The 48966-nt window shown below is 73.8% G+C and carries 35 protein-coding genes and 1 pseudogene; 27 read left to right on the plus strand and 9 right to left on the minus strand.

Translation table 11 applies throughout. The features are described from left to right. The first annotated feature begins 161 nt into the window (after window positions 1–161). From ACGF0D_RS36820 to ACGF0D_RS36830, 3 genes and pseudogenes are all read left to right on the plus strand, one after another. Entirely contained in the window at window positions 162–1274 is a 1113-nt protein-coding gene (locus tag ACGF0D_RS36820; protein WP_392923896.1) for a carbohydrate ABC transporter permease, read from the plus strand. After that, a complete protein-coding gene (locus ACGF0D_RS36825; protein ID WP_392923899.1) occupies window positions 1271–2263 on the plus strand; it encodes a carbohydrate ABC transporter permease in 993 nt (330 codons plus the stop codon). The genes ACGF0D_RS36820 and ACGF0D_RS36825 overlap by 4 nt, the downstream gene beginning before the upstream one ends. A 740-nt stretch (window positions 2264–3003) precedes the next feature. Next, a pseudogene (locus ACGF0D_RS36830) lies at window positions 3004–4137 on the plus strand (DUF4153 domain-containing protein); the annotation flags it as partial. Between the two features lie 314 nt (window positions 4138–4451). Here ACGF0D_RS36830 and ACGF0D_RS36835 read toward each other — a convergent pair. After that, window positions 4452–5999, minus strand: coding sequence for an MFS transporter (locus ACGF0D_RS36835; protein ID WP_392883678.1), 1548 nt, complete (start codon window positions 5997–5999; stop codon window positions 4452–4454). Between the two features lie 474 nt (window positions 6000–6473). Between ACGF0D_RS36835 and ACGF0D_RS36840 the strand changes: the two genes are divergently transcribed. The 3 genes from ACGF0D_RS36840 (at window position 6474) to ACGF0D_RS36850 (ending at window position 8587) form a co-directional block, all read left to right on the plus strand. Beyond that, window positions 6474–7025 (plus strand): TetR/AcrR family transcriptional regulator, encoded by a 552-nt coding sequence (locus ACGF0D_RS36840; RefSeq protein WP_392883679.1) that lies wholly within the window; start codon window positions 6474–6476, stop codon window positions 7023–7025. A 106-nt stretch (window positions 7026–7131) separates the two neighbouring features. Continuing rightward, entirely contained in the window at window positions 7132–7830 is a 699-nt protein-coding gene (locus ACGF0D_RS36845) for a ribonuclease HII (protein ID WP_392923902.1), read from the plus strand. 100 nt (window positions 7831–7930) lie between these two features. Further along, on the plus strand, window positions 7931–8587 hold the full coding sequence (locus tag ACGF0D_RS36850; protein WP_392923905.1) for a hypothetical protein: 657 nt from the start codon (window positions 7931–7933) through the stop codon (window positions 8585–8587). Between the two features lie 176 nt (window positions 8588–8763). Here ACGF0D_RS36850 and ACGF0D_RS36855 read toward each other — a convergent pair whose 3' ends face one another. Then, window positions 8764–9417, minus strand: coding sequence for a hypothetical protein (locus ACGF0D_RS36855; RefSeq protein ID WP_392923942.1), 654 nt, complete (start codon window positions 9415–9417; stop codon window positions 8764–8766). 442 nt (window positions 9418–9859) lie between these two features. Continuing rightward, a complete protein-coding gene (locus ACGF0D_RS36860; RefSeq protein WP_392923907.1) occupies window positions 9860–12055 on the minus strand; it encodes a RecQ family ATP-dependent DNA helicase in 2196 nt (731 codons plus the stop codon). A 228-nt stretch (window positions 12056–12283) separates the two neighbouring features. Here ACGF0D_RS36860 and ACGF0D_RS36865 point away from each other — a divergent pair, with 228 nt between their 5' ends. After that, a complete protein-coding gene (locus ACGF0D_RS36865; RefSeq protein WP_392923910.1) occupies window positions 12284–13834 on the plus strand; it encodes a DUF4192 family protein in 1551 nt (516 codons plus the stop codon). Window positions 13835–13868: 34 nt separating this feature from the next. On the opposite strand, the gene ACGF0D_RS36870 is transcribed toward ACGF0D_RS36865, so the two are convergent. Continuing rightward, on the minus strand, window positions 13869–15182 hold the full coding sequence (locus ACGF0D_RS36870; RefSeq protein ID WP_392883686.1) for an alpha/beta fold hydrolase: 1314 nt from the start codon (window positions 15180–15182) through the stop codon (window positions 13869–13871). A gap of 758 nt (window positions 15183–15940) precedes the next feature. Here ACGF0D_RS36870 and ACGF0D_RS36875 point away from each other — a divergent pair. From ACGF0D_RS36875 to ACGF0D_RS36910, 8 genes are all read left to right on the plus strand, one after another. Continuing rightward, window positions 15941–18067: a glycogen debranching N-terminal domain-containing protein gene (locus ACGF0D_RS36875; RefSeq protein WP_392923945.1), complete on the plus strand. Its 2127-nt coding sequence runs from the start codon at window positions 15941–15943 to the stop codon at window positions 18065–18067. Between the two features lie 191 nt (window positions 18068–18258). After that, window positions 18259–19017, plus strand: coding sequence for an NUDIX domain-containing protein (locus tag ACGF0D_RS36880; protein ID WP_392883688.1), 759 nt, complete (start codon window positions 18259–18261; stop codon window positions 19015–19017). A 122-nt stretch (window positions 19018–19139) separates the two neighbouring features. Further along, a complete protein-coding gene (locus ACGF0D_RS36885) occupies window positions 19140–19421 on the plus strand; it encodes a hypothetical protein (protein WP_392923912.1) in 282 nt (93 codons plus the stop codon). 295 nt (window positions 19422–19716) lie between these two features. Then, window positions 19717–21315, plus strand: a complete 1599-nt coding sequence (locus ACGF0D_RS36890) for an ATP-binding cassette domain-containing protein (protein ID WP_392923915.1) — start codon at window positions 19717–19719, stop codon at window positions 21313–21315. Window positions 21316–21318: 3 nt separating this feature from the next. Further along, the gene (locus ACGF0D_RS36895; protein ID WP_392923918.1) at window positions 21319–22224 is read left to right on the plus strand and encodes a hypothetical protein; all 906 of its coding nucleotides are present in this window, start codon (window positions 21319–21321) and stop codon (window positions 22222–22224) included. A gap of 165 nt (window positions 22225–22389) precedes the next feature. After that, on the plus strand, window positions 22390–23322 hold the full coding sequence (locus ACGF0D_RS36900) for a FadR/GntR family transcriptional regulator (RefSeq protein ID WP_392883695.1): 933 nt from the start codon (window positions 22390–22392) through the stop codon (window positions 23320–23322). Window positions 23323–23891: 569 nt separating this feature from the next. Further along, window positions 23892–25532 (plus strand): RNA polymerase sigma factor, encoded by a 1641-nt coding sequence (locus ACGF0D_RS36905; RefSeq protein ID WP_392883696.1) that lies wholly within the window; start codon window positions 23892–23894, stop codon window positions 25530–25532. A 320-nt stretch (window positions 25533–25852) separates the two neighbouring features. After that, window positions 25853–26653 (plus strand): S1 family peptidase, encoded by an 801-nt coding sequence (locus ACGF0D_RS36910; protein WP_392883752.1) that lies wholly within the window; start codon window positions 25853–25855, stop codon window positions 26651–26653. 440 nt (window positions 26654–27093) lie between these two features. Here the strand turns inward: ACGF0D_RS36910 and ACGF0D_RS36915 are convergent, their stop codons facing one another. Next, on the minus strand, window positions 27094–27324 hold the full coding sequence (locus ACGF0D_RS36915) for a hypothetical protein (RefSeq protein ID WP_392883697.1): 231 nt from the start codon (window positions 27322–27324) through the stop codon (window positions 27094–27096). A 539-nt stretch (window positions 27325–27863) separates the two neighbouring features. On the opposite strand from ACGF0D_RS36915, the gene ACGF0D_RS36920 reads away from it, so the two are divergent. The 6 genes from ACGF0D_RS36920 to ACGF0D_RS36945 all read left to right on the plus strand — a co-directional run bounded on the left by ACGF0D_RS36920 (window position 27864) and on the right by ACGF0D_RS36945 (window position 35104). After that, window positions 27864–29975: a type IIA DNA topoisomerase subunit B gene (locus ACGF0D_RS36920; RefSeq protein WP_392923921.1), complete on the plus strand. Its 2112-nt coding sequence runs from the start codon at window positions 27864–27866 to the stop codon at window positions 29973–29975. 176 nt (window positions 29976–30151) lie between these two features. Beyond that, window positions 30152–30637, plus strand: a complete 486-nt coding sequence (locus tag ACGF0D_RS36925) for a DUF1453 domain-containing protein (RefSeq protein ID WP_392923924.1) — start codon at window positions 30152–30154, stop codon at window positions 30635–30637. 108 nt (window positions 30638–30745) lie between these two features. Continuing rightward, on the plus strand, window positions 30746–31879 hold the full coding sequence (locus tag ACGF0D_RS36930) for a sensor histidine kinase (protein ID WP_392883754.1): 1134 nt from the start codon (window positions 30746–30748) through the stop codon (window positions 31877–31879). Next, window positions 31876–32571, plus strand: a complete 696-nt coding sequence (locus tag ACGF0D_RS36935) for a response regulator (protein WP_392883701.1) — start codon at window positions 31876–31878, stop codon at window positions 32569–32571. The genes ACGF0D_RS36930 and ACGF0D_RS36935 overlap by 4 nt, the downstream gene beginning before the upstream one ends. 125 nt (window positions 32572–32696) lie before the next feature. Continuing rightward, window positions 32697–33323 carry a DUF485 domain-containing protein gene (locus tag ACGF0D_RS36940; protein ID WP_392923926.1) on the plus strand — a complete coding sequence of 209 codons (627 nt, stop codon included), beginning with the start codon at window positions 32697–32699 and terminating at the stop codon, window positions 33321–33323. Next, entirely contained in the window at window positions 33320–35104 is a 1785-nt protein-coding gene (locus tag ACGF0D_RS36945) for a cation acetate symporter (protein WP_392883704.1), read from the plus strand. The genes ACGF0D_RS36940 and ACGF0D_RS36945 overlap by 4 nt, the downstream gene beginning before the upstream one ends. Window positions 35105–35259: 155 nt before the next feature. On the opposite strand, the gene ACGF0D_RS36950 is transcribed toward ACGF0D_RS36945, so the two are convergent. Together ACGF0D_RS36950 and ACGF0D_RS36955 are read right to left on the minus strand one after the other, a co-directional pair. Further along, on the minus strand, window positions 35260–35946 hold the full coding sequence (locus ACGF0D_RS36950) for a response regulator (protein ID WP_392923948.1): 687 nt from the start codon (window positions 35944–35946) through the stop codon (window positions 35260–35262). Next, complete coding sequence (locus ACGF0D_RS36955) at window positions 35946–37541, minus strand: ATP-binding protein (protein WP_392923928.1); 1596 nt, start codon at window positions 37539–37541, stop codon at window positions 35946–35948. The genes ACGF0D_RS36950 and ACGF0D_RS36955 overlap by 1 nt, the downstream gene beginning before the upstream one ends. 249 nt (window positions 37542–37790) lie before the next feature. On the opposite strand from ACGF0D_RS36955, the gene ACGF0D_RS36960 reads away from it, so the two are divergent. The 3 genes from ACGF0D_RS36960 to ACGF0D_RS36970 are packed head-to-tail and all read left to right on the plus strand — an operon-like array spanning window position 37791 to window position 40597. After that, entirely contained in the window at window positions 37791–38600 is an 810-nt protein-coding gene (locus ACGF0D_RS36960) for an ABC transporter ATP-binding protein (RefSeq protein WP_392883708.1), read from the plus strand. Then, entirely contained in the window at window positions 38590–39483 is an 894-nt protein-coding gene (locus ACGF0D_RS36965; RefSeq protein WP_392923931.1) for an ABC transporter permease, read from the plus strand. Before ACGF0D_RS36960 ends, ACGF0D_RS36965 begins: the two co-directional genes overlap by 11 nt. Before the next feature lie 37 nt (window positions 39484–39520). Next, window positions 39521–40597 carry an ABC transporter substrate-binding protein gene (locus ACGF0D_RS36970; RefSeq protein WP_392923934.1) on the plus strand — a complete coding sequence of 359 codons (1077 nt, stop codon included), beginning with the start codon at window positions 39521–39523 and terminating at the stop codon, window positions 40595–40597. A gap of 67 nt (window positions 40598–40664) precedes the next feature. Here the strand turns inward: ACGF0D_RS36970 and ACGF0D_RS36975 are convergent, their stop codons facing one another. Then, the gene (locus ACGF0D_RS36975) at window positions 40665–41567 is read right to left on the minus strand and encodes a sucrase ferredoxin (RefSeq protein WP_392883712.1); all 903 of its coding nucleotides are present in this window, start codon (window positions 41565–41567) and stop codon (window positions 40665–40667) included. 265 nt (window positions 41568–41832) lie between these two features. Next, a complete protein-coding gene (locus ACGF0D_RS36980) occupies window positions 41833–44283 on the minus strand; it encodes a DNA topoisomerase (ATP-hydrolyzing) subunit A (protein ID WP_392923936.1) in 2451 nt (816 codons plus the stop codon). Between the two features lie 308 nt (window positions 44284–44591). On the opposite strand from ACGF0D_RS36980, the gene ACGF0D_RS36985 reads away from it, so the two are divergent. From ACGF0D_RS36985 to ACGF0D_RS36995, 3 genes are all read left to right on the plus strand, one after another. Next, a complete protein-coding gene (locus tag ACGF0D_RS36985; protein ID WP_392923938.1) occupies window positions 44592–45926 on the plus strand; it encodes a M16 family metallopeptidase in 1335 nt (444 codons plus the stop codon). Between the two features lie 20 nt (window positions 45927–45946). After that, window positions 45947–47311: a M16 family metallopeptidase gene (locus ACGF0D_RS36990; protein WP_392923950.1), complete on the plus strand. Its 1365-nt coding sequence runs from the start codon at window positions 45947–45949 to the stop codon at window positions 47309–47311. A 321-nt stretch (window positions 47312–47632) separates the two neighbouring features. After that, a complete protein-coding gene (locus ACGF0D_RS36995; RefSeq protein ID WP_392923940.1) occupies window positions 47633–48826 on the plus strand; it encodes an RtcB family protein in 1194 nt (397 codons plus the stop codon). Window positions 48827–48966: the final 140 nt, after the last annotated feature.

Consider the following 48966-nt stretch of genomic DNA (forward strand, 5'->3'; position numbering starts at 1 on the left):
GGGGGGCTGACCCACCCACCCCCCCCCCCCCCCCCGGCCGCGGGGCGCCGGCAGCGCCGGCGGGGCGCCCCCCCCCGGGGGCCGGGGTGGGGGGGGGGGGGCGCCCCCCCCCCCCCCCCCCCCCCGCCCCCTTCCCACCACGCCCGAAGGGACGCGCAGCCATGTCCGTACCCGGATTCCCTTCGCCCGGGTTCCATTCGCTCGGATTCTCCTCGCCCGGATTTCCCTCGCCCGGGTTCCCCTCGCCCGTCGGTGGGTCGGCCGCCGAGGGGCTGGTCGTCGACAGGCTGGCGGCCGGCTCCTGGAACGACGCGGCGATCAAGTTCGGCAACACCTTCGGCGCCGTCGCGGGCTTCCTCGGCATCCTGCTGGTGGTCTTCCTGGTCGCCGGACGGGCCCGGGGCCGGCTGGCCCGTCCGCTGGCGGTCGCGGTGTTCCTCGGTCCGGCGGTGCTGCTGCTGGCCGTCGGCCTGGTGGTGCCGCTGGTCCGCACGGTCTACCTCAGCCTCCAGAACGACGACGGCACCCGGTTCGTCGGCGGTGAGAACTTCGGCTGGGCCTTCACCTCCGACTCGGTGCAGAAGGTGCTGGTCAACACGCTGCTCTGGCTGGTGGCCGTACCGCTGGTGGCGACCGGGCTGGGACTGGTGCTGGCGCTGCTGGTGGACCGGATGCGCGGTCAGTCGGTCTACAAGTCGCTGATCTTCATGCCGATGGCGATCTCGCTGGTCGGCGCGTCGATCATCTTCAAGTTCGTCTACGAGTCGCGCGGGCCGGGCCAGCCGCAGATCGGCCTGCTCAGCCGGCTCGCCGTCGCGGTGGGCTGGGACGATCCGCCGAACTGGCTGCTCTCGCAGCCGCTGAACACCTTCCTGCTGATGGCGGTGATGGTCTGGGTGCAGACCGGCTTCGCGATGGTGGTGCTGTCGGCGGCGATCAAGGCGATCCCGGCGGAGGTGGTGGAGGCGGCCCGGCTGGACGGTGCGAGCGGGGCGCGGCTGTTCTGGTACGTCACCGTGCCGATGATCCGCAGCACGGTGCTGGTCGTGCTGACCACCGTCCTGCTCATCACCCTGAAGGCCTTCGACATCGTCCGCACCATGACCGGCGGCAACTTCGGCACCCAGGTGCTGGCGAACGAGATGTACTCGCAGTCCTTCGTGCAGTTCAACTCCGGTCGCGGCAGTGCCCTCGCGGTGCTGCTCTTCGTCGCGGTGCTGCCGCTGGTGGCCTACAACATCGTGCAGCTGCGGAAGGAGCGTGAGGTCCGGTGACCGGGACGGACGGCCGGGAGGGGGCGGCGAATCCGGCGCGGCCGGCGGAGCCGTTGCGGGAGGTGGAGCCGCCGCGCGAGGTGAGGCCGGTGCAGCCGATGCGGAAGGCCTTCAGCAGTCCGCTGGCCTCGGTGTTCGTGATCGCGATGACGGTGCTCTGGACGATCCCGACGCTGGGCCTGCTGGTGACCTCGCTGCGACCCAAGCAGGACGTGACCGACAGCGGCTGGTGGACCGCCCTCGTCCACCCGGACCTCGGCCTCGACAACTACCACTCGGTGCTGTTCGAGGGCGGGCCCGGCGTCTCCACCGGCCTGATGCCCTTCCTGGTCAACTCGCTGGCGATCGCCGTCCCGGCGACGGTCTTCCCGCTGATGCTGGCGGCGATGGCGGCGTACGCGCTGGCCTGGGTGCGGTTCCGGGGGAGCGACGTGGTCTTCTTCACGGTGTTCGCGCTCCAGGTGGTGCCGCTCCAGATGGCGCTGATCCCGCTGCTGCGGCTGTTCTCCGGCGGCGCGCACCTGGGGCCGCTGACGCTGATCCCGGCGGTGGACCTGAAGGGCAGCTACGCGCCGGTCTGGCTGGCGCACACCATGTTCGCGCTGCCGCTGGCGGTGTTCCTGCTGCACAACTTCATCGCCCAGCTGCCGCGCGACCTGATGGAGGCCGCGGTGGTGGACGGCGCCTCGCACTTCAAGATCTTCCGTTCGATCGTGCTGCCGCTGTGCACCCCGGCGCTGGCCTCGTTCGCGATCTTCCAGTTCCTGTGGGTCTGGAACGACCTGCTGGTGGCGCTGACCTTCGCGGGCGGCACTCCGGAGGTGGCGCCGATGACGGTGCGGCTGGCGCAGCTGTCCGGTTCGCTCGGCGGGCGCTGGGAGCTGCTCACGGCCGGGGCGTTCCTGTCGATCATCGTGCCGCTGATCGTCTTCTTCAGCCTCCAGCGGTACTTCGTCCGGGGACTGCTGGCCGGGTCGGTGAAGGGGTAGCCGGGGAGTCCATGCTCGCGAGGCGGTTCTGAACGCGTTCAGACTCAACTTTTGAACTTGTTCAGAATGGTCTACAGTCGGCAGCGGCCGGGGCGCCGAACGCGCCCGCCGGCGGACCGCCCGTGGGGTGGCCTCCGCATGCCCGCCGATCACTGAGGGGGACTCATGTCCGGCCCTTCCGCGCCTGTGCCATCCGATTCGTCCGGCCCTTCCGGCGTTCCCGACTCCTCCGGGCCGCTCGGTTCGGCCGGGTCGCCCGACTCTCTGGGCCCCTCCGGGGCACAGGGTGCGAGCGAGGCGCCGGGTGCGTCCGGGGCATCAGGTGTATCCGGGGCGCCGGGGTCGATCGCGTCGCCGGGTGCGGCCGAGGCGCCTGGGTCGGCCGAGGCGCCTGGGTCGAACGAGACGCACAACCCGTACGGTGCGTACGACCCGTATGACCCGTACGGCCCGTACGACCTGCACGGTCCCTACCGCGCGGCGGGCCCCGGCCCGCAGGGCAGGCCGGGCCGGGCCGGGGCCCGGTGCCCGGAACGCCGGTGCCCGGAACGCCGGCGCCCTCGGTCGGCACGTGGCTGCGCGTCAGCGACCCCGAGCGTCGGGCGGGAGCCACGCCCCGGGTCGTCCTGGCCGCCCTGTTCACCGGTCTGCTGACGGCCTGGCTGCTGTTCGACGGCCTGGGCGTCAACCTGCTGGTCTGCGGCGCCGCCACCGCCGTCGGGGCCGGGTTCGCCGCCCGGGTGGCGGGCCGTCGGATCCGGCCCTGGACGGCCGTCTGGAGCCTGCTCGCCCTCGCCCTGCTCGTCGTCCCCGCGTGGTGGGACGCCGGCTGGCCCGCGCTGCTGGCGGCCGGGGGCGCGCTCGCGCTGGCCTCACTGGCCCTGCACGGCGGCCGTCGCTGGGCCGGCGTCCTGTTCGCCCTGCCCGGTCTGCTCTGGCAGCCGGTGCCCGCCGTGAGGTGGGCCTGGACCAGCGTGCAGGGGCGCCGGCTGCCCGGCCGGGGCCGGATCGTCCCGGTACTCAAGGCGCTCGCGGTCGCCGCCGTCCTGCTGACCGTCTTCGGCCTGCTGTTCGCCAGCGCCGACGCCGCCATGGCGGACCTGCTGGGCAACCTCAGCCCGGACCTCGACCTCGGGCGGCTCCCTGGGCGCGCCGTGCTGTTCGTGCTCGGGACGGCGACGGCGCTGGGCTTCGCGCACATGGCCGCCGGCCCGCGCCGCTGGGACCGCACGGCGATCCGGCCGGGCCGCGAGCGGCGCCGACTGGAGTGGGCGCTGCCGCTGGTCGCGCTCAACCTGATGTTCGGCGTCTTCGCGGTGATCCAGGCCGTGGTGGTGCTCGGCGGCGCGGACGCCGTGCTGAGCAACACCGGGATGAGCCGCTCCGAGTACGCCCGGCAGGGGTTCTGGCAGCTGAGCGTGATCACCGTGCTGACGCTGGTCGTGGTGGCGGTCGCCAAGCGCTGGGCGCCGCGCACCACCGCCGCCGACCACCAGCTGGCGCGGATCCTGCTCGGGCTGCTCTGCCTGCTGGCACTGGCCGTCGTCGCCTCGGCGCTCGGCCGGATGTGGTTCTACGTGGACGCCTCCGGGCTCACCCGGCTGCGGCTCTGGGTGCTGGTGGTCGAGGTCTGGCTGGGCGTGGTCTTCCTGCTGCTGATCGCCGCCGGGTTGACCCGCCGCGCCGGCTGGCTGCCGCGCGTCGTCGTCCTCAGCGGGATGCTCACCGTCGCGGTCTACGGCCTGATGGGCCCGGACGCGATCGTCGCCGAGCAGAACGTCACCCGGTACGAGCAGGCCCTGAAGACCGACCCGCACGGCGCGGCCATCGACCTGCGCAACGTCCGCCGGCTCTCGGCGGACGCGGTGTCCGCCCTGGAGCGCCTCCCCGAGCCGCAGCGGAGCTGTGCGCTGCAGCTGATCGGACAGGAGCTGGAAGGGGAGTCGCGGCCCTGGTACGCGACCAACCTCGCCGCCGCCCGGGCCCGGGGGATCCTGGCGCAGCGGCCGCCGGTGGACTCCACGCCAGCCCCGCACGGCCTGCGACCGGGCGGGGCTGGCGTACGAGGACCTGTAGGCCGACCCGGGGGCGGGGCCCGCAGACAGCGGCAGGGCCGGCCGGGAGCGTGCTGCTCCCGGCCGGCCCTGGGCGTGGTGGTTTGTGGCGGTGTCGCCACGTCGCGACGGTGTCAGTGCATCGCGACGGCGGAGGAGTCGCTCGGCAGGTCGCCGGCCTTGGCCTTGATCGCGAACACCGCGACCAGCAGGGCGACGGCGGCGAGCGCGGCACCCACGATGAAGCCGTGCGAGATGCCCTCGGTGAGCACGGTGTTCGCGGCATCGGTGCCCTGCGGGAACTCGTGGTGCTGCTGGAGGTAGGCAAGCTGCTCCGGCTTGGCGCTCTCCATGAACTTCGGCAGCTGTACGGCGGCCTCGGCCGTGGCGTAGTGCGCGAAGACCGTGGTCAGGATCGACAGGCCGAGCGAACCGCCGATCTGCTGCATCGAGTTGAGCAGGCCGGAGGCGGCGCCGGTCTCCTCGCCCGGGACGCCCGCGACGGAGATCAGCATCACCGGGACGAAGATCAGGCCCATGCCGAAGCCGAACACCACCGTGGGGCCGAGCACCCCGTCCAGGTAGCCGCTGTCCTTGCTCATCTGGGTCAGCCAGGTGAGGCCGACGGTGACCAGTAGCGCGCCGCCGGCCATGAAGGGCTTCGGGCCGTACTTGGCCTGGAGGTTGGAGGCGATCTGCGCGGCGATGATGATCGCGACGCTGATCGGGAGGAAGGAGACACCGGCCTTCAGCGGGCTGTAGCCGAGCGGACCCTGCACGAACAGCACGACGTAGAAGAAGATGCCGAACATGGCCGCGGCCAGGCAGAGCATCATCACCAGGCTGCCGGTGCGGTTGCGGTCGGCGAACAGGTGCATCGGGGTGATCGGCTGGTCGGTGCGGCTCTCGACCACGAGGAAGGCGGCGACCAGGACCGCGCCGGCCGCGAAGGAGCCGAGCGTGATGCCGTCCGACCAGCCGTCGGAGGCGGCCCGGATGAACCCGTAGACCAGGCCGACCAGGCCGAGCGTCGAGGTGAGTGCGCCGGGCAGGTCGAAGCGGCCCGGGTGGCGCTCGGACTCCGCGATGTAGCGCGGCGCGGCGATCGCGATCAGGATCGCGATCGGCACGTTGACGAAGAACACCCAGCGCCAGTTCAGGTACTCGGTGAGCAGGCCGCCGGCCAGCAGGCCGATCGCGGCGCCCGAACCGGCCACCGCCGAGAACACACCGAACGCCTTGTTGCGTTCCGGCCCCTCGTCGAAGTTGGTGGCGATCAGGGCGAAGGCGGTCGGGGAGCATATCGCGCCACCGATGCCCTGGAGCGCGCGGGCGGCCAGCAGCAGGCTGCTGTCCTGGGCGAAGCCACCGAGCAGCGAGGCCAGGCCGAACAGCAGGGTGCCGAAGATGAACACCCGGCGGCGGCCGAGGATGTCACCCGCGCGACCGCCGAGCAGCAGCAGCCCGCCGAAGGTCAGGGTGTAGGCGTTGATGACCCACGACAGGTCGGTGGTCGAGAAGCCCAGGGCGTCCCTGATGTGCGGCAGTGCGATGTTCACGATGGTCGCGTCGAGGACCACCATGAGCTGGGTGGCCGCGATGACGGTCAGGGTGATGCCCTTGCCCCGCCCCTGGGTCGTCCGCGGTGGTGCGTTCTTGCTGAGCGTGTCGGAGATAGCCACGAATGTGCCCCCTGCTGGCTACGTGCTCGGTGGTGCGGGTTCGGCGGAGTCGCCGGTCCGGGTGTGGCGCTGCGCCCTTGCGCAGGCCGGGAAGGAACGGGATCGTTCACTAGTCGGGGACGATATCCCGGTCGTGATTGTGAACGCAAGCGTTCCTTAAGGATGGTGGCGGTGGCGATGGAGCGGTTGGTGCGGCGCCTGGTGGCGGACCGGTCCGGTCGGCCGCTTGGTGGGCTGCTCGACGGGGCGCCGGGCGGCGCGGTGGTTGGTGCGGCGGGCGCTGCGGCGGGTGGCGTGGCGGGTGCTGCGGTGGGTGTCGCGGCGGGGCGGGCGTCGTCCGGAGAGGCGGCGGCCGGTGCGGGCGCCGGATCCGATGCCGGGACGGGCTCGGGGTCGGGTGCCGCACCGGCCTTCTGTCCGGTGCGGGTCGCCCACCAGGCACTGACGCGACCGGCCCGGCGCCGGGGGAAGGAGTTGGAGAACGCGATCTTCGAGGCCGCGCTCGACCAGCTCACCTCCGGCGGATACGCGCGGCTGACCATGGAAGGCGTCGCCGGCGCGGCGCGGACCGGGAAGGCCGCGCTCTACCGACGCTGGGCGTCCAAGGACGAACTCGTCATCGACGCCCTGGACGCCACTCTCCCACGGCCCTACGACACCCCCGACCTCGGGTCCGCCCGTGACGAACTCCGCGAGCTCGTCGCGGGGTTCACGCAGGCGATGACCTCCCGGGTGGGCGCCGCGCTCAACGCGCTGATGGGCGAGATCGACCACGAGCGGGCCGAGGTCTTCAAGGCCTTCGTCAACGACCGGGTCATCGAGCCGACAGCGCGGACCATCCTGGAGATCCTGCGCCGCGGGGCCGAGCGCGGCGACGTCCGGCCCGGCGCGGCCACCCCGCTGGTGGCGGACGTCATCCCGGCGATGCTGCTCTACCAGGTCAAGATCCGCGGGCTGGAGGGCATGGGGCCGGGATTCGCCGACCGGCTGGTGGACGAGGTGCTGGAGCCGATGATCCGGGTCTGAGTCGGCCGCGGGGTCCGAGTCGGCCACGGTTGGGCTCGGGGAGGCGGATCCGGCGGTCGCGGGCCGGGCTTAGGCTGGAGGCTGCCCCCGCTGAACGGATTACGCCATGCCCATCGTCCCCCCGACGCACTCCGTCGAACGCTCGCTGCGCCGGGCCGGCGCCAAGATCGTCGTCGGGCTCGACGAAGTCGGGCGCGGGGCCTGGGCCGGGCCGGTCACGGTGGGCGCGGCCGTCACCGGCCTGCGCAAGGCGCCGGAGGGGCTGACCGACTCCAAGTTGCTCACCGAACTGCGCCGGCGCGCCCTCGCCCCCGTCCTCGCCGACTGGGTCACCGCGTACGCGCTCGGGCAGGCCTCCCCGCAGGAGTGCGACGAACTCGGGATGACGGCGGCGCTGCGGCTGGCCGCCGTCCGCGCGCTGGAGGCGCTGCCGGTCGAACCCGACGCGGTGATCCTGGACGGCAAGCACGACTACCTCGGCGGCCCCTGGCGGGTGCGCACGGTGATCAAGGGCGACCAGTCCTGCATCTGCGTCTCCGCGGCCTCGGTGCTCGCCAAGGTCCACCGCGACGGCCTGATGGCCGAACTGGGCGAGGGGTGCCCGGAGTACGGCTTCGCGGACAACGCCGGCTACCCGTCCCCGGTGCACCGCGCCGCACTGGAGGAGTTCGGCCCCACCGAGCACCACCGACTCTCCTGGGCCTACTTGGACGCACTGCCGAAGTGGCGTCACCTCAAGCGCGTTCGGGAAGGTGTGGGCGACGCTCAGGGGTCCGCCGACGAACAGTTGACGCTCGGTTTCTGACGTTCCGTCTGGAATTGCCTGGGAGAGGGCGGCGGGAGAGCAGTGCCCGATGGGTGGGGCGCCCGTGCGCGTCCGACCGGCATTTGATAGATATCCGGGTATGCCTGTCTTCCCCGAGGAGTCGGAGATTCACGAGAGCCTCCCGGGCCCCGGCGTTCCCTTCCCACGCGAGTCGGACGCACAAGCCCCCGCCACCGCACCCACCACCGTCGCCGCCCCGGCTTCGGTGCCCGGCCCCCGTTCGGCGCCCCCGCGCCCGGTCCCGCCGCGTGCCGCCCGTCCGGGCCCGCCGCAACTGATCCCCAAGCCCGGGCCGGCACCGCGCCGCCCGGCCCCCGCCGCCGCACCGCAGGTGGAGGTCCAGCGGATCGCCGCCACCCCGGCGCAGGCGGTGGAGCGCGCCGATGACGCGGTCGACCTGCTGCTGGAGTCCGGGCGCAACCCGGGCGACATCCTGGTGCTGACGGTCGGCGAGGCACACCCCTGGCAGCAGCACGAACTCTCCTTCGGCGAGGAGCGCTACTGGGCGCAGCTCGCGGAGGGCGGGGACGTGTTCTACGCGGATGCCGCGCTGACCCGCCCGGTCCGCCGCGAGGTGGTCGTCCTGGTGGCCAACGGCGGATCGTCCGCCCGTGCCGCCGAGGCGTACACCAAGGCGCTCGGCCACGCGGCCGCGCTGCTGGTGGTCTGCGGCGACGCCGGCCCGGCAGCCGTGGATACGGCCGGAGTCGCGCCCGGCCGCCCGGTCAAGGCCTGACCCCAGTCGTCCACTTCGGGCCCGGTGCCGCCGTACGGTGCCGGGCCCGAAGTCCGTCCCACGGCGCTCGGTGGTCGGTTGCCGGCGGTCGGCAGCCGGCGGGTGGCCCGATAGTCGGCAGCTGGTGCTCCATGGCCGACGGTTGGAGGCTCGGCGGGTTCGGCAGCCCTGCGGAGTCAGCGCGTACCGGTGCGACGGGTCGGTTCGGCCGCCGCGACCCGCCCCGTGGCCCACGGGGGCTTGGATTGCGGGGAGCGTGCCGCGTCCTCGCCGAGCTTGGCCTGGTCGGCCGCCGACTGGAGGGTGCGCTGGCCGCGTGGGGTGTCCAGCACCGAGCGCGGTGGCAGCTCCGTCACGGTGTGCACCGGTCCGTCGGCCCACGAGCCCGCGTGTGGCCTGCGTCCGCCCCGCCCGTCCCCGAGGACCTGCCAGCCCGCCGGGGTGAGGCCGATGTACGCGCCGCAGCGCAGTCCGTGGAGCACGGACGAGTCCCGCAGCGCCCACATCCAGGCGCCGTCCTGTTCCGTCCAGCCGGGCGCGCCGTCGCGGCAGCGCAGCAGCACGGCCGTCCGGGTCGGCTCGGGCAGCCGCAGGTCGTGCGGGATGATCCGGCGCAGGTGCGTCAGCAGCGCGTTCCGGTGCTGCCAGCCGTCGGTGTCGTGCGGCCAGGGGGTGAACGAGGCCGAGGCGACGAGGCGGTGGAGCGCGTCCAGGACGGCGATCACGACGGTGCAGGGCTGCGGCAGGTGGCGCTGGTGCAGTTCCAGGACGAACTCGCGGGGGTCGCGCAGCAACGGGATCCCCGAGGCGGTCCACACCTCCAGGTCCAGTACCCGTCTGGGTGCCGGGCTCCCGGAGAAGGGATGCTGACCTCGGTCGATACCGTTGATCACGATCCTCCTTCCTGGCCCGGGGGCAGGCGGGTGCCTGGGTACGCCGAACGGCGGGTCCAGCGGACCGGATTTCGGGTACCTCCCAATTCTCGGGGCATCGGGGGCAGAGCGGCAACGATGAAATGATGAACGCCACCCGATAGCCCATGGTCTGTCGGATATGTTCCCCGGCCGACCGAACGCTCCGGAGCTGCCGCCAGGCCTTGATCCACAACGCCCGGAGGGCAGGGTGAACCGTCATGGGCATGCGATCGCTCCTTTCTCGGGCCGTTCGACCGGTGTGATCGAAATCGCTTCGCCTGATCCTTTCTGTTAGGCCATTCGGGTGAGGGAGGGTTCCCGGGCCGGAGGGTTCCCGCGGCGGCTTTCCGCCGCCCTGTCACCCCTGCACGGCCAGCACCAGCGGCAGCACCGCGCTCGCCCCCGCTCGGCGCAGCAGCCGGGCGGCCACGGTCACCGTCCAGCCCGAGTCGACGAGGTCGTCCACCAGCAGCACCGGCCCGCCGGCGGCCGCCACCGCCTGCTCCACCTCCGGCGGCAGGACCAGTGCGCCGGCCAGCGAGTGCAGTCGCTGGGCGCTGTTGCTGCGGGCGCCGTGCGGGGGCAGCCCGCCGGCGTACTCGATCCGGCCGAGCAGCGGGAGCCGCCCGATCTCGGCGATCCGCGTACCCAGGCTGCCGACCAGTCGGGGCCTGGCCGAGGAGGCCATCGTCACCACGCCGACCGGCCGCTCCAACCGGGCGCCCTCCGTCGTCGCGGGCCCGGCCCAGCCGCCCGGACCGCGGGCCCAGTCGGTGAGCACCGCCACCAGGGCGTCCACCGCCTCGCCGGGCACCGGCACGTCCGGCGCCTGGTCGGCGAGCAGGGTGCGCAGCCGGTTGCCCCAGCCGATGTCGGACAGCCGGCCGAGCGCCCGGCCCGTCTCCGCCTGCTCGCCCACCGGGATCCGGCCCTTGAGCGGCACCCCGAGCGCGTCCATCCCGGTGGGCCAGAGCCGGCGCGGCTCGAAGCTCACGCCCGGCCGGCCGAGCGCGGCCCGGGCGGCCGCCAGCGTCTCGGCGGAGACGTCCGGGGTGTGCAGCGGCCCCGCGCAGTTGTCGCACCGGCCGCAGGGCGCGGCCTGCTCGTCGTCCAGCTGGCGGCGCAGGAACTCCATCCGGCAGTCGGTGCCGGCCGCATAGTCGCGCATCGCCCGCTGTTCCGCCTCCCGGGAGGCGGCGACCTTGGCGTAACGGGCGGTGTCGTACTCCCAGCTCTGGCCGGTGGCCGTCCAGCCGCCCTTGACCCGGCGGACGGCGCCGTCCACGTCGAGCACCTTGAGCATGGTCTCCAGCCGGGCCCGGCGCAGGTCCACCCGGGGCTCCAGGGCGGCGGTGGAGAGCGGCCGGCCGGCCTCGGCGAGCGCGTCGATGGTGCGGCGCACCTGCTCCTCGGGCGGGAAGGCCAGCGAGGCGAAGTAGCGCCAGATCGCCTCGTCCTCGCGCCCGGGCAGCAGCAGCACCTCGGCCCGGTCCACCCCGCGCCCGGCTCGGCCGACCTGCTGGTAGTAGGCGATCGGTGAGCTGGGCGAGCCGAGGTGCACCACGAAGCCGAGGTCGGGCTTGTCGAAGCCCATGCCGAGCGCGGAGGTGGCGACCAGTGCCTTGACCCGGTTGGCCAGCAGGTCGGCCTCGGCGGTGCGGCGCTCGGCGTCCTCGGTGCGGCCGGAGTAGGAGGCCACCGGGAAGCCGCGCTCGCGCAGGAAGGCCGTCACCTCCTCGGCGGCGGCCACCGTCAGGGTGTAGACGATGCCCGAGCCGGGGAGCCGGTCGAGGTGGTCGGCCAGCCAGGCGAGGCGGTGCGCCGGGTCGGTCAGGGAGAGCACGCCGAGGGTGAGGCTCTCCCGGTCGAGCGGCCCGCGGAGCACCAGGGCGTGCTCGTCGGTGGCGCCGGTGCCGAGCTGCTCGGCGACGTCGGCGGTGACCCGGGCGTTGGCGGTGGCGGTGGTGGCCAGCACCGGGACGCCGGGCGGCAGGTCCGCGAGCATGGTGCGCAGCCGGCGGTAGTCGGGGCGGAAGTCGTGCCCCCAGTCCGAGATGCAGTGGGCCTCGTCGACCACCAGCAGGCCGGTGGAGGCGGCGAGCTCGGGCAGCACCTGGTCGCGGAAGTCCGGGTTGTTCAGCCGTTCGGGGCTGACCAGCAGGATGTCGACCTTCCCGGTGGCGACCTCGTCCTGGATCGCGGCCCACTCGTCGGTGTTGGCCGAGTTGATGGTGCGGGCGTGGATGCCGGCCCGGCCGGCGGACTCGACCTGGTTGCGCATCAGGGCGAGCAGCGGCGAGACGATCACCGTCGGCCCGGCGCCGCGGGCCCGGAGCAGGGCGGTGGCGATGAAGTAGACCGCGGACTTCCCCCAACCGGTGCGCTGGACGACCAGGGCACGGCGGCGGTCGACCACGAGGGCCTCGATGGCCGTCCACTGGTCCTCGCGCAGGGTGGCTCCGGGGCCGGCGAGCTCGCGCAGGACGGCCTCGGCCCGCGCCCGGACCTCGGCGCGGTCGGCGGTGGCGGTGGTGTGGATGTCGGGCTGCTGCATGGCGTCCATGTAACCCCGTACCGCCGACAAGCGACGAATGCGGGGGAGGAGAGGACGGGGAAGGCGGGGTGTATTTCATCCGCTGGTCGGCTGAACGGAAGTCAAAAATCACTCTCGGGAGGGCGTGTCGCCTGCTCCGAATGAGTGAAGAGAAATTCGGGGGCGGGGTTATCCACAGAAAAAAGTCGGGTCCGGCATCTTTCGCGCATTGCGTCCACTCTTGCGGCCATGAACGCGATGAACAACGAACACGTCATTCTGTCCCTCGGCCCGGCCTCCGACCACCGGCCGGTCGTCATGCGCGGTCCGGCCGACATGGCCGAGCTGCTTCCCTACTTCCTGGGCTTCTACCCCGACGACAGCATCGTCGCGGTGGGGCTCCACGGCCCCGGCCTGCACCAGGGCGGGGTGATCCGGGCGGACCTGCCGCGCTCGCCCGAGCAGTGGCCGGCCGCAGCGGAGGAGACGGCCGCCCTGCTGATCGCCCTCTCCGAGCGGCACGGGGCCCGGCCGCTCCAGGTGCTGCTCTACCTCTGCCAGGATCGCGGCGCGGCGCACGCTCCGCCGATGGTGGACGGGCTGCGGCCGCTGGCGGATGCGCTCCGGGCGGCCTTCGGACGCCGGGGCGTGGCCGTCAAGGAGTCGCTGTGCGTCTCGGACGGTCGCTGGTGGTCCTTCCTCTGCCGCGGTGACGGGTGCTGCGACGCGGCGGGCAATCCGGTGCGGCGCAGCCCCGAGCCCGGTCCGGCGGCCGCCGCCGCGACGGTCGCCGGGCTGGTGCCGCGCGGCAGCCGGAAGGCGATCATCGGCGGGCTGGCCCCGATCGGTCCGCCGGAGGCCGAGGTCCAGCGGGAGGCGTTCGCCCGGGTCGAGGCCGTGGACGCCCTCGCCAGGGAGCAGCGCATCGCCCTGCTCGACCAGGCCGTCGCCGAGTTCCGGGCCGGAGCCCGGGAGCTGGACGCGGAGCGGACGGCCCAGCTGCTGCTCGCCCTGCGCGACCGCCTGGTGCGGGACCGCGGCGTCGAGTACGCCCGGCCCGCCGAGCTGGCCCCGGCGGAGCGGCTCTGGCGCTTTCTCGCCCGGCGGGCCGTGGCGCCGTACGAGGGCTGTGCGGTGGCCCCGCTGACGTTGCTGGCCTGGACGTCCTGGGTCGCCGGGGACACGGCGACGGCCAGGGTCGTGCTCGGCCACGTCCTGGGGCTCGCCCCGGGCTACCTGCTGGCCGATCTGCTGTACGAGTCGCTCAACGACGGCATGACGCCCCAGGGCCTGCTGGCCGCCGTCGAGGCGCAGCGGCGCCGGCGCGAGGAGCCAGGTCCGCAGGCCCCGGCCGACGGACCGAGGCCTCCGGCGGGCGGAGTTCCTGGCGCCGAGGGTGCACCGTGCCGTGACGAAGCGGGCTCCGGGCCCGCTGCCCCGGGGGCGGGTGGTGTCCCCGAGGAGCGGACCGGGCGGTCCGCCGGCGGTCGGCGGCACCGGCGGGGCGGTCGGCGGAAGGGCTCGTCCACGGTGCCGGCGCCGGCCGATCCGGGCCCGGGCGCCCCGTCCGGCCCCGAAGGCCCGGAGTCGGCGGGCGGCGGAGCCGGGGCGGCGGTGGGCCTGCTGTCGGCGCCCGGGCGGGCCGCGGCGCCCCGGCACGCCCGGGCGGCCGGGGAGCGGTCCGCCCGGGGCCTGCGACTCGGCCGGGCCGCGGCCTGCGCGCCCGCCGCGGCCCGCACCGGCCTCCACCGCTGCCGGGGTGTCCGACGGGCGGCGAGAGGAGGCCACCGTGCGCACTGAGCCGCTCGGCGCCGCGGCGCCGGCCCGAGGGCCGCTACGCCTCGCCGTGCGCCATCCTGATCAGACGGTCCAGCACCTTGCCGCCGCTCACCCGAAGGCCGTCGTGCTCCCACTCGTTGGTGATCCAGGTCCGCAGGCCGCGCACCGCGCGGGCGGTCTCCAGCGAGTCGGCGGTGTCCACGTACATGTCGTCGTGGTACACCGCCGCCACGACCGGCACGGTGTTGGTGGCCAGCCGCGCCCGGTCGTACAGGTCGGGCCAGTCCGTGCGGGCGGCGAGCAGGTCCGCGGTCTCCTTCAGCGGGCGCAGCGCCGGGTCGGTGGCAAACATCCAGGGGTAGATCATCTCCCCGGTGAACAGCACCGGCGCGTCGGACTCCAGCGCGGACCGGGCGTCGAACCGCGGGAACTCCTTGCGGACCCGCTCGGCCGCCCAGGCGGTGCCGCCCTGGTCCACCGACCGCTGGCCGTAGATCGACTCGTGCAGTACCGCGTACAGCGGGCCGCCCGCGAAGGAGAGCTGGGCCTGGGCGCCGGCCAGGAAGGTGTCGGAGAGCTCGGGCCCGGCGGCGCCCTCCACCCAGGCCTCCTCCAGCAGGTAGTGGAGCGTGCCGGAGCCGCTGCCGCCGCCGAGCAGCATGCCGAGCGCCTGGAACGCCTCGACGGTGAGCAGCCCGCCGTCCGGCAGGGTCGCGGGGGAGGCGGCGAGGTGGGCCGCGATCCGGCGCACCGCCTGGACGTCCTGGGGGAACCGGGCGTAGTGGTCCTCGTTCTTGCCGACCACCCGCGGGTAGGCGGCGCGGTAGACGTCGTCGGCCGAGCTGCCGAGGCCGGCGAGGCCACCGGTGATGAAGGCCTCGGTCAGCCCTTCGGGGGCGATGGAGAGGTAGGTGAGGGTGCAGAAGCCGCCGAAGCTCTGGCCGAGCACGCTCCAGCGCCGGTCGGCACCGAGCAGCCGCTCGCGGACCAGCTCGGCGTCCCGGACGATCGAGTCCGCACGGAAGTGGGCCAGGTAGTCCGCCTGCTCCTGCGGGCCGCCGCGCCGGGCGAGGGTCTGCCGGGTTGCGGGGGTGGACCGCCCGGTGCCGCGCTGGTCCAGCAGGAGCACCCGGTAGTCGTCCAGGGCGCGGTCCAACCAGGCGTCCCGGCCGTTCGGGCGCGTGGCCTTGCCACCCGGCCCGCCCTGGAGGAAGACCAGCCAGGGAAGGTCGTCCCGCTCGCGGCCCGCCGCCACCACCTCACGGGCGTACACCTCGATCTGCTCGCCCTGAGGGGCGGCGTGGTCGAGCGGCAGCTGGAAGATGTGGTCGGTCGTGACAATCCCGGGCAGCCGGCTGATGGTGGACATGCAACTCCTCGGTCTCTGCTGGTCACAGCGGTGGCGTCGCGGTTCACGGGGTCACCGGGTGAGGGGGCCGCGACCCCCGCACCGTATCCTGGCGGCGGTCGAGCACCGGTTCGACCGCCCCGTCCGTCCGACCGGACGGCCGACCCCGGCCGAGGCCCGGCCCGAGCAGATCCGACGGCGGCCCGTACGACGGGTGCCGGCCCCGGGCCCGCGGACGGTGACGCGCCCGCGGCGAGGGCCCGGTGACGTTCCGGCGGAGGCAGTACGACCGCCCGGCAGGGCCGCCCCGACCAGCGGCGCAGCAACGGGGCGTGACCTGGTGGCGGTGCGCGGCGTTGACTCCGGGGGCCTGCACCCGGTCCGAGCGGGCCGATCGCCGGGCGGTGCGGGCCCGGCCGCCCGGGCACCGGCAGCCTCGGCCGCCGCGTACGACAGCACGACGGGTCGCCGCCACGGGGCCGGGCAGCCCGGCGGGTCCGGGCCGCGGGGAAGGGCGTCACCGGCGGTCCGGAACGAAGGACCTGACGGCGTGCCGGGCACGGTGACGCGCCCCGGAACGAAGGAGCGGCGCGCCGGTACCGGCCCGGTACCGCGCACCGCATGGCACGACCCGACACCGGGTACGGCCAGACACGGCACACCGCCGGCGGGACGGCCCCGTCGGCCCGGCACCAACAGCACGCGATCGAGCACGCTAGCGGCCCACCGGCCTGACCCGGCCACCGGACCGCCGAGGGGAGGAGAGTCCGGTGACCGCCATGAGGCCACCACAGGCCATGCCGGCCGAGAGCGTGGTCGGCGCGCCGCCCAGGCCGGTGGGCCGCCCCGACCAGGCCCCGGCGGCCGGGCCCGCGGGCGCACCGGCCGGTCCGGCCCGCCCCGCGGCCCCGCCGCGCCCGCAGCCGCCCGCCGTCCACCACGCGCTGATCTGCGTCAACGCCCCGGCGATGGCCGCCTCCGGCCCCGACGGCCAGTTGCGCGGCCACGGCCTGCACGGCTTCTACCGCAACGGCGTCCGGGCACTCGCCCGGATGGAGCTGCGGCTTGGCGGCATGGAGCCGCTGCCGCTCCAGGGCGCCCTGACCAGCACCGCCCAGGCCCGCTTCCTCGGTGCCGTCCGCCTCCCCGGCGACCTCGACCCGGACCCTGCGCTCACCGTCGAGCGGCTGCGGCACGCGGACGGCGTGGAGACCGTCGTCGTGCGCAACACCGGTCCGCGGCCCGCCCGGCTGCCGCTGGAGATAGCCCTCGGCACCGACCTGGGCCCGGTCGCCGAGATCGCCGCCGGGCACCGCCAGCCCGACCTGCCGGGGCAGGTGCAGTCCGCCGGACTGCGCTGGACGGGCCCCGTCCACAGTGCCGTGGTCAGTGCCAAGCCCTCCCCGCACGCCGTCCTGGCCGGCGCCGGCGTGCTCCGCTGGGACCTGGAGGTCCAGCCCGGCGCCCGCTGGTCGGTCGAGCTGCACACCGCGCTGGAGAGCGCCACCGGCGGCCCGCGCCCGCCGGGCGGCCGCGGCACCGGCGTCCCGCTGCCCTGGTCCGAGCCCGAGGTCCGCAGCGACGACACCCGGGCCGCCCCACTGGTCTCGCGCTCGCTGGACGCCCTCGGCGGGCTGCTGTTCGCCGACCCGGACCGCCCGACCGACCTGTACCCGGCCTCCGGCGCGCCCTGGCGCTTCGGCCTCGCCCCGGCCGACGCGCTCTGGGCCGCGCGGCTGACCCTGCCGCTCGGCACCCGGCTGGCGGCCGGCACCCTCCGGGCGCTGGCCCGCCGCCAGCAGCTCGCCCCCGCCCCGGGCCGCCCCGAGGGCCTGCTGCCCGGCGCCCTGCGCCACGGCGGTCCCGAGCTGCCGCCCACCTGCACCGCCACCGAGGCCACCCTGCTGTTCGTCACCGTGCTGGCCGAGGCGTGGCGTTGGGGCCTGCCCCCGGCGGAGGTCGCCGAGCTGCTCCCGGCCGCCGAACGGGCCCTGGCCGCCCTGCGCGAGGGCCTGGTCGACGGCTTCGTCACCGACCTGAGCCGCCCGGCGGAGGAGCGCTCCGCCCAACCGGTCGCCGCCCGCGCCGAGGTCCAGGCGCAGGCCCACCGCGCCGCCCTGCACGGGGCCGAGCTGCTGGAGGCCTTCGGCCGGCCGGGCGCCGAGGACTGGCGCGGCTGGGCCGCCGCGCTGCGCGGGCGCTTCCGCGAGCGGTTCTGGATCGACGACCTTTCCGGCGGCCGCCCCGCGGCCGGCCTGGCCCCGGGCGGTCAGCCGCTGCCCGCCGTCGCCTCCTCCCTGGTGCACCTGCTGGACACCGGGCTCGCCGTCGACGGCGGTCGGCACGACGGCCTGCTGGACCGCGAGCAGACCCGGCTGCTCGCCCAGCGCCTGGCCGCGCCGGAGCTGGACAGCGGCTGGGGCCTGCGCACCCTGAGCGCCAAGTCACCCCGCTTCAACCCACTGGGTCACCGCGGTGGCGCGGTGCGGGTCCACGAGACGGCGCTGGCGGTCGCCGGACTGGCCGAGGCCGGTCACGAGAACGAGGCCGGCACCCTGCTGGAGGGCCTGCTCGCCGCAAGCGCCCACTTCGAGGGGCGGCTGCCGGAGATGTACGCGGGGGAGCAGCGCGTCCTCGGCTGCCCGCCGGTGCCCCACCCGGCCGCCTGCCGCCCAGCAGCGGTCTCCGCGGCCGGTGCCGTGCACGCGGTGTTCGCCCTCGCCGGGGTCCGGCCCGATGTCCCGGGTGGCCGGGTGCTGGTCCGCCCGGCGAGCACCGCACCGCTCGGCGAGCTGGAGCTGACCGGTCTGCGGGTGGCGGGCGAGCCCTTCTCCGTCCGGGTGAGCCGGATCGGCGTGGCGATGGTGGAGGAGGCGTCCACGGACCTGCAACTCGTCGCCCACTGAGCCCGTCGCCACCCGACCACGCCCCGGCGTCGGTGACACCCGGTCACCGACGCCGCGCCCGCCCGCTCCCGACCCCGCGTGGCGGTGAGCGGCTCGCGTAGGGCCGCGTAGGCCAGGGCGTGGGGCACCGGCCCCCGCGTTCCACACACGGGCCTGTGCTTATCGTCAGAGAGACGACTATGATCGTCGCCATGTCGCGTTACGATCCGTCGGCCTTCCCTCCGTTCGCTGTCACGGTTGACCTGGTGGTGCTGACGGTGCGCGACCACTCGCTCTGCGCCCTGCTCGTCAGACGAGGCGAGCCGCCGTTCCAGGGGTACTGGGCGCTGCCCGGCGGCTTCGTCCGCCCGGACGAGGGCCTGGCCGAGGCCGCCTCCCGCGAGCTGGCCGAGGAGACCGGCCTGCGCGCCCACACCGCCCCCGGCCATGACGCGGTGGGCCCCGGCGCGGCCGGCGCCCACCTGGAGCAGCTCGCCACCTACGGCCACCCGCAGCGCGACCCCCGGATGCGCGTGGTCAGCGTCGCCTACCTGGTGCTCGCTCCCGACCTCCCGACGCCCCGGGCCGGCGGCGACGCCAGCAGCGCCCGCTGGGCCCCGGTCGGCGAGCTCCTCGGCGAGAACCCGGCCGACGGCGTCCCGCTCGCCTTCGACCACGGCCTGATCCTCGCCGACGGCGTGGAGCGCGCTCGCTCCAAGATCGAGTACTCCTCCCTCGCCACCGCCTTCTGTCCGACCGAGTTCACCGTCGGCGAGCTGCGCCGGGTCTACGAGGCCGTCTGGGGCGTGGTGCTGGACCCGCGGAACTTCCACCGCAAGGTCACCGGCACCCCCGGCTTCCTGCTGCCCTCCGGTGGCACGACGACCCGTCAGGGCGGCCGTCCGGCCCAACTGTTCACCGCCGGTGGTGCCACCATCCTCAACCCGCCCATGCTCCGCCCGGAGTCCTGAACCCCCGCGGGCCCGGTAGCCGAATGGCCCGGCCTGGCTGCGAACCCGGGGACGACGGCGCAGAGTGTCGGTGGACGCTCCGGCCGCAGGGCCGGAGGCCTTCCGGCCCAGGGAGCCCCGCGATGGCCATCGAGGACTGCGCCAACCAGCGGACCCTCATCGAGCGGCTGGCCGCGGATTACCGGAGCCTCGACACGACCACCACCGCCACGGAACGGGAACTGGCCACGCTGCAGGCCGAGCGCGCGGCGCCCGAGGCGATCGCCGCCGTGCAGGAGCGGCTGGCCGCCGAGCGCGAACGGCTGGGCGAGATCACGGTCGAGGGCCAGGCCGCCGTCGACGAGTTCCACACGGTGTGCGGCGGCGAGCAGCTCCCGCCCCCGCCCTGGCCCGACACGCTCTAGGGACGTCCCTCGCCGGGTACGGCGTTCCGCCCGGCCTCAGGCGCCACAGCCGGCGAAGCACCGCAGACAGCTCCGTGTCGGAGTCCTCCGGAACGAACCGGCCGCCCGTGAATCGCAGGATCGGATTGTCCCCTGATCGGGTGAGGTGGGCAGTCGGTGGGCCCGTGCCGTTCCCGTAATGCCCGGAATAGCCGTCGCCGCCCCCTAATGTGCTGGCGCGGAGCCGAGCGGGTGCATGCCCGTCAGGGGCGCTCCGCGTCGAGCAGGTCGGCCGACGGCATGGGAGCAGCCAGCGATGATCCAGATCACCGGACTGACCAAGGTCTATCGCAAGGGCGCTCCGCCCGCGGTGCTCGATCTGACCTTCGATGCCCGGCCCGGTACGGTGACGGCGCTGCTCGGTGCCGAGGGAGCGGGCAAGTCCACCGCGCTGCGGCTGATGCTCGAACTCGAACGCGGCCAGGGCGTCACGCTCTTCGACGGCCGCCCCTACCGGCGGTTGCGCCACCCCGAGCGCGAGATCGGGGTGCTGCTGCCCGGCACCGGGGACGCCGCGATGGCCGGGCACCCGGGCCGCACGGCGCGCAGCCACCTGCGGATGCTCGCCGCGGCCGTCGGCGTCCCGGCCCAGCGGGCTGACGAACTGCTGGGACAGACCCGGCTGGCCACCGTCGCCGGGCAGCGGTTGCGCACCTTCTCGCCCGGCATGCACCGCCGCCTGGCCCTGGCCGCCGCCCTGCTCGGCGACCCCGGCGCGCTGCTGTTGGACGGGCCCGCCGAGGGCCTGTCGCCGCGCAACGTCGAGTGGTTCCACTCCTTCCTGCGCTCCTTCGGCGCCGCAGGCGGCACCGTCCTGGTGACCACCCGCACCCCGCAGGAGGCCTCGCAGATCGCCGACCGGGTGGTCACCCTGGACCACGGCCGACTGGTCGCCGATCAGCCGGTCGCGGAGTTCCGGCGGACCAGGATCAGCCCCGAAGTGGCCGTCCGGGGGCCGCAGATGGCGCGGCTGGCCGACCTGTTGGTCAGCCAGGGCGCGGACGTCCGGCAGGACGGCAGCGTGGGGCTCGCGGTGGCCGGCATCGACCGCACCGAGATCGGCGAACTTGCCTACCGTCACGGGATCCTGCTGCACGAGCTGGCCGACCGGGTGGTCGAGCAGCCGGCGCCGCGGATCGTCCTACCGGCCGGCTCGGGCGGCTCCGGCCGTTTCCGCCTCGATCCGGAACCCGAGGCCGGGCCGAGCGGCCCGGAGCGCACCGCCGAACCCGCCGCCGCGTCAGTCTCGACCGAAGCGGTGCCGCCTCCGGCCGAGCCCACGGCGACCCCGGTCCCGGTCGCACCGGCCGTCGCCACCGAAGCCGCGCCGGCCACTGCCTCTGCCACCACTGCCCCTGCCGCCCCCGCCCCCGCCCCCGCGGCCGAGGGCACCACCGACCCGAGGCGCAGCGCCCCACACCGCCTCCGGCAGGACGGCTCGCTGCCCACTCGCGCCCTGCCCGCCGTGGCCGTCGCCGCCCTCCCCGCCGCCGCGCTCCCTGCCCTCGGCTCGGCTGCCCGTCGTCCGGAGCCCGGAGGCCGTCGTCCGGAGCCCGGAGGGCGTCGCCCGGCGCCGACCGCGAAGACCGGGCCCGACACCGCTGCCGAACCCGCCCCCACCGTGGCCGTCGACCGGCTCTTCCGTGACGACCCGGTCCCGGCCCCGCCCCAGACGCCCATCCGGGTCCGGCCCCTGGGCTGCCGGGAGAGCGCCGAGGACCTGCTCACCGACGACACCGTCCGCCTCCGCCGCCCCGCCTCGAGCTCCCCCGCCGTCCGGGCCTCCACCGCCCACCCCACGGCCCCCGCCACCCCCACGGCCCCCGCCACCCCCGACGACCACCGGAGCGAGTGAACCGTGCATGTCCTGGCCTACGAGCTGCGCCGCCTGCGCGGCCTGCGTTCCACCTGGGTGCTGCTCGCCGCCGTGCTGCTCGGCGACGCCGTCCTGGCCGCCGTACTGGCGAGCCGGACCCCGGACGGGCCGTTGGGGGCCGCAGCCGGGGTGCGGCTGCTGACCGCCGCCCTCCCGCTGGTCCCGCTGCCCTTCGCGGCGCTCGGCGCAGGCGTGCTGGGCGCGCTCTCGTACGGGCACGAGGTGCGCTACCCGGGGCTGCCGGCCTCCCATGTGTCGTACCCGCGCCGGGTGCGGCTGCTGCTGGCCAAGCTGCTGGTGATCGGCCCGGTGGCGGCGCTGCTGGCGCTGGCCACCCTGTTGCTCGACACGGTGGTCGTGCACGTCGCACTGCCGGACGGTGTCGCCGTGGCGGCCTGGGCGGACCCGGCCGCTCTGTCGGGCCGGGTGGCCGAGGCACTGAACGGCGCCGGGCTGTCCGGGCTGTCCGACCTGCCGGGCGTGTTCGCCCCGCTCGGACTGGTGGCCGGTCAGGGGGTGCCCGCCGCGCTGCTGGCCTTCGTCCTGCTCACCGTGGCGGCGGGCTGGACCGGGCTGTTGACCGCCTCGCTGACCCGCAGCGCCGGGGCCGGGGCACTGCTGCTGTGCGCGCTGCCGGCTCTGCTGGAGTCCGGCGTCGCGCTGCTGCTGCGTCACACCGGAAGGCCGTGGCCGATCCGGGCGGCCGAGCTGCTGCCGTTCCAGCCCGGGATCGAGTCGGCCTACGCCTGGGTGTACGGCGGTGCGCACGGTGCGGTGGCCGGGAGCGTGGCGCTGACCGATCCGGCATTGCTCGCCGCGGTCGTGGCCCCCGCGGTGCTCCTGCTGCTCGTCGTCCTGCTGGTCCAGGCCCGCCGCCGCGCCCTGTAGCGCCCCACCGCGTGGAGCCGCCCGTGCGGGGCCCGGCCGGGCCCTGCGGTTGCCCGGCGGGAGCCGTCCCGCCCGGGTCTTCCAAGATCGACCAGCAGTGACCGTAATGCGCGTTTCTTCCTGATAAGAAGTCAATTATCCAGTCACGGTCGATCACCCTTTCGTGTGCTTTTCACGAGAATTCTCAAGCCACGCCTGCCGATCGCCGACAAAGGAGGCGTGAGTACCCTTGCGCACCCCACCATGACCCCCGCCCGTTCCGCCGAAGGGCCGATCCACGGCCCCGGCGACCTGGACCGCTTCTCGTACGCCGACCGGCCGACTCCGCCGGCGCCCCGCTGGGAGGGCGCCGAGTCCGACATCGCCCGGGTCGGTCGCAAGACCACCAGCAGCCGCGGTCGCGGTCTGCACGGCCAGCTGGTCCAGCAGCTCGGCCAGATGATCGTCTCCGGCGACCTCGGCGCCGACCGCCCGCTGGTGCCCGAGGAGATCGGCCAGCGCTTCGAGGTCTCCAGGACCGTCGTCCGCGAGTCGCTGCGCGTGCTGGAGGCCAAGGGCCTGGTCAGCGCTCGGCCGAACGTCGGCACCCGGGTCCGCCCGGTCGGCGACTGGAACCTGCTGGACCCGGACATCATCGAGTGGCGCGCCTTCGGACCGCAGCGGGACGAGCAGCGCCGGGAGCTCTTCGAGCTCCGCTGGGCGATCGAGCCGCTGGCCACCCGGCTCGCCGCCGGCCACGGCCGCGAGGACGTCCAGCAGCGCCTGGTCGAGCTGGTCGAGATCATGGGCCACGCCGCCTCCCAGGCCGACCTCTCCACCTACACCCGGGCCGACGCCGAGCTGCACGGCCTGATCCTCCAGATGGCCGGAAACCGGATGCTGGAGCACCTGTCCGGGATCGTCGCCTGCGCGCTGCAGGTCTCCGGCGGCCCGGCGATCTCCTGCGAGCGGCCCTCCGAGTCCTCGGTCGGCCTGCACGCCCGGCTGGTGGACGCGCTGGGCGCCGGCGACGGCACCGCGGGCGAGGCCGCGATGAGGGCGCTGCTCACCGTTCATCCCGAGATCGAGCCGTCCGTCCCCGCGCCCAGGGAGCACTGAACGGGCTGTTCTCCACGAGCGGAGGCGCCGGATGGCGGCGGCCCGCTCCCGCCAGGGCCCTCCGACCGCACCGCGCGGCGCAGCCGGAGGGCCTCCGCATGCCGTCGCCCGTCCGTCCGCCGCCCGGGGTCGGTGCCGGTGCCGGGGCCGGGATCGGGCCGGGATCGAGGCCGGGGAGCCCTTCGGGGCGGACCGCCGAAAGGCGGGCCCGGGAAAGCCGCCGGTGAGAGGCGGGCCCAGTTTCAGGCCTGTCCATGACAATAGTTTGCTCCGCGAGTGCGCGATGATGGAAGCGGCCCCCGGTCGCGGGCGCCGGATGGTGTGACCCGCGACACGAAGGCCATGCGTAACACTTGACGAGTAGCAGCGATGTGTCCTGAGCGGAAGCAGCTCCGGAATACTCCAACATGTCAGAATGCTGTGTTGGTCCGCGGCGCTGCTGCCGTCCTGCAAACCCAGTCCTCAAGCCCGAGTCGGTCGGAATCGACACCGCGCGTCCGGCGCGCGATCTCCTTCCCCGCCCGCTCGGGCGGCCGGTACGGGTTCGAGTCCACTCATCGTCCGAGAGGTTGTTCGTGTCGGCCAGCACATCCCGTTCGCTTCCCCCCGAGATCGCCGAGTCCGCGGCTCTGCTGGCGCTCATCGAGCGGGGCAAGGCCCAGGGGCAGATCGCCGGTGACGACGTGCGCCAGGCGTTCGAGGCGGACCAGATCCCGGTCACCAAGTGGAAGAACGTCATGCGCAGCCTCAATCAGGTGCTGATTGAGGAGGGCGTGGACCTCATGGTCAGCGCGGCCGAACCGGCCGGCGCCAAGCGCAAGAGCGTTGCCGCCAAGAGCCCCACCAAGCGCACCGCCACCAAGGCTGTCACCACCCGGACCCCGTCGGCCCCGACCAAGCCGCCGGTGCGGATCGCCCCCGGCGCCCCCGTCGCGGCTCCGGCCGTCGCCGCCGCCGCGGCCTCGGCTCCCACCGTCTCCGCCGAGATCACCGCCGAGGCGACGACCGGCGTCGTCACCGAGGTGAAGTCGGCCGCGAAGAAGGCCGCCCCGGCCAAGAAGGCCGCGGCCAAGAAGACCGCCGCGCCCGCCAAGAAGACCGCCGCCAAGAAGACGGCCGCCGGCAAGGGCGCCAAGGGCGACGAGGAGCTGCTCGGCGAGGAGGAGCTGCTCGAGGACGCCGCTCTGCCCGGCGACAAGGCCGAGGCCGAGGGCACCGGTCCGGAGGAGGAGTCGGAGGGCTTCGTCCTCTCCGACGACGACGAGGACGACGCGCCGGCCCAGCAGGTCGCCGTCGCCGGCGCCACCGCCGACCCGGTCAAGGACTACCTGAAGCAGATCGGCAAGGTCCCGCTGCTCAACGCCGAGCAGGAGGTCGAGCTCGCCAAGCGCATCGAGGCCGGCCTGTTCGCCGAGGACAAGCTCTCGGCCGCCGACAAGCTCGCCCCGAAGCTCAAGCGCGAGCTGGAGATCATCGCCGAGGACGGCCGCCGGGCCAAGAACCACCTGCTGGAGGCCAACCTCCGCCTGGTGGTCTCGCTGGCCAAGCGCTACACCGGTCGCGGCATGCTCTTCCTGGACCTGATCCAGGAGGGCAACCTCGGTCTGATCCGTGCGGTCGAGAAGTTCGACTACACCAAGGGCTACAAGTTCTCGACCTACGCCACCTGGTGGATCCGCCAGGCGATCACCCGCGCCATGGCCGACCAGGCCCGCACCATCCGCATCCCGGTGCACATGGTCGAGGTCATCAACAAGCTGGCCCGCGTCCAGCGCCAGATGCTCCAGGACCTGGGCCGCGAGCCCACCCCGGAGGAGCTGGCCAAGGAACTCGACATGACCCCCGAGAAGGTCATCGAGGTCCAGAAGTACGGTCGCGAGCCGATCTCCCTGCACACCCCGCTGGGCGAGGACGGCGACAGCGAGTTCGGTGACCTGATCGAGGACTCCGAGGCGGTCGTCCCGGCCGACGCGGTCTCGTTCACCCTGCTCCAGGAGCAGCTGCACTCGGTGCTGGACACCCTGTCCGAGCGCGAGGCGGGCGTGGTCTCGATGCGCTTCGGCCTGACCGACGGCCAGCCGAAGACGCTGGACGAGATCGGCAAGGTGTACGGGGTCACCCGTGAGCGCATCCGCCAGATCGAGTCGAAGACCATGTCGAAGCTGCGCCACCCGTCGCGCTCCCAGGTGCTGCGCGACTACCTGGACTGATCGACGGCAGTCGTTCCACACCGTTCCGCACGAAGGCCCGGAGCCGCACGGCTCCGGGCCTTCGTGGCTGTCCGGGCCCGAGTGCGTCAGCGTCCGGGTGGTGGTTGTCCCTCGTCCGGGTGGCGGGGTGGCGGGAAGCGGTCGCACCGTGTAGTCGGTCACCTACGCTATGCCGGTTGCCTGCTTCCGAGCCTCCTGGAGTCACGGTGCCGACCGAGCCGGACCGCACTGACCTGCCGACGCCCACCCCGTTCCCGGCGGACCTCGCCGACCGGGCCGATCCGGCCGCAGTCCGGGCGGGCCGCCGCCGCAGGGCCGCCGTGCTGGCGCTGATCGCCGCGGTGCCCGTCCCGCTGGTCGCCGTCGGTACCGCGGCGCCGGCCGAGGCGCAGCGCAGGGTGGTCGGCGGGACCGCGGCGAGCACCGCGGACCACCCGTGGATCGTGGCGCTGTCCAGTCGCCAGCAGTTCGGCGGCGGCCGTTCCGGCCAGTTCTGCGGGGGTGCGCTGGTCACCCCGACCAAGGTGGTGACGGCTGCGCACTGCTTCTACGACGAGTCCAGGGGTCGGGTGGAGCGGCCGGGCCTCAAGGTGATCGTCGGCCGGGACGACATGCGGAGCACGGCCGGCCGCGAGGTGGCGGTGCGGTCGGTCTGGATCCATCCCGACTACTCCTTCGCCGCCAACATGAACGACGTCGCGGTGCTCACCCTCGCCGAGTCCCAGGGCGCCCGGCCGGTGGTCGGACTGGTCGGCCAGGGCGAGACGGCACCGTACGCGGCCGGGACCACGACGCACGTGTACGGCTGGGGCGACACCACCGGGCGGGGTGACTACTCGCCCACGCTGCGTTGGGTGTCCGTGCCGATCGTGCCGGACCGCACCTGCGCGCAGGCCTACCCGGGAGGGCCGGACGGAAGGTTCGACGCCCGGGGCATGGTCTGCGCGGGCGAGGAGCGGGGCGGCAGGGACGCCTGCCAGGGCGACAGCGGCGGCCCGATGATCGTCGACGGTCGGCTGGTCGGCCTGGTGTCCTGGGGGACGGGCTGCGCCGAGGCGGCCCACCCCGGCGTCTACACCAGGGTGTCCTCGGTCGCGGACGCGGTGCGCGCGGTCCTGTGACCGCTCGCGGACGCGGTGTCGTGTCCGGCGCCATGGCCCTCGCCGTAGGTGAGCGGTCGATCACCTGCCGGCGCCGGAATCTGACGCCGCGTCGGCTTCACCGCCCGTGCGAGCCGGGCCGTCGGCGGGCCCGGGAAGGCGTGCCGGGTACAGCAGAGCCGGGGGGGGGGGGGGGGGGGGGGGGGGGGGGGGGCGGGGCGCGGGGCCGCGGGGGGGGGGGGGGGGGGCGGCGGGGGGCCCCGGGGGGGCGGGGGGGCCGGCGGGGGGGGGCCGGGGGCCGGCGGGGGCGGCGGGGGCGGGGGGGGGCCCGGGGGGGGGGGGGCGGCCCCCCCCCCCCGGGGCCCCCCCCCCCCGGGGGGCCCCCCCCCCCGGCTCACCGGTCGCGCGCGGTGCGCGACCGGACACAGCACGACGCCGGCTGCTGGTTTTGGCGCCCGGGATCAGCGCTCGTCGTCTGCGGCCGTGGCGACGGTCGTGGTCAGACGGCCACTCTCGTCCTGTATCTCCACGGCGATCTTCTTGAGCTCGGGCTCGAACTTCCGGCCGTGGTGGGCACAGAAGAGCAGCTCTCCGCCGCTGGCGAGTACGACGCGCAGGTAGGCCTGGGCGCCGCAGCGGTCGCAGCGGTCAGCCGCGGTGAGCGGGCTCGCAGGGGTCAGAACAGTAGTCACGTCGCCTCTTCTCTAGCTCGACGAGCTGTCGTACCAGGGTCAACATCCAACCAGGCCGAAAACGTTCCCGCTCGTGGCTTTTCTTCTCTGAGGATTCTGCTGTGTTGATGAGGACGTGCCCCGGGCGTCGGTGGTTCATGCGTGCCGAAATCCCGGGATCCGCCCGCCGCTCGAACGCCCGATCGGGATCGGGTGCGGCGTCCGCGTAGCATAATCCTCTGCCGGGTTGGAGCATAAGCCCCGCCCCGGGCCCCGGTAGCCTGCATAACGGCAGTTCCGGAGCCTGCGCCGGGCCCCACGATCCGCCAGGACCGGTGGTACCGGGAGGAGATGGCGCCCCCGGGGCCCGCGTCCGGGTGCGGTGCTTGTTCGCGCAGCGCGTACAAGCTGCGCGGGGCCGGCCCGCCGTGCTGTGCACCCGGTGCAGGGGATCGGGCACGCAGGGCGACGGGTGTCGGTGCGGCGTGCTGCACTGGCGTTTGGTCCGGATGCGTCCGGATGTGACCGATGAGACAGAACTTCACCGAGGAGAGTGCCGCGTGAGTGCCGAAACGACCGTGCCGTCCGCGCTGCTGGCCGGCGACGACGGTTCCAACTACACCGCGCGGCACCTGCTCGTCCTGGAGGGCCTGGAGGCGGTCCGCAAGCGCCCGGGCATGTACATCGGCTCGACCGACAGCCGCGGCCTGATGCACTGTCTCTGGGAGATCATCGACAACTCCGTCGACGAGGCGCTCGGCGGCTACTGCGACCGCATCGACGTCGTGCTGCACCCCGACTCCTCGGTCGAGGTCCGGGACAACGGGCGCGGTATCCCGGTCGACGTCGAGCCCAAGACCGGGCTGTCCGGCGTCGAGGTCGTGATGACCAAGCTGCACGCCGGCGGCAAGTTCGGCGGCGGCTCCTACGCGGCCTCCGGCGGTCTGCACGGTGTCGGCGCCTCGGTCGTCAACGCGCTCTCCGCCCGCCTCGACGTCGAGGTCGACCGCGGTGGGCACACCCACGCGATCAGCTTCCGCCGCGGCACCCCCGGCATCTTCACCGAGACCAGCCCGGACGCGCCCTTCGAGCCCGGCAACGGCCTGACCAGGGCCCGCAAGGTGCCCAAGACCCGCACCGGCACCCGGATCCGCTACTGGGCCGACCGGCAGATCTTCCTCAAGGACGCCAAGCTCTCCCTGGAGACGCTGCACAGCCGCGCCCGGCAGACCGCCTTCCTGGTCCCCGGCCTGACCATCGTGGTGCGTGACGAACGCCTCACCGAGAGCGAGCAGATCGAGGAGTCGCTCTTCCGCTACGACGGCGGCATCGCCGAGTTCTGCGAGTTCCTGGCCCCCGACAAGCCGGTCTGCGACGTGCTGCGGCTGCGCGGCGAGGGCACCTTCAAGGAGACCGTGCCGGTCCTGGACGACCTCGGCCACATGACCCCCACCGAGGTCACCCGCACCCTCGGCGTGGACATCGCGCTGCGCTGGGGCGCCGGTTACGACACCACCCTGCGCTCCTTCGTCAACATCATCGCCACCCCCAAGGGCGGCACCCACGTCACCGGTTTCGAGCGCTCGCTGGCCAAGACGGTCAACGAGGCGCTGCGCGCGAGCAAGCTGCTGCGCGTGGCCGAGGACGACATCACCAAGGACGACGCCACCGAGGGCCTCACCGCGGTGGTCACCGTCCGGCTCGCCGAGCCGCAGTTCGAGGGCCAGACCAAGGAGGTGCTCGGCACCTCGGCGGCCAACCGGATCGTCGCCGCCGTCGTCGCCAAGGAGCTCAAGGCCTTCCTCACCTCGGCCAAGAAGGACCAGAAGCTCCAGGCCAGGGCCGTGCTGGACAAGGTCGTCGCGGCCGCCCGCACCCGGGTCGCCGCCCGGCAGCACAAGGAGGCCCAGCGCCGGAAGACCGCGCTGGAGACCAGCTCGCTGCCCGCCAAGCTGGCCGACTGCCGCAGCGACGACGTCGACCGCAGCGAACTGTTCATCGTCGAGGGGGACTCCGCGCTCGGCACCGCCAAGCTCGCCCGCAACTCCGAGTTCCAGGCGCTGCTGCCGATCCGCGGCAAGATCCTCAACGTCCAGAAGGCCTCGGTGAGCGACATGCTCAAGAACGCCGAGTGCGCCGCGATCATCCAGGTGATAGGGGCCGGTTCCGGCCGCACCTTCGACATCGACCAGGCCCGCTACGGCCGGGTCATCTTCATGGCCGACGCCGACGTCGACGGCTCGCACATCCGCACCCTGCTGCTCACCCTCTTCCACCGCTACATGCGGCCGATGGTCGAGCAGGGCCGGGTCTTCGCCGCCGTGCCGCCGCTGCACCGGATCGAGCTCACCAACCCCAAGCGCGGCCAGGAGAAGTACCACTACACCTACTCCGACGCCGAACTGCGCTCCACGCTGCTGGAGTTCCAGCGCAAGGGGCAGCGCTGGAAGGAGCCGGTGCAGCGCTACAAGGGTCTGGGCGAGATGGATGCCGACCAGCTGGCCGAGACCACCATGGACCCGCGCCACCGCACGCTGCGCCGGATCAACCTGGGCGACCTGGAGCAGGCCGAGAGGATCTTCGACCTGCTGATGGGCAACGACGTCGCCCCGCGCAAGGAGTTCATCGTGGACTCGGCGGCCACCCTGGACCGCTCGCGCATCGACGCCTGACGCGGGCGCCCCGCGTGCGCCCGCGCGTCCCGTCCGGCCGGGCCTCCACCCGTGGGTGGAGGGCCGGCCGTTCGCGTTCCACCCGGGGTCCACCCCGGCTCCGATCAGCGGGAACGGGCGAATCCGTAGCGTCGGAGAGGTCAGCAACAAGCCTCTCCACGGGACGGAGTCGTCCGATGACCACCCTCACCAACCTGCTCGTGATCGCCGCGGTGCTGGTCCTGGTCGTCCGGCGCCAGATGCGCGTGCAGCGCCTGGACTCCGAGCGCCGCTTCTGGATCCTTCCGCTGATCCTGGGCGCGCTCGCGCTGCGGGACCCGCAGATCATCGACCACCGGCACGCCGTGCTGTCCGGGGGCCTGCTGGCCGCCGGGCTGGTCGCCGTGCTCGCGATGGGCTCCGTCTGGGGCTGGACCGTACGGCTCTGGCGGGCCGCGGACGGCTCGGTCATGCTCAAGGGCACCAAGGCCACGGTCGCCGCCTGGATCGGGATGCTCGCCATCCGGCTCGGCCTGTACGGGATCGGCGGGGCGCTGCACGTCCACCAGTCCGGCAGCTCCCTGATGCTCGGCATGGCGGTCCTGCTGCTGGTCCGCTCGCTCGTGGTGAACTGGAGGGCCCGGGCGCTGGAGCCCACGCCCCCCACCGCCCTCCTGCACTGAACCGCACCGATCCCGCCGCACCGACCCATCGCCGTGAGCACCGCCCTGAGCACCGAGGAGGCAGCCGTGGCCGGCTGGTACTGGACCCGCTGGCCGTCCCGCGAGGGGATGGACCGCGAGGCCGAGAGCCGGCCGCGGCGGGCCCTGACCGTGCTGGGCCGCATCGTGCTGGTGGCCACCGTCACCTGGGGGACCCTCGCCGACGGCAGGTACGCCGGCTGGGCGGCGGTGGCCGCGACGGCCGGACTGGTCGCGGCCTTCGGGCTCTGCGCGGCCTGGCTGCGCGCCACCCGGGAGCAGCGTGCGCTGCCCGCGTACCTGCTGACCGGGGCGCTGGTCGGCGCCGCTTGGCTGGCCAACACCGGTGGGGCGACCCTGCTCGCCGACGTGCTCTGGTACGGCCTGGCGGTGATGGCGCTGGTCCGGATGCCGCCCGCGCCCGGGCTGATCACCGCGGCGGCCTCGCTGGCCTCGTACGCGGCGGTGACCACGTCGAGCTGGCTCAGCATCGCGGCCACCGTCGGCGGGATCACCCTGCTCGGCTACCTGCTGCGGCTGGACATCGAGGCGCGCGGCACCTCCCGCCGGCTGCTCGCCCAGGAGCGGGCCGCCCGGGCCGCCGAGGCGGAGAGCGCGGCGCTCGCCGAACGGGCCAGGATCGCCCGGGAGATCCACGACGTGCTCGCCCACAGCCTGTCCGCGCAGCTCGTCCACCTGGAGGCGGCCCGCCTGATGCTGGACGCCGGGACGGACCGCGAGCAGATCCGCGAACGGGTCGTCGCCGCACGGCGGATGGCGCAGGACGGGCTGGCCGAGACCCGGCAGGCGCTGTCCGCGCTGCGCGGGGAGTTCACCCCGGTCGGGGAGTTCCTGGTCGAGCTGGCAGGGCGGGAGCGCGCCGAGCTCACCGTCACCGGCACGCCCCGGCCGCTCGCCGCCGAGGCCGCCCTCGCGGTGCGGCGCACCGCGCAGGAGGCGGTGACCAACGTCCGCAAGCACGCGGCCGGCGCCCGCTGCTCCGTCCGACTGCGCTACCTGGAGGGGGTGGTGGAGCTGGAGGTGCGCAACGCCCGGCCGCCGCGCGGCCCGTCCGAGGACCGGCCGCAGCCGGGGGAGTTGGCCGACAGCGGCAGTGGGTACGGTCTGCTGGGAATGCGCGAACGCGCGGAACTGCTCGGCGGCACGCTGCTGGCGGGCCCGGAGGACGGAGGGTGGCGCGTGCTGCTGCGGGTGCCGGCATGACGGCGGCGGGGGCGACCAGGGTGCTGGTCGCGGACGACCAGACGGTGGTGCGCGAGGGCATCGTGATGCTGCTGGGGCTGCTGCCCGGCATCGAGGTGGTCGGTGCGGCGGGGGACGGGGAGGAGGCAGTCGCCCTGGTGGAGCGTCATCACCCGGACGTGGTGCTGATGGATCTGCGGATGCCGCGCTGCGACGGCGTCGAGGCGACCCGGCGGATCCGCGCCGCGCACCCGGAGACCGAGGTGGTGGTGCTCACCACCTACGCCGACGACGACTCGCTGTTCCCGGCGCTCCAGGCAGGGGCCCGCGGCTACCTCACCAAGGACGCCGGCGCCGAGGAGATCGCGAGGGCCATCGCGGACGTCCGCTCGGGCGCGGCCGGGCTCTCCCCGCAGGTCCAACTCCGCCTGCTGGAAAGGCTTTCGGAGCAGCCGACCGGCTCCGGGAAGACCGCCGAGCGGCCCGCGGCGCGGCCGGGGGAGCTGCCCGACGGGCTGACCGTCCGGGAGGCCGAGGTGCTGGCGCTGATCGCCGAGGGGCTGTCCAACGCCGAGATCGCCCGGCGGCTGTTCGTCAGCCCGGCGACCGTGAAGACCCACATCAACAACCTGTTCGCCAAGACGGCGGTGCGGGACCGGGCGCAGGCGGTCGCCTACGCCTTCCGACACGGAATCACCGGGACGCAGCAGTAGTCGGATGAGTGTCTGTCGGATGATCGATCACCTCATCGAGTGAACGTATCTGCGATGGTCAGGGGCGCTGTCCGGGGGCCGCCATCATGGTTCGGGTCAGAACATCCGGCCGTCCAGGAGCAGCAGTGCCACAGCAGCAGACGAGCAGTCCCGGACCGGGACAGCAATTCGACTGGTGGGCCGCTCCGGCCGCCGGCACCCCCGTTGAGTCCGCCGAGCCATCGGCCGCGCACCGCCGGACGGCGGTACCGGCGCAGTCGGGCCCCGACCGTACGGACCACGCCCGTACGGCCCAGTCGGCAGAGGCCGTCGTCGGGTCAGTGGCCGTCGGCGCACCGGTCCACGGGGCCGCCGACGAGCCGTTCGCCCAGACCACCCCCGACGACCGGAAGTCACCGGCCGTACCGCACCCGCCACTTGACGAGGAGCCGGTCGCCGACCGCACCGAGGTCTACCGGGCGGTCCAGGCCAGCGACACGTTCCGGCAGATCCGCCGCAGCTACCGGACCTTCGTCTTCCCGATCACCAGCGCCTTCCTCGCCTGGTACCTGCTGTTCGTCGCCGCCCAGGCCGGAGCCCCCGACCTGATGCGCAGGACGGTGGCCGGTCCGCTCAACGTGGCCTGGCTGCTGGGCCTGCTGCAGTTCGCCTCGACCTTCCTGCTCACCTGGCTCTACGCCCGCAACTCCCGGACCAAGCGCGACCGCGCCGCCCTGGGCCTGCGCTGGGACACCCAGGACCAACTGCGATGACGACCGTGATGCCCACCATGCCCACCGACGCCGCCGTGGCCGCCGTACGGACCGCGGTACGCACCGCGGTGACGACCGCCACCCCGCCGCCCGTCGCCCCCACCGGCGACCACCACTCGCTCGCGATCGCGCTGTTCGCCGTCGTCGTCCTGGTCACCCTGGGGGTCACCCTCTGGGTCGGCCGCCAGGGCAACGCCGCCGAGGACTTCTTCGCCGGCGGCCGCGACTTCACCCCGCTGCAGAACGGCTTCGCGCTCTCCGGGGACTACCTCTCCGCCGCCTCCTTCCTGGGCGTCGCCGGGCTGATCGCGCTGTACGGCTACGACGGCGTGCTCTACAGCATCGGCTTCCTGGTCGCCTGGCTGGTGGTGCTGATGCTGGTCGCCGAACTCGTCCGCAACGCCGGCCGGTACACCCTTGCCGACGTGCTCGCGCTGAGGCTGCGCCGCCGCAGGGTGCGCGCCGCGGCCGGCGGCGCCAGCGTCGTGGTCACCCTGCTCTACCTGGTGGCCCAGATGGTCGGCGCCGGCTCGCTGGTCGCCCTGCTGCTCGGCACCGGCAGTCCGCACGCCCGCACCTGGACCATCATCGCCGTCGGCGCCCTGATGATCGTCTACGTCACCATCGGCGGGATGCGGGCCACCACCTGGATCCAGATCATCAAGGCCTTCCTGTTGACCGGCGGTTCGGTCCTGCTCACCGTGCTGCTGGTGGTCCGCTTCCACGGGGACCTCGGCGAGCTGATGCGCCAGGCCGCCCAGCACAGCGGCGCCGGGCACCGCTACCTGGAGCCCGGGCTCAAGTACGGCGGCAGCCTCACCAGCCGGCTGGACTTCGTCAGCCTCGGCCTCGGCCTGGTGCTCGGCACCGCCGGCCTCCCGCACATCCTGTCCCGCTTCTACACGGTGCCCACCGCGCGGGCCGCCCGCCGCTCCACGATGTGGGCGATCGGTCTGGTCGGCAGCTTCTACCTGATGGCGATCGTGCTCGGCCTCGGTGCCACCGCGCTGATCGGCTCGGCCGAGGTGCGGCACGCCAACTCGGCCGGGAACACCGCCGTTCCGCTGCTCGCCCTGACGCTCGGCGGCGGCAACGGCAGCACCGGTGGGGTGGTGCTGTTCGCGCTGATCTCGGCGATTGCCTTCGCCACCATCCTCGCGGTGGTCGCCGGGCTGACCCTGGCCTCCTCGGCCGCGTTCGCCCACGACATCTGGGCCGGCGCCTGGCGCGCCCGGCCGGGGCGCGAGCAGACGCAGGACGGCCACGGGCGGCGCCGCCGCGGCGAGGCCGTCCCGTCCTCCCGGGCGGCGAAGGAGTCGGTGTCCGAGGTCAGCGAGCAGCAGGAGGTGGTGGTCGCCCGGATCGCCGCCGCCGGGATCGGTGCGACGGCGATCGTGATCAGCCTCTTCGCCCAGCAGCTGAACGTCGCCTTCCTGGTCGGCCTGGCCTTCGCCGTCGCCGCCTCGTCCAACCTGCCGGTGCTGCTGTACAGCCTGTTCTGGTCGCGGTTCACCGCGCGCGGCGCGGTCTGGGCGGTGTACGGCGGGCTGATCCCGGCGATCGCGCTGGTGATCTTCTCGCCGGTGGTGTCCGGTTCCGCCGAGGCGCTGTTCCCGGGCGTCGACTTCCACTGGTTCCCGCTGGAGAACCCGGGCATCGTCTCCATCCCGCTCGGCTTCCTGGCCGGCTGGATCGGGACGGTCACCTCGTCCGAGCCCGCCGACCCGGACCGGTTCGCCGAGCTGGAGGTACGTGCCCTCACCGGTGCGGGCGCGGCCTGAGCCGTCGCGCCCGGGGAACCCCGGCGGGCCTGGGGCCGCCGGGGTTCCCCCCTGTCCGGCCCCCTGTCCGGCCCCCTGTCCGGCCCCCTGTCCGGCCCCCTGTCCGGCCCCCTGTCCGGCCCCCTGTCCGGCCCCGGGCCGGAACCGGGGGCGCCTCAGGCCCGGGCCGCCGGCGCGTAGCGGTGCTCCGGGCGGCCGGTGTCGCCGTACCGCAGGGTCAGCCGCAGCCGGCTGTCCCGCTCCAGCTGCTTGAGGTAGCGCTGCGCGGTGGACCGGCTCAGCCCGGTGGCCTCGGCGACCTCCTGGGCGGAGAGCGGCCGGCCGGCCCGGCGCAGCACGCCCATCACCAGGTCGGTGGTGGGCGCCGAGTGGCCCTTGGGGAGCGTTCCGGCCGGGGCGGCGGCGCTGCGCAGGGTCGCGAACAGCCGGTCCACCTCGTCCTGGCCGGCCTCCCTGGCCGGGGCGGCGAGCGCGTGCCGCAGCTGTGCGTACGCCACCAGCTTCTCCCGCAGTCCGGCGAAGGTGAACGGCTTGACCAGGTACTGGAGCGCGCCGTGCTGCATCGCGGCGTGCACCGTCGACACGTCCCGGGCGGCCGTCACCATCATCACGTCGCAGGCCACCTGGCGGTCCCGCAGGCGGCGCACCAGGGCCAGGCCGGTCTCGTCGGGCAGGTGGTGGTCGAGCAGCAGCAGGTCCACCGGGCGGCGCTCCACGGCGGCCAGTGCCTCCCCGGCCGAGTGCGCGGTGCCGGTCACCCGGAAGCCCGGGACCTTCGCCACGTACGCGGCGTGCACGTCCGCGACCCGGAAGTCGTCGTCCACCACGAGTACGTCGATCATCATGCCTCCACGAGCCGAGTGGTGAGCAGGGCCTCGGGCAGCTCGACGGTGAAGCGGGCGCCGCCGAGCGGCCCGCCGTCGAGCACGATCCGGCCGCCGGTCCGTTCGACCAGCCGCCGCACCATCGCCAGCCCCAGCCCGCGCGGACGGTGCGCGGGCGCGTCCTTGCTGGTCCACCCCTCTTCGAAGACCTGCTCGCGCAGTTCCTCCGGCACCCCCGGGCCGCTGTCCGCGACCTGCAGCAGCAGGGTCGGGCCGGCCGCGGCCAGGCTCACCTCCACCCGGCCCCCGCCGCCCGCGGCCAGCGCGTCCACCGCGTTGTCGATCAGGTTGCCGAGCACCGTGACCAGTGCCCGGGCGTCCACCACGGCGTCCGGCAGGTGCGCCGCCGGGGCCAGCGCCAGCCGTACCCCGCGCTCGCCCGCCACCGCGGTCTTGCCCGCCAGCAGTGCGGCCACGTGCGGGTCCTGCACCTGCTCGGCGATCCGCGCGGCGACCACCGCGTGCGAGCCGGACTGCTCCGAGATGAACGCCACCGCCTGCTCGTGGCGGCCCAGCTCCAGCAGGCCCAGCAGGGTGTGCATCCGGTTGGCGTGCTCGTGGTCCTGGGCCCGCAGGGCCTCGGTGAGGCTGCGGGTGGTGTCCAACTCGCGGACCAGCGACTCCAGTTCGGTGCGGTCGCGGAGGGTCACCACCGCGCCTCCCTCGGGCGTGGCCATCCGGTTCACCACCAGGACGCGGTCGTCCCGGACGGCCGGCAGGTCGGTGCCGGGGATCCGTCCGGCGAGCACGTCCGCCAGCCGGCCGGGCGGCAGCACCGCGCCGATCGGGCGGCCGGCGCAGTCCTCGGGCAGGCCGAGCAGCCGCAGGGCCTCGTCGTTGGCCAGCCGGATCCGGCCGCGCTCGTCCAGCGCGACCATGCCCTCGCGGATGCCGTGCAGCATCGCCTCCCGCTCCACCAGCAGCGCGGAGATGTCGGCCAACGCGATGTTGTGGGTGCGGCGCTTGAGGCGGCGGGCGAGGAGCAGGGTGGCGATCGTTCCGGCGGTCAGGCCGGCGGCCGCGCACAGCAGGATCCCGGTGAGCATCGTCAGCAGCCGGCGGCGGATCGAGTCGTCGCTGATGCCGACCGACACCTCGCCGACGATCCGGCCGTCCGCCATCCGCAGCGGCACCTTGCCGCGGGCGGTGCGGCCCAGGGTGCCCTCCTGGATGGCGGTGACGCTGCGGCCGCTGAGGGCCGGCTCCGGGTCGGTGCTGACCCGCTGGCCGATCCGGCCCGGGTCGGTGTGCGAGAGCCGGATGCCGTCCAGGTCGGTGACCACCACGAAGCTGGCGCCGGTGGCCAGCCGGATCTGCTCGGCGTTGCGCTGCGCGGCCACCACGTCGCGGGCGGCGGCGGCCCGGGCGATGCTCTCGTCGGTGGCGGTGGCCTGGGCGATCGACAGCGCCCGCTGCATCGCGTCGTGGTCCAGCTCGCTGCTGACCGGGGCCAGGAACAGCCCGGCGGTCACGGCGGTGACCCCGACGGTGACGACGGTCTGGCTCAGCAGCAGCTGGGCGAAGACCCGGCGGGGTCCGCGGGGGAGCTTCATCCGGGCCTCCTCTCGGCGGCTGCGGGGGATCGGGCGTCCTCGGAGGGCGGTCGGGGGCGCCGGTGGGTGGGTCGGGACACCCTATGTTTCCGGGGCGTTTCTGTCAGCCGCGTCCCCGCAGTTGTAGCGGAAGCAAAACGAGCAGAACACCCCTCTATGCGGAGAAGTCGCACTACGCGAAGAAGGCTCCCGCCGGGGCCGGGCCCGCTCCTACCTTTCCGGGGCAGGCACAGACCCCGGAGGATGGACATGAGCAACACCCCGGCGATCGAGCTGACCGGCGCGACCAAACGGTTCCGCACCCCGTCCGGGGCGCTGCACACCGCCGTCCGCGATCTCGATCTGACCGTCGCCCAAGGCGAGTTCGTCGCCGTCGTCGGCCCCACAGGCTGCGGCAAGTCCACCACGCTGACCCTGGTCAGCGGCTTGGAGGAGCCCACCGAGGGCGAGGTCAGGGTGTACGGCGAGCCCGTGCGCGGGATCGACCCCAAGGTCGGCTTCGTCTTCCAGCAGGACGCCGTCTTCCCCTGGCGCACCGTCCTGTCCAACGTGACGGCCGGCCCGCGCTTCCGCGGCGTGCCCGCCGCCGAGGCCAGGGAGCGGGCCCGGGACTGGCTCGGCCGGGTCGGCCTGGCCGCGTTCGAGGACCGCTACCCGCACCAGCTGTCCGGCGGCATGCGCAAGCGCGTCGCGCTCGCCCAGACCTTCGTCAACGACCCGGCGATCCTGCTGATGGACGAGCCGTTCTCGGCGCTGGACGTGCAGACCAGGGCGCTGATGTCGGACCAGCTGCTGGAGCTGTGGGCCGGTACGGGCTCGTCCGTCGTCTTCGTCACCCACGACCTGGACGAGGCCATCGCGCTCGCCGACCGGGTCGTCGTCATGACGGCCGGCCCCGCCACCGTCAAGGAGGTCTTCACCGTCGACCTGCCGCGCCCGCGCACCGTGGAGGCCGTCCGGCTGGAGCCGAGGTTCGTCGAGCTGTACCGCGAGATCTGGGCCTCGCTCGGCGAAGAGGTGCGCATCACCAGGGAGAGAGGAGCGGGTCGTGCCGCTTGAGACCGAGTCCGCGTCCGCATCCGAGTCCGTGCCGGCCGGCGCCGGGAAACCCACGGCCGTCACGACGAGAACCGAGGCCCGCGAACGGGCCGCCCGCCAACGGAAGTCGCTCGTCCACGGCGCCCGGGCCGCGGTGCTGCTCGCCTTCCTCGGACTGTGGGAGGTCTGCGCCCGTACGGACGTCATCGACCCGTTCAACTTCTCCCAGCCGTCGAGGATCTGGGACCAGATATGGCAGTGGATCACCCACGGCACCGCCCAGGGCTCGCTCGGCGAGCAGATCGGCTACACCCTCTACGAGGCCCTCACCGGCTGGGTGATCGGCGTCGTCGGCGGTGTGCTGCTGGGCATCGCGCTCGGCCGGATCCGCTTCCTGGCCGACGTGTTCGGGCCGTACATCAAGGTGCTCAACGCCATCCCGCGGATCGTGCTCGCGCCGATCTTCCTGATCTGGTTCGGCCTGGGCCCGGCCTCCAAGGTCGCCTCCGCGGTGGTGCTGGTGTTCTTCCCGGTGTTCTTCAACGCCTTCCAGGGCGCCCGCGAGGTGGACCGCAACCTCGTCGCCAACGCCCGCATCCTCGGCGCCGACAACCGCAGGGTCACCCTCCAGGTGGTCATCCCCGCCGCCACCACCTGGATCTTCACCAGCCTGCACGTCAGCTTCGGCTTCGCGCTGATCGGCGCCATCGTCGGCGAGTACATCGGCGCCACCAAGGGCCTCGGCCTGCTCGTCGCGGCCGCCCAGGGCACCTTCAACGCCGCGGGCGTGTACGCGGCCATGACCATCCTCGCCGTCGTCGCGCTGCTCACCGAGGGGCTGCTGACCTTCGCCGAGAAGAAGCTGTTCCGCTGGAAGCCCGCCGACGCGGGCGACGGCCGCTGAACTCCCCCTGCCAGAACCGAGAAAGAGGCCCCCACCCATGCGCCCCAACCCGACCGGCAGAGCAGCCGCGGCCGCCCTCGCCGCCGTCCTGCTCCTCCCGCTCTCCGCCTGCGCCAACGACGCCGCCACCGCCGGCCACGGAGCCGTCGCTGCCCCCGCCGGGCAGCAGGTCGACGGGCCCAAGGTCAAGATCATGGTCGGTGGCCTGGACAAGGTCATCTACCTGCCCGCGATGCTCACCCAGCGGCTCGGCTTCTTCGCCGAGGCCGGCGTCAACGTCGAGCTGATGACCGAGCCCGCCGGCGTCAACGCCACCACCGCGCTGCTCGCCGGGGACGTCCAGGGCGCCGTCGGCTTCTACGACCACACCATCGACCTCCAGGCCAAGGGCAAGAAGGTCGAGTCCGTGGTGCAGTTCGCCCAGGCGCCCGGCGAGGTCGAGGTGGTCTCCGCCAAGCAGGCCGACGCGATCAGGTCCGGCGCCGACTTCAAGGGCAGGAAGCTCGGTGTCACCAGCATCGGCTCCTCGACCGACTTCCTCACCAAGTACCTCGCGGTCAAGAACGGCACCGCCGTCAGCGAGTTCAGCCCGATCGCGGTCGGCGCCGGCCAGACCTTCATCGCCGCGCTCCAGCAGGGCAGCATCGACGCCGGGATGACCACCGACCCGACCGTCGCCGCCGTCCTGGACAAGGGCCTCGGCAAGGTCCTCTACGACATGCGCACCCCCGAGGGCTCGCGCGAGGCGCTCGGCGGCCTCTACCCGTCCTCGTCGCTGTACATGAACACCGACTGGGTGGAGAAGAACAGGGACACCACCCAGAAGCTCGCCGACGCCTTCGTGAAGACCCTGAAGTGGATGGCCACCCACAGCCCCGAGGAGATCGCCGCGAAGATGCCCGCCGACTACGCGCAGGGCGGCGCCGAACAGTACGCGGCGGCGATCAAGGCGACGCTGCCGATGTTCACCACGGACGGCGTGATGCCGGCCGACGGGCCGAAGACCGTGCTCGCGGTGCTCGCCGCGTTCCACCCGGACGTCAAGGGCAAGGAGGGGTCGATCGACCTGGCGAAGACGTACACCACGGAGTTCGTCGCCAAGGCCGCGGGCTGACACCCCGGCGGCCACGGCTCCGGCCGCAGCGGTCCCGCGCTCACCCCCACGGGCGCGGGGCCGCTCGTCACAGGCCCCGGACCGACAGCACCTCCATCCGGGAGGGCGTCCCCGCCGCCTTGCCGCAACTCTCCGGACGCGCCGGCTCGCTGACCGTCTCGATCACGTCCACCTCCCAGGACCGCCCGTCCCGGTGCAGCACCGTCACCAGCCAGCGGCCCTCGCCGTCCGGCCGCTGGGTGAGCGTCAGCACGTCCATCCCCGTCTCGCCGGTGGCCAGCCGCACCGCGTGCTCGGCCGCCTGGCCCGGACGCTCCCAGCCCGAGCAGCCGCGCGACCACTCCGGCACCGTGTGCCCGGCCGCCGTCGCCGCCAGCACCTCCTTGGCGGTCTCCGGCGTCAGCCGCCCGTACGCGTAGCCGTACGGCAGCACCAGCATGGTGGGGGAGAAGCGGTGCCCGCCCAGGTGGGTGACCTCCCACACCTCGCTGTGCCCGGCCGCGGCCAGCTCCGCCGCGAGCGGACGGCCCAGCAGCGCGCAGCAGCGGTCCCGGCGCCCGTTGGTGCACACCAGGGCCACCGGGCCGCCGACGTGCTCCGCCCCGAAACCGGTGTGGTCACCGGCGCCCAGCGCCGCGAAATCCAGCTCCAGCAGCTCCGCCGGATCCGTCACCCCCGCCCGGCGCACCCAGCCGCGGCCGGGCACGGTGTGTGCCACCAGCACCTCGTGGCGCGCGGTCGGCAGGCAGTCGGCGTGCCGCCCGGGCCGGCGGATCAGCGCCACCCGCACGCCCGTCCCGGCCGCTGCCGCCTCCAGCGCCCGCCCGACCGCGGCGTCCAGGTGGCTCTCGCCCAGCGCCTTCGCGCCCCACGGTCCGTTCTGCTCCACCAGCAGCCAGGTGGTGGCCACCGCCGCCGTCGCGGCCAGCGGCTCCGAAAGTTCACGCGACACGGTCGCACAGGTGCTCACTTGGGCAAGGCTACCCTCACCTGATCACCCCCACGTGAACACCCGAAGGCGGCCCTCACCCGCCGCGCCACCGCCTCCTGGCGGAGCACGGAGAGGGCCGGGAGGCCGCCGGGACTCGTCCGGCAGCGGCAGGTGGACCCGGTCGGTGCCGAGCACCGCGACCTCGCGGAAGACGGGTCCGCACTCCCGGCCGGACGGGCACGACAAAGCGGAGGGGTACCGGACGACTTCCGGTACCCCTCCGCCCAAGCGAGGGCGAGAGCCGCTACGCCGGGCCGGCGACCACCGCGATCGGGGTGGTGACCGGAGTGCCGGAGCCGTCGCGGCGCGGGTCACGCTCGGGCAGCTCGACCGGGGCGCCCTTGGCGGTGGCGGCACGGGCCGGGGCGGCACCGGCCCAGGCGAAGGCCAGGCCGTCCTCACCGCGCAGGAAGCGCTGGCAGCGCACACCACCGGTGGCACGGCCCTTGCGCGGGTACTGCTCGAACGGGGTGACCTTCCAGGTCGTCTGCTCGCCGTCGGACAGCGTGCCCGTGGCCGTGGCCACCGAGACCACCACCGCGTCCGCCGCCGGATCCACCGCCGTGAAGGACAGCACCCGGGCGCCGTCCGACAGCTTGATGCCCGCCATGCCGCCCGCCGGACGGCCCTGCGGACGCACCTGGCCCGCCGGGTAGCGCAGCAGCTGGGCGTCCGAGGCGATGAAGACCAGGTCCTCCTCGCCGGTGCGCAGTTCGACCGCGCCCACCAGCTCGTCACCCTCCCTGAGGGCGATCACCTCGAACTCGTCCTTGTTCGCCGGCCACTCCGGCACCACCCGCTTCACCACGCCCTGCAGCGTGCCCAGCGCCAGCCCCGGCGAGGACTCGTCCAGCGTGGTCAGCGCCAGCACCCGCTCCCCGGCCTCCAGCCGCAGGAACTCGCCCACCGCGGCCCCGCCCGCCAGCGTCGGCGACGGCGTCGGAGGCAGCGCCGGCAGGTCGATCACCGGCAGCCGCAGCACCCGGCCCGCGGACGTCACCACACCCACGTCCGCCCGCGCCGTCGCGTGCACCGCCGACACGATCACGTCGTGCTTCGCCCGCTTCTCCGACACCTCGAACGGCTCGCCGTCCGTCGTCCGCGCCAGCAGCCCCGTCGACGACAGCAGCACCCGGCACGGGTCGTCCGCGACCTCCAGCGGCACCGCCAGCGCCGCCGACGGAACCGCCCCCGCCTCCAGCAGCACCGTGCGCCGCTCCGTGCCGAACTGCTTCGCCACCGCGCCCAGTTCGGACGACACCACACTGCGCAGCTTGGTGTCCGACTCCAGGATCTCGGTCAGCTCCGCGATCTCCGTGGTCAGCTTCGCCTTCTCCTGCTCCAGCTCCACCCGGTCGAAGCGGGTCAGCCGCCGCAGCGGGGTGTCCAGGATGTACGCCGTCTGCGTCTCCGACAGCGAGAAGCGCTCCATCAGGCGCTCCTTCGCCTGCTGCGCGTTGTCACTCGACCGGATGATCGCGATGACCTCGTCGATGTCGAGCAGCGCCACCAGCAGGCCCTCGACCAGGTGCAGCCGCTCCTCGCGCTTGCGGCGGCGGAAGTCACTGCGCCGGCGCACCACGGTGAAGCGGTGGTCGACGTAGACCTCCAGCAGCTCCTTCAGCCCCAGCGTCAGCGGCTGCCCGTCCACCAGCGCCACGTTGTTGATGCCGAAGGTCTCCTCCATCGGCGTCAGCTTGTACAGCTGCTCCAGCAGCGCCTCCGGCACGAAGCCGTTCTTCACCTCGATGACCAGCCGCAGCCCGTGCTCGCGGTCGGTCAGGTCCTTGACGTCCGCGATGCCCTGGAGCTTCTTCGCGTTGACCAGGTCCTTGATCTTCGAGATGACCTTCTCCGGGCCGACGTTGTACGGCAGCTCGGTGACCACGATGCCCTTGCGGCGGGCCGTCACCGCCTCCACCGACGTCGTCGCCCGGATCTTGAAGGTGCCGCGGCCCGACTCGTACGCGTCCCGGATGCCCGACAGGCCCACGACCCGTCCACCGGTCGGCAGGTCCGGACCGGGCACGAACCGCATCAGCGTGTCCAGGTCCGCGTTCGGGTGCTTGATCAGGTGCCGGGCCGCGGCCACCACCTCGGACAGGTTGTGCGGCGGCATGTTCGTCGCCATGCCCACCGCGATGCCCGTGGCGCCGTTCACCAGCAGGTTCGGGAACGCGGCCGGCAGCGCCAGCGGCTCCTGCTCGCTGCCGTCGTAGTTCGGACCGAAGTCGACGGTGTCCTCGTGGATCGACTCCACCATCGCCATCGACGCGGCCGTCAGCCGCGACTCGGTGTAGCGCATCGCGGCCGGCGGGTCGTCGTTGCCCAGCGAACCGAAGTTGCCGTGCCCGTCGATCAGCGGCAGCCGCATCGAGAACGGCTGCGCCATGCGCACCACCGAGTCGTAGATGGACGCGTCACCGTGCGGGTGCAGCCGGCCCATCACCTCGCCCACCACGCGGGCGCACTTCACGTGCGCGCGGTCCGGGCGCAGGCCCATCTCGTTGGCCTGGTACAGGATGCGGCGGTGCACCGGCTTCAGGCCGTCCCGCGCGTCGGGCAGCGCACGCGAGTAGATCACCGAGTAGGCGTACTCCAGGAAGGAGCCCTGCATCTCGTCCACGACGTCGACGTCGAGGATCCGCTCCTCGAAGTCTCCGGGCGGCGGGGTCTGCGAACTGCGGCGGGCCATCGCGGCGGGGCTCCCTTACGTGTCGCTGGCTGTGTCTCGGTCCGTCTCGGCCGGCCGCCGCGCGCCGTGGGGCGAACGTCGGCCGTCTCCTCGCCGCCCCAGCCGCCGGACCCGTCAACCGGGCACCGTCGACAGGGCGCGGCGCCCCCATTGTGGACCCTCGGGCCGACACTCCCGGTCAGCGGCCCTCTTCCGCCCCTGGCGAACGCCCCCCTCCGCGCGGACACGAACACGGCTCTCGCGCGTTGCACCACAATGGGGGACGCCACATGAACCCCCGACATCGACGACGGGAAGGACCCGAGCGCATGGCCAACCCGGCCCCCGCCTCCAGCCGAGGCATCGCCATCACCGAGCACCGCCTGGCCAACGGCCTGCGCGTCGTCCTCTCCGAGGACCACCTCACCCCGGTCGCCGCCGTCTGCCTCTGGTACGACGTGGGCTCCCGCCACGAGGTCAAGGGCCGCACCGGCCTCGCCCACCTCTTCGAGCACCTGATGTTCCAGGGCTCGGCCAACGTCTCCAACAACGGGCACTTCGAGCTCGTCCAGGGCGCCGGCGGCTCGCTCAACGGCACCACCAGCTTCGAGCGCACCAACTACTTCGAGACCATGCCCGCCCACCAGCTGGAGCTCGCCCTCTGGCTGGAGGCCGACCGAATGGGCTCGCTGCTCGCCGCGCTCGACGAGACGTCCATGGAGAACCAGCGCGACGTCGTCAAGAACGAGCGCCGCCAGCGCTACGACAACGTCCCGTACGGCACCGCCTTCGAGAAGCTCACCGCGCTCTCCTTCCCCGACGGCCACCCGTACCACCACACCCCGATCGGCTCCATGGCCGACCTCGACGCGGCCACCCTGGAAGACGCCCGCGCGTTCTTCCGGACGTACTACGCGCCCAACAACGCCGTCCTGTCCATCGTCGGCGACATCGACCCCGAGCAGACCGTCGCCTGGGTCGAGAAGTACTTCGGCTCCATCCCCGCACACGACGGCAAGCAGCCGCCGCGCTCCGGCGAACTCCCCGAGACCATCGGCCGCGAGATCCGCGAGGAGATCCACGAGGACGTCCCCTCGCGCGCCCTGATGGCCGCCTACCGGCTCCCGCACGACGGCACCCGCGAGGCCGACGCCGCCGACCTCGCCCTCACCATCCTCGGCAGCGGCGAGTCCAGCCGCCTCTACAACCGGCTGGTCCGCCGCGACCGCACCGCCGTCGCCGCCGGCTTCGGCCTGCTGCGCCTGGCCGGCGCCCCCAGCCTCGGCTGGCTCGACGTCAAGACCTCCGGCGACGCCACCGTCGAGCAGATCGGCACCGCCGTCGACGAGGAGCTCGCCCGCTTCGCCGCCGAGGGCCCCACCGCCGAGGAACTCGAACGCGCCCAGGCCCAGATCGAGCGCGAGTGGCTCGACCGGCTCACCACCGTCGCCGGCCGTGCCGACGAACTGTGCCGCTTCGCCGTCCTGTTCGGCGACCCCAAGCTGCTCAACGACGCCCTCCCCAAGGTCCTCGACGTCACCGCCGAGGAGGTCCAGGCCATCGCCAAGGCCCGGCTCCACCCCGACAACCGGGCCGTCCTCGTCTACGAGCCCACCGCCGCCGAGACCGACGCCGCTTCCGAAGAGGAGGGTGCCGCCGTATGAGCACCGACTACGTCCCCGCCATGACCTTCCACCCGCAGCCCCAGCCGGGCACGCCCAGCCCCTGGGACTTCCCCGCCCCCGAGCGGGCCGCCCTCGGCAACGGCATCACCGTCCTGCACTGCCACCGGCCCGGCCAGCAGCTGGTCGCCGTCGAGGTGCTGCTCGACGCCCCGCTCGCCGCCGAGCCCGACGGTCTCGACGGCATCGCCGGCATCCTCGCCCGCGCCTTCAGCGAGGGCACCGACACCCTCAGCGCCGAGGAGTTCGCCGCCGAGCTGGAGCGCGCCGGCGCCACCCTCGACGCCCACGCCGACCACCCGTGCATCCGGATCTCCCTGGAGGTCCCCGCCTCCCGGCTCCAGCGCGGTCTGTCCCTGCTGGCGGACGCCCTGCGCGCCCCCGCCCTGCCCGAGGCGGAGATCGAGCGGCTGGTCGCCAACCGCCTGGACGAGATCGTCCACGAGCAGGCCAACCCCGCCCGGCGCGCCGCCAAGGCCCTGTACGCCGAGCTGTTCGACGCCGCCGACCGGCTCTCCCGGCCCCGCGCCGGCACCGCCGACACCGTCAAGTCGATCGACCGCGCGGCCGTCAAGGCCTTCTACGACGCCCACGTGCGCCCCGCGACCAGCACCGTCGTGGTCGTCGGCGACCTCACCGGCGTCGACCTGCCCGCGCTGCTGGAGAGCACCCTCGGCACCTGGACCGCGGCGGCCGCCGAGCCGTCCGCCCACGCCCCGGTCACCGGCGACGACCGCGGCCGCGTCGTCATCGTGGACCGCCCCGGCTCCGTCCAGACCCAGCTGCTCATCGGCCGGATCGGGCCCGACCGCCACGACCCGCTCTGGGCCGCCCAGATCCTCGGCACCTACTGCCTGGGCGGCACCCTCACCTCCCGCCTCGACCGCGTCCTGCGCGAGGAGAAGGGCTACACCTACGGCGTGCGGGCCTTCGCCCAGCCGCTGCGCTCGGCCGCCGACGGCAGCGGACGCGCGATGCTCGCCATCAGCGGCTCGGTGGACACCGCCTCCACCGCCCCCGCGCTGGCCGACACCTGGACCATCCTGCGCACCCTCGCCGCCGAGGGCCTCACCGACGCCGAGCGCGACGAGGCCGTGCAGTTCCTGGTCGGCGTCGCCCCGCTGAAGTACGAGACCGCGGGCTCGGTCGCCGGCACCCTGGCCGACCAGGTCGAGCAGCACCTGCCGGACGACTACCAGGCCGAGGTCTACCGGCAGCTCGCCGAACTGCCCACCGCCGCCGCCACCGAGGCGGTCGTCGCGGCCTTCCCGCCGGACCGCCTCGTCACCGTCCTGGTCGGCGACGCCGCCGTGATCGCCGACGACGTGCGGGCGCTCGGCATCGGCGAGGTCACCGTCGTCAGCTGATCCGTCCGTCGGATCCCCGTCCGGCCCGGTGGAGCACCCGCTCCGCCGGGCCGGACGCGTTGTTAAATCCGTTGCGGGCCGCCCCCGTTCCGTGGATAGATGTTCCCCGGCGCACAGCACGTGCGAACCGGCGACGAAGGAAGGGAGGCGGTCACCATGCGGGTCGAGCGAGTCATACGACGCTCCCCACGGCCGTATTCCCCCTGTCCCGTCGCCCTGGGCCGCTGAGCCCCACCCCCTGAACTTCCCCGAGCCGCGCCGGGATTCCACGCGCGGCAGCATCCTCACGTGAACTTCCCGACCTCTGGAGGTCGTTCGACCATGACGTACACCGAGGTGCCCGGCGTCCGGGTGCCGATCCGGATGTGGACCGACCCGGCGACGGTCGAGGGCCAGGCCCTGCAGCAGCTGCGCAACATCAGCTCCCTGCCCTGGCTGCACGGCCTCGCGGTGATGCCCGACGTCCACCTGGGCAAGGGCGCCACCGTCGGCTCCGTCATCGCCATGAAGGACGCGGTCTGCCCGGCGGCCGTCGGCGTCGACATCGGCTGCGGCATGAGCGCGGTGAAGACCTCGCTCACCGCCAAGGACCTCCCGGACGACCTCTCCGGCCTGCGCCGCGAGATCGAGCGGGCCATCCCGGTCGGCCGCGGCCTGCACACCGACCCGGTCGACCCGGCGAAGCTGCAGGGCTTCCGCGCGGCGGGCTGGGACGACTTCTGGCGGCGTTTCGACGGCATCGCGGAGGACGTCAGGTGGCGCCGCGAGCGGGCGATGCAGCAGATGGCCACGCTCGGCGGAGGAAATCACTTCATAGAACTGTGCGTCGATACGACTGATGCGGTCTGGCTGATGCTCCACTCCGGTTCCCGCAACATCGGCAAGGAGCTGGCCGAGCACCACATGAGCACCGCCCGCGCGTTGCCGCACAACCAGGGCCTGATCGACCAGGACCTGGCCGTCTTCCTCGGGAAGACCCCGGAGATGGCGGCCTACCGCCAGGACCTCTTCTGGGCGCAGGAGTACGCGAAGCACAACCGCGCGGTGATGATGGCGCTGTTCCAGGACGTCGTCCGGCGGGAGTTCACAAAGGCGGAGGTCGCCTTCGACGAGGTGATCAGCTGCCACCACAACTACGTGTCGGAGGAGCGGTACGACGGCGTCGACCTGCTGGTGACCCGCAAGGGCGCGATCCGGGCCGGCTCCGGGGACCTCGGGATCATCCCGGGTTCCATGGGGACGGGTTCCTACATCGTCCGCGGCCTGGGCAACGCGGCGTCGTTCAACTCCGCCTCGCACGGCGCTGGCCGCAAGATGAGCCGCAACGCGGCGAAGAAGCGGTTCACCACCCAGGACCTGGTCGAGCAGACCAAGGGCGTGGAGTGCCGCAAGGACGGCGGCGTGGTGGACGAGATCCCGGGTGCCTACAAGAACATCGAGAAGGTCATCGAGCAGCAGAAGGACCTCGTCGAGGTGGTCGCGCACCTCAAGCAGGTCGTCTGCGTGAAGGGCTGACCGAAAGCCGATCGGGGTGGGGCCCCCCGGGGGGGGGGCCCCCCCCCGGGGGGGGGGGGGGGGGGCGCCCCGCGGGGGGGGGGGGGGGGGGGCCCCCGGGGCCCCCGGGGGGGGGGGGGGGGGGGGGGGGCGGGGGGGTC

Origin of the sequence: Kitasatospora sp. NPDC048298 (assembly GCF_043201465.1) — a bacterium.
Lineage (GTDB): Bacteria > Actinomycetota > Actinomycetes > Streptomycetales > Streptomycetaceae > Kitasatospora.

Coding starts and splice junctions, on each gene's coding strand:
- ACGF0D_RS36820 (WP_392923896.1), top strand. CDS start 162: ATGTCCGTACCCGGATTCCCTTCGCCCGGGTTCCATTCGCTCGGATTC.
- ACGF0D_RS36845 (WP_392923902.1), top strand. CDS start 7,132: ATGCCCATCGTCCCCCCGACGCACTCCGTCGAACGCTCGCTGCGCCGG.
- ACGF0D_RS36850 (WP_392923905.1), top strand. CDS start 7,931: ATGCCTGTCTTCCCCGAGGAGTCGGAGATTCACGAGAGCCTCCCGGGC.
- ACGF0D_RS36860 (WP_392923907.1), bottom strand. CDS start 12,055: ATGCAGCAGCCCGACATCCACACCACCGCCACCGCCGACCGCGCCGAG.
- ACGF0D_RS36865 (WP_392923910.1), top strand. CDS start 12,284: ATGAACGCGATGAACAACGAACACGTCATTCTGTCCCTCGGCCCGGCC.
- ACGF0D_RS36870 (WP_392883686.1), bottom strand. CDS start 15,182: ATGTCCACCATCAGCCGGCTGCCCGGGATTGTCACGACCGACCACATC.
- ACGF0D_RS36875 (WP_392923945.1), top strand. CDS start 15,941: ATGAGGCCACCACAGGCCATGCCGGCCGAGAGCGTGGTCGGCGCGCCG.
- ACGF0D_RS36880 (WP_392883688.1), top strand. CDS start 18,259: ATGTCGCGTTACGATCCGTCGGCCTTCCCTCCGTTCGCTGTCACGGTT.
- ACGF0D_RS36885 (WP_392923912.1), top strand. CDS start 19,140: ATGGCCATCGAGGACTGCGCCAACCAGCGGACCCTCATCGAGCGGCTG.
- ACGF0D_RS36890 (WP_392923915.1), top strand. CDS start 19,717: ATGATCCAGATCACCGGACTGACCAAGGTCTATCGCAAGGGCGCTCCG.
- ACGF0D_RS36925 (WP_392923924.1), top strand. CDS start 30,152: ATGACCACCCTCACCAACCTGCTCGTGATCGCCGCGGTGCTGGTCCTG.
- ACGF0D_RS36930 (WP_392883754.1), top strand. CDS start 30,746: ATGGACCGCGAGGCCGAGAGCCGGCCGCGGCGGGCCCTGACCGTGCTG.
- ACGF0D_RS36935 (WP_392883701.1), top strand. CDS start 31,876: ATGACGGCGGCGGGGGCGACCAGGGTGCTGGTCGCGGACGACCAGACG.
- ACGF0D_RS36945 (WP_392883704.1), top strand. CDS start 33,320: ATGACGACCGTGATGCCCACCATGCCCACCGACGCCGCCGTGGCCGCC.
- ACGF0D_RS36950 (WP_392923948.1), bottom strand. CDS start 35,946: ATGATCGACGTACTCGTGGTGGACGACGACTTCCGGGTCGCGGACGTG.
- ACGF0D_RS36955 (WP_392923928.1), bottom strand. CDS start 37,541: ATGAAGCTCCCCCGCGGACCCCGCCGGGTCTTCGCCCAGCTGCTGCTG.
- ACGF0D_RS36960 (WP_392883708.1), top strand. CDS start 37,791: ATGAGCAACACCCCGGCGATCGAGCTGACCGGCGCGACCAAACGGTTC.
- ACGF0D_RS36970 (WP_392923934.1), top strand. CDS start 39,521: ATGCGCCCCAACCCGACCGGCAGAGCAGCCGCGGCCGCCCTCGCCGCC.
- ACGF0D_RS36980 (WP_392923936.1), bottom strand. CDS start 44,283: ATGGCCCGCCGCAGTTCGCAGACCCCGCCGCCCGGAGACTTCGAGGAG.
- ACGF0D_RS36985 (WP_392923938.1), top strand. CDS start 44,592: ATGGCCAACCCGGCCCCCGCCTCCAGCCGAGGCATCGCCATCACCGAG.
- ACGF0D_RS36990 (WP_392923950.1), top strand. CDS start 45,947: ATGACCTTCCACCCGCAGCCCCAGCCGGGCACGCCCAGCCCCTGGGAC.
- ACGF0D_RS36995 (WP_392923940.1), top strand. CDS start 47,633: ATGACGTACACCGAGGTGCCCGGCGTCCGGGTGCCGATCCGGATGTGG.